The 57111-nt window shown below is 59.9% G+C and carries 52 protein-coding genes (1 of these 52 only partly in view); 34 read left to right on the top strand and 18 right to left on the bottom strand.

Translation table 11 applies throughout. The features are described 5' to 3' along the window. A protein-coding gene (locus ACMU_RS14210) for a hypothetical protein (protein WP_035260801.1) crosses the window boundary here: on the bottom strand, nucleotides 1-121 show its 5' portion. The gene continues 233 nt to the left of window position 1, outside the view; 121 of the gene's 354 nt are visible here — the first part of the coding sequence; it begins with the start codon at nucleotides 119-121; its stop codon lies beyond the left edge, outside the window. Continuing rightward, nucleotides 118-822, bottom strand: a complete 705-nt coding sequence (locus tag ACMU_RS14205) for a DUF599 domain-containing protein (protein ID WP_035260799.1) — start codon at nucleotides 820-822, stop codon at nucleotides 118-120. Before ACMU_RS14205 ends, ACMU_RS14210 begins: the two co-directional genes overlap by 4 nt. 81 nt (nucleotides 823-903) lie before the next feature. Here ACMU_RS14205 and ACMU_RS14200 point away from each other — a divergent pair, with 81 nt between their 5' ends. The 5 genes from ACMU_RS14200 to ACMU_RS14180 all read left to right on the top strand — a co-directional run bounded on the left by ACMU_RS14200 (nucleotide 904) and on the right by ACMU_RS14180 (nucleotide 6200). Next, nucleotides 904-2337: an FAD-linked oxidase C-terminal domain-containing protein gene (locus ACMU_RS14200; protein ID WP_035260796.1), complete on the top strand. Its 1434-nt coding sequence runs from the start codon at nucleotides 904-906 to the stop codon at nucleotides 2335-2337. Nucleotides 2338-2371: 34 nt separating this feature from the next. Beyond that, nucleotides 2372-3463, top strand: coding sequence for a glycolate oxidase subunit GlcE (gene glcE, locus ACMU_RS14195; RefSeq protein ID WP_035260795.1), 1092 nt, complete (start codon nucleotides 2372-2374; stop codon nucleotides 3461-3463). Then, entirely contained in the window at nucleotides 3463-4752 is a 1290-nt protein-coding gene (glcF, locus tag ACMU_RS14190; RefSeq protein WP_035260794.1) for a glycolate oxidase subunit GlcF, read from the top strand. Before glcE ends, glcF begins: the two co-directional genes overlap by 1 nt. 78 nt (nucleotides 4753-4830) lie before the next feature. After that, entirely contained in the window at nucleotides 4831-5622 is a 792-nt protein-coding gene (locus ACMU_RS14185) for a trypsin-like serine peptidase (protein WP_035261086.1), read from the top strand. A 125-nt stretch (nucleotides 5623-5747) separates the two neighbouring features. After that, nucleotides 5748-6200: an Hsp20 family protein gene (locus ACMU_RS14180; protein ID WP_035260792.1), complete on the top strand. Its 453-nt coding sequence runs from the start codon at nucleotides 5748-5750 to the stop codon at nucleotides 6198-6200. 110 nt (nucleotides 6201-6310) lie between these two features. Here ACMU_RS14180 and ACMU_RS14175 read toward each other — a convergent pair whose 3' ends face one another. The 4 genes from ACMU_RS14175 to ACMU_RS14160 all read right to left on the bottom strand — a co-directional run bounded on the left by ACMU_RS14175 (nucleotide 6311) and on the right by ACMU_RS14160 (nucleotide 12531). Beyond that, complete coding sequence (locus tag ACMU_RS14175; RefSeq protein WP_035260790.1) at nucleotides 6311-9106, bottom strand: right-handed parallel beta-helix repeat-containing protein; 2796 nt, start codon at nucleotides 9104-9106, stop codon at nucleotides 6311-6313. Between the two features lie 269 nt (nucleotides 9107-9375). After that, entirely contained in the window at nucleotides 9376-10275 is a 900-nt protein-coding gene (locus ACMU_RS14170; RefSeq protein ID WP_152544629.1) for an NAD(P)-dependent oxidoreductase, read from the bottom strand. Nucleotides 10276-10293: 18 nt separating this feature from the next. Then, entirely contained in the window at nucleotides 10294-11469 is a 1176-nt protein-coding gene (locus ACMU_RS14165; RefSeq protein ID WP_035260786.1) for a Gfo/Idh/MocA family protein, read from the bottom strand. A gap of 3 nt (nucleotides 11470-11472) precedes the next feature. Beyond that, complete coding sequence (locus ACMU_RS14160; RefSeq protein WP_035260785.1) at nucleotides 11473-12531, bottom strand: sugar phosphate isomerase/epimerase family protein; 1059 nt, start codon at nucleotides 12529-12531, stop codon at nucleotides 11473-11475. A gap of 219 nt (nucleotides 12532-12750) precedes the next feature. Between ACMU_RS14160 and ACMU_RS14155 the strand changes: the two genes are divergently transcribed. The 6 genes from ACMU_RS14155 to ACMU_RS14130 all read left to right on the top strand — a co-directional run bounded on the left by ACMU_RS14155 (nucleotide 12751) and on the right by ACMU_RS14130 (nucleotide 20002). Continuing rightward, nucleotides 12751-14442, top strand: coding sequence for a dihydroxy-acid dehydratase (locus ACMU_RS14155; RefSeq protein WP_236626272.1), 1692 nt, complete (start codon nucleotides 12751-12753; stop codon nucleotides 14440-14442). A 170-nt stretch (nucleotides 14443-14612) separates the two neighbouring features. Beyond that, nucleotides 14613-15872: an ABC transporter substrate-binding protein gene (locus ACMU_RS14150; protein ID WP_035260781.1), complete on the top strand. Its 1260-nt coding sequence runs from the start codon at nucleotides 14613-14615 to the stop codon at nucleotides 15870-15872. Between the two features lie 89 nt (nucleotides 15873-15961). Further along, a complete protein-coding gene (locus ACMU_RS14145) occupies nucleotides 15962-16900 on the top strand; it encodes a carbohydrate ABC transporter permease (protein WP_051588357.1) in 939 nt (312 codons plus the stop codon). Continuing rightward, complete coding sequence (locus ACMU_RS14140) at nucleotides 16890-17747, top strand: carbohydrate ABC transporter permease (RefSeq protein ID WP_051588356.1); 858 nt, start codon at nucleotides 16890-16892, stop codon at nucleotides 17745-17747. The genes ACMU_RS14145 and ACMU_RS14140 overlap by 11 nt, the downstream gene beginning before the upstream one ends. 11 nt (nucleotides 17748-17758) lie before the next feature. Continuing rightward, nucleotides 17759-18808, top strand: a complete 1050-nt coding sequence (locus ACMU_RS14135; RefSeq protein WP_035260779.1) for an ABC transporter ATP-binding protein — start codon at nucleotides 17759-17761, stop codon at nucleotides 18806-18808. A 57-nt stretch (nucleotides 18809-18865) separates the two neighbouring features. Next, the gene (locus ACMU_RS14130; protein WP_035260777.1) at nucleotides 18866-20002 is read left to right on the top strand and encodes a Gfo/Idh/MocA family protein; all 1137 of its coding nucleotides are present in this window, start codon (nucleotides 18866-18868) and stop codon (nucleotides 20000-20002) included. A gap of 72 nt (nucleotides 20003-20074) precedes the next feature. On the opposite strand, the gene ACMU_RS14125 is transcribed toward ACMU_RS14130, so the two are convergent. Then, the gene (locus tag ACMU_RS14125; protein ID WP_035260775.1) at nucleotides 20075-20716 is read right to left on the bottom strand and encodes a ThuA domain-containing protein; all 642 of its coding nucleotides are present in this window, start codon (nucleotides 20714-20716) and stop codon (nucleotides 20075-20077) included. A 170-nt stretch (nucleotides 20717-20886) separates the two neighbouring features. Here ACMU_RS14125 and ACMU_RS14120 point away from each other — a divergent pair, with 170 nt between their 5' ends. Continuing rightward, on the top strand, nucleotides 20887-21948 hold the full coding sequence (locus tag ACMU_RS14120) for a tartrate dehydrogenase (protein ID WP_035260773.1): 1062 nt from the start codon (nucleotides 20887-20889) through the stop codon (nucleotides 21946-21948). Between the two features lie 24 nt (nucleotides 21949-21972). Continuing rightward, nucleotides 21973-22914 (top strand): D-2-hydroxyacid dehydrogenase, encoded by a 942-nt coding sequence (locus ACMU_RS14115; RefSeq protein ID WP_035260771.1) that lies wholly within the window; start codon nucleotides 21973-21975, stop codon nucleotides 22912-22914. 2 nt (nucleotides 22915-22916) lie between these two features. Here the strand turns inward: ACMU_RS14115 and ACMU_RS14110 are convergent, their stop codons facing one another. The 3 genes from ACMU_RS14110 to ACMU_RS14100 are packed head-to-tail and all read right to left on the bottom strand — an operon-like array spanning nucleotide 22917 to nucleotide 25950. Next, complete coding sequence (locus ACMU_RS14110; protein WP_035260768.1) at nucleotides 22917-23945, bottom strand: ABC transporter substrate-binding protein; 1029 nt, start codon at nucleotides 23943-23945, stop codon at nucleotides 22917-22919. Continuing rightward, a complete protein-coding gene (locus ACMU_RS14105) occupies nucleotides 23918-25237 on the bottom strand; it encodes a sensor histidine kinase (protein ID WP_236626271.1) in 1320 nt (439 codons plus the stop codon). The genes ACMU_RS14110 and ACMU_RS14105 overlap by 28 nt, the downstream gene beginning before the upstream one ends. Nucleotides 25238-25284: 47 nt before the next feature. Then, nucleotides 25285-25950, bottom strand: coding sequence for a response regulator transcription factor (locus ACMU_RS14100; RefSeq protein ID WP_035260764.1), 666 nt, complete (start codon nucleotides 25948-25950; stop codon nucleotides 25285-25287). A gap of 98 nt (nucleotides 25951-26048) precedes the next feature. Between ACMU_RS14100 and ACMU_RS14095 the strand changes: the two genes are divergently transcribed. The 8 genes from ACMU_RS14095 to ACMU_RS14060 all read left to right on the top strand — a co-directional run bounded on the left by ACMU_RS14095 (nucleotide 26049) and on the right by ACMU_RS14060 (nucleotide 36700). Next, nucleotides 26049-27017 carry a Bug family tripartite tricarboxylate transporter substrate binding protein gene (locus ACMU_RS14095; RefSeq protein ID WP_035261082.1) on the top strand — a complete coding sequence of 323 codons (969 nt, stop codon included), beginning with the start codon at nucleotides 26049-26051 and terminating at the stop codon, nucleotides 27015-27017. Continuing rightward, a complete protein-coding gene (locus tag ACMU_RS14090) occupies nucleotides 27017-27457 on the top strand; it encodes a tripartite tricarboxylate transporter TctB family protein (RefSeq protein WP_035260762.1) in 441 nt (146 codons plus the stop codon). The genes ACMU_RS14095 and ACMU_RS14090 overlap by 1 nt, the downstream gene beginning before the upstream one ends. 9 nt (nucleotides 27458-27466) lie before the next feature. After that, nucleotides 27467-28972 (top strand): tripartite tricarboxylate transporter permease, encoded by a 1506-nt coding sequence (locus tag ACMU_RS14085; RefSeq protein WP_035260760.1) that lies wholly within the window; start codon nucleotides 27467-27469, stop codon nucleotides 28970-28972. Next, nucleotides 28972-30321 (top strand): acyclic terpene utilization AtuA family protein, encoded by a 1350-nt coding sequence (locus ACMU_RS14080; protein WP_035260758.1) that lies wholly within the window; start codon nucleotides 28972-28974, stop codon nucleotides 30319-30321. The genes ACMU_RS14085 and ACMU_RS14080 overlap by 1 nt, the downstream gene beginning before the upstream one ends. Further along, nucleotides 30318-30617: a DUF4387 family protein gene (locus ACMU_RS14075; RefSeq protein ID WP_035260756.1), complete on the top strand. Its 300-nt coding sequence runs from the start codon at nucleotides 30318-30320 to the stop codon at nucleotides 30615-30617. Before ACMU_RS14080 ends, ACMU_RS14075 begins: the two co-directional genes overlap by 4 nt. A 107-nt stretch (nucleotides 30618-30724) precedes the next feature. Next, complete coding sequence (locus ACMU_RS14070) at nucleotides 30725-33334, top strand: calcium-binding protein (RefSeq protein WP_051588355.1); 2610 nt, start codon at nucleotides 30725-30727, stop codon at nucleotides 33332-33334. A 61-nt stretch (nucleotides 33335-33395) separates the two neighbouring features. Continuing rightward, on the top strand, nucleotides 33396-35438 hold the full coding sequence (locus ACMU_RS14065) for an ATP-binding cassette domain-containing protein (protein ID WP_161635686.1): 2043 nt from the start codon (nucleotides 33396-33398) through the stop codon (nucleotides 35436-35438). Further along, nucleotides 35438-36700 carry an HlyD family efflux transporter periplasmic adaptor subunit gene (locus ACMU_RS14060; protein ID WP_035260751.1) on the top strand — a complete coding sequence of 421 codons (1263 nt, stop codon included), beginning with the start codon at nucleotides 35438-35440 and terminating at the stop codon, nucleotides 36698-36700. The genes ACMU_RS14065 and ACMU_RS14060 overlap by 1 nt, the downstream gene beginning before the upstream one ends. 31 nt (nucleotides 36701-36731) lie before the next feature. Here the strand turns inward: ACMU_RS14060 and ACMU_RS14055 are convergent, their stop codons facing one another. Continuing rightward, nucleotides 36732-36995 (bottom strand): hypothetical protein, encoded by a 264-nt coding sequence (locus ACMU_RS14055; protein ID WP_035260748.1) that lies wholly within the window; start codon nucleotides 36993-36995, stop codon nucleotides 36732-36734. Nucleotides 36996-37061: 66 nt separating this feature from the next. Continuing rightward, entirely contained in the window at nucleotides 37062-38084 is a 1023-nt protein-coding gene (locus ACMU_RS14050) for a LacI family DNA-binding transcriptional regulator (protein ID WP_035260744.1), read from the bottom strand. A 140-nt stretch (nucleotides 38085-38224) separates the two neighbouring features. Here ACMU_RS14050 and ACMU_RS14045 point away from each other — a divergent pair, with 140 nt between their 5' ends. The 6 genes from ACMU_RS14045 (at nucleotide 38225) to ACMU_RS14020 (ending at nucleotide 45080) form a co-directional block, all read left to right on the top strand. Next, a complete protein-coding gene (locus ACMU_RS14045) occupies nucleotides 38225-39727 on the top strand; it encodes a sugar ABC transporter ATP-binding protein (protein WP_201769894.1) in 1503 nt (500 codons plus the stop codon). 7 nt (nucleotides 39728-39734) lie between these two features. Further along, nucleotides 39735-40754: an ABC transporter permease gene (locus ACMU_RS14040; protein WP_035260743.1), complete on the top strand. Its 1020-nt coding sequence runs from the start codon at nucleotides 39735-39737 to the stop codon at nucleotides 40752-40754. Nucleotides 40755-40808: 54 nt separating this feature from the next. Then, nucleotides 40809-41825: a substrate-binding domain-containing protein gene (locus ACMU_RS14035; RefSeq protein ID WP_236626269.1), complete on the top strand. Its 1017-nt coding sequence runs from the start codon at nucleotides 40809-40811 to the stop codon at nucleotides 41823-41825. Nucleotides 41826-41978: 153 nt separating this feature from the next. After that, nucleotides 41979-42713 (top strand): ATP-binding cassette domain-containing protein, encoded by a 735-nt coding sequence (locus ACMU_RS14030; protein WP_081805545.1) that lies wholly within the window; start codon nucleotides 41979-41981, stop codon nucleotides 42711-42713. Nucleotides 42714-42723: 10 nt separating this feature from the next. Then, nucleotides 42724-43851 (top strand): ABC transporter permease, encoded by a 1128-nt coding sequence (locus ACMU_RS14025; protein WP_035260739.1) that lies wholly within the window; start codon nucleotides 42724-42726, stop codon nucleotides 43849-43851. Nucleotides 43852-43934: 83 nt separating this feature from the next. Beyond that, nucleotides 43935-45080 (top strand): substrate-binding domain-containing protein, encoded by a 1146-nt coding sequence (locus tag ACMU_RS14020; RefSeq protein WP_201769893.1) that lies wholly within the window; start codon nucleotides 43935-43937, stop codon nucleotides 45078-45080. Between the two features lie 34 nt (nucleotides 45081-45114). Here ACMU_RS14020 and ACMU_RS14015 read toward each other — a convergent pair whose 3' ends face one another. Both ACMU_RS14015 and ACMU_RS14010 read right to left on the bottom strand, forming a co-directional pair. After that, a complete protein-coding gene (locus ACMU_RS14015; RefSeq protein ID WP_035260738.1) occupies nucleotides 45115-46134 on the bottom strand; it encodes a substrate-binding domain-containing protein in 1020 nt (339 codons plus the stop codon). A gap of 53 nt (nucleotides 46135-46187) precedes the next feature. Further along, the gene (locus ACMU_RS14010; RefSeq protein WP_268870875.1) at nucleotides 46188-47231 is read right to left on the bottom strand and encodes a LacI family DNA-binding transcriptional regulator; all 1044 of its coding nucleotides are present in this window, start codon (nucleotides 47229-47231) and stop codon (nucleotides 46188-46190) included. 106 nt (nucleotides 47232-47337) lie between these two features. Here ACMU_RS14010 and ACMU_RS14005 point away from each other — a divergent pair, with 106 nt between their 5' ends. The 5 genes from ACMU_RS14005 to ACMU_RS13985 all read left to right on the top strand — a co-directional run bounded on the left by ACMU_RS14005 (nucleotide 47338) and on the right by ACMU_RS13985 (nucleotide 52426). Then, nucleotides 47338-48420, top strand: coding sequence for an ABC transporter ATP-binding protein (locus tag ACMU_RS14005; protein WP_035260733.1), 1083 nt, complete (start codon nucleotides 47338-47340; stop codon nucleotides 48418-48420). Between the two features lie 32 nt (nucleotides 48421-48452). Further along, complete coding sequence (locus ACMU_RS14000; protein WP_035260731.1) at nucleotides 48453-49781, top strand: extracellular solute-binding protein; 1329 nt, start codon at nucleotides 48453-48455, stop codon at nucleotides 49779-49781. Between the two features lie 118 nt (nucleotides 49782-49899). Then, nucleotides 49900-50769 carry a carbohydrate ABC transporter permease gene (locus ACMU_RS13995; protein ID WP_236626268.1) on the top strand — a complete coding sequence of 290 codons (870 nt, stop codon included), beginning with the start codon at nucleotides 49900-49902 and terminating at the stop codon, nucleotides 50767-50769. Nucleotide 50770: 1 nt separating this feature from the next. Beyond that, nucleotides 50771-51709 carry a carbohydrate ABC transporter permease gene (locus ACMU_RS13990; RefSeq protein ID WP_035260727.1) on the top strand — a complete coding sequence of 313 codons (939 nt, stop codon included), beginning with the start codon at nucleotides 50771-50773 and terminating at the stop codon, nucleotides 51707-51709. A 6-nt stretch (nucleotides 51710-51715) separates the two neighbouring features. Continuing rightward, entirely contained in the window at nucleotides 51716-52426 is a 711-nt protein-coding gene (locus tag ACMU_RS13985) for a cytochrome b561 domain-containing protein (protein ID WP_035260725.1), read from the top strand. A 72-nt stretch (nucleotides 52427-52498) separates the two neighbouring features. Here the strand turns inward: ACMU_RS13985 and ACMU_RS13980 are convergent, their stop codons facing one another. The 4 genes from ACMU_RS13980 to ACMU_RS13965 are packed head-to-tail and all read right to left on the bottom strand — an operon-like array spanning nucleotide 52499 to nucleotide 54979. Further along, nucleotides 52499-52831 (bottom strand): hypothetical protein, encoded by a 333-nt coding sequence (locus tag ACMU_RS13980; RefSeq protein ID WP_035260724.1) that lies wholly within the window; start codon nucleotides 52829-52831, stop codon nucleotides 52499-52501. Further along, nucleotides 52828-53715: an NAD(P)-dependent oxidoreductase gene (locus tag ACMU_RS13975; protein ID WP_035260723.1), complete on the bottom strand. Its 888-nt coding sequence runs from the start codon at nucleotides 53713-53715 to the stop codon at nucleotides 52828-52830. Before ACMU_RS13975 ends, ACMU_RS13980 begins: the two co-directional genes overlap by 4 nt. Then, a complete protein-coding gene (locus tag ACMU_RS13970; protein ID WP_035260720.1) occupies nucleotides 53712-54209 on the bottom strand; it encodes a gluconokinase in 498 nt (165 codons plus the stop codon). The genes ACMU_RS13975 and ACMU_RS13970 overlap by 4 nt, the downstream gene beginning before the upstream one ends. Beyond that, nucleotides 54209-54979, bottom strand: coding sequence for an SDR family oxidoreductase (locus ACMU_RS13965; RefSeq protein WP_035260718.1), 771 nt, complete (start codon nucleotides 54977-54979; stop codon nucleotides 54209-54211). Before ACMU_RS13965 ends, ACMU_RS13970 begins: the two co-directional genes overlap by 1 nt. An 86-nt stretch (nucleotides 54980-55065) precedes the next feature. Between ACMU_RS13965 and ACMU_RS13960 the strand changes: the two genes are divergently transcribed. Continuing rightward, on the top strand, nucleotides 55066-56013 hold the full coding sequence (locus ACMU_RS13960) for a 2-hydroxyacid dehydrogenase (RefSeq protein WP_035260717.1): 948 nt from the start codon (nucleotides 55066-55068) through the stop codon (nucleotides 56011-56013). A 7-nt stretch (nucleotides 56014-56020) separates the two neighbouring features. After that, nucleotides 56021-57049, top strand: a complete 1029-nt coding sequence (locus ACMU_RS13955) for an L-idonate 5-dehydrogenase (protein WP_035260715.1) — start codon at nucleotides 56021-56023, stop codon at nucleotides 57047-57049. Nucleotides 57050-57111: the final 62 nt, after the last annotated feature.

Raw genomic sequence — 57111 nt, 5'->3', positions numbered from 1 at the left:
GCAGGGTCACGCTGAACCGCCACGCATCGCCCGATGGGGTTGCTTCGGCGGCAACAATTTCGACATCCCCTGCAACGGCTGGCAGGGCGGTGAGGGCAAGGATCAAGGCAATACGGGTCATGGCGCAGGCGGTTTGTTAAGCAGGACTTTGCGGGAATGAGAACTGAACTCTCGCCGCCAGACAACTAAAAATGTCGCGAGCGTTGCGATTATCAGGGCCCACGGGCCCAGAACCCAGGCCAGACAGGCCAGTGCAAAATAGATTGTACGCAGACCGCGATTGAAACTGCGGGCTGCCAGAATGTTCAACTCGGCCGCCTGATCGGCGCGCAATTGCGCATTGGCGTCCTTGGGGTCATTCGGAATAGCGCCCATTAGCACACTGGAATAGCCAAAGACCCGGTGCGACCAGACAAAGTTGAAAAATGCCTTGGCCAGCATCAGCATCAGCACGATCAGCTTGGTCTCGATCACGGCCCGGTGCACGTTTTGCAAGGCAAGATCCCGCGCCAGCCCTTCTATTGGATCAAGATTGCCCAACAAGGCCAATGTACCACCGATTGCCAGCATGCAGCCCGAAGCAAAAAACGTGGTGCCATTGCGCAGGTTCGCCAGCACCATGGCGTCAAATACCCTTGGCTCTCGTGTGATGTGGTGCCGCAGCCAATCGCGCCGGTAACCGGTCATAAGGCGGCTTACAGAGGGGTAATTGCCGCTGGAATTTTCGATCCACATGCCAATTCCAAGCCACGCGACCAACAACATCACTGCGCCTGCGGCGTCGAGCGGTGAAAACTGCTGCAATCCGAACATCATATCCATGTGGTCAACCTATCTGGCAGGTTTCGGTTGCAAAACTAAAAAATTGGTTATAAAAAATGACCAATCGATTGGAGTCCCACCATGGAAATGCCGAATCCAAATGCCGCGATCCTGTCGCGAAAAGCCGAAATTGTCGCGCGTTTGAAGGAGGTTCTACCTGCAGATGCTGTGATTTCGGATCCGACCGAAACGCGCGCGTATGAGTGTGACGCGTTGACCGCCTATAAGTGTCCGCCGCTTTGCGCCGTGTTGCCAGCCTCGACCGACGAGGTCGCGGCGGTACTGCGAATTTGCCACGAGATGGGCGTGCCGGTTGTGCCGCGTGGCTCGGGCACGTCGCTGGCAGGTGGGGCATTGCCGACCGCCGACAGCGTTATCCTGGGCGTTGCAAAGCTGAACGAGGTGCTGGAGACCGATTTTGACAACCGGTTCATCCGGGTCCAGTCGGGGCGCACCAACCTGTCGGTGACCGGCGCCGTCGAGGAGGAGGGGTTCTTTTATGCTCCTGATCCGTCCAGCCAGTTGGCCTGTGCCATTGCCGGCAATATCGCGATGAACTCGGGCGGCGCGCATTGCCTGAAATACGGTGTCACCACCAACAACCTGCTGGGTGTAACCATGGTGACCATGGAGGGCGAGGTGGTTCAAATCGGCGGCGCGCATATGGATGCGGGCGGGCTGGACCTGCTGGGGGTGATCTGCGGTTCCGAAGGGCAACTGGGCGTGGTGACCGAGGCAACGTTGCGCATCCTGCCCAAGCCCGAAGGCGCGCGGCCGGTGCTGATCGGGTTCGACAGCAACGAGGTGGCCGGGGCCTGTGTGTCCGACATCATTCGCGCCGGTGTTCTGCCGGTGGCGATCGAGTTCATGGACCGGCCCTGCATTCGCGCCACAGAGGCCTTTGCCGGTGCGGGCTATCCCGATTGCGAGGCTTTGCTGATCGTCGAGGTTGAGGGCTCGGACGCCGAGATCGACGCGCAGCTGGCGCTGATCCTGGACATCGCGCGCACGCACAATCCGGTGGAACTGCGCGAAGCGCAGAGCGCCGACGAGGCGGCGCGCATCTGGCTGGGCCGCAAATCGGCCTTTGGCGCGATGGGGCAGATCAACGATTACATGTGTCTGGACGGCACCATCCCGGTAAGCGCGCTGCCGCTGGTGTTGCGGCGTATTGGCGAGATGTCGGCCGAGTTCGGGCTGGAAGTGGGCAACGTGTTTCATGCTGGCGACGGAAACATGCACCCGCTGATCCTGTTTGACGCCAACAAGCCGGGCGATCTGGAGAAATGCGAGGCGTTCGGGGCCGAGATCCTGAAGCTGTGCGTGGAGGTTGGCGGCTGTCTGACCGGCGAGCACGGGGTCGGGATCGAGAAGCGCGACCTGATGACGACCCAATACACGGACACGGATATGGAGGCGCAGCTGCGGGTGAAAGACGTTTTTGATCCGAATTGGCTGCTGAACCCTGCCAAGGTTTTCCCCCTGGCGCATACCGAAAGCCGCCGGGCGGGCTGATGCCTCTTACCGGAAGAATTGGACGGACAGGAAGATGATTACGGTTTCAAGTGAAACAGAGTTGGCCAAAGTCATTGCCGGGGCCGAGGCGCCATTGCGCGTGATTGGCGGTGGCACGCGCGGGTTCGCGAAAGCGGTTACAGGCGACGTTTTGTCGACAGCGGGCATGTCAGGGATCGAGCTGTACGAGCCCGGCGCGCTGACGATTGTGGCCAAGGCGGGCACTCCCGTGGCCGAGGTCGAGGCCGCGCTGGCGGCGGAAGGTCAGCGGTTGCCGTTTGAGCCGATGGACCATAGGGCGCTGTTGGGCACCGAGGGGATACCAACCATTGGTAGCGTTGTTGCCGCCAACGTCTCGGGGCCACGGCGCATGCAGGCCGGGGCGTGCCGCGACAGCCTGATCGGGGTGCGTTTTGTCGATGGCCGTGGCGACGTGATCAAAAACGGCGGCCGGGTGATGAAGAACGTTACCGGCTATGATCTGGTGAAGCTGATGGCGGGGTCTTACGGCACGCTTGGCGTGCTGACCGAGGTGTCTTTCAAGGTGCTGCCCGCAACCCCGGCGCAACTGAACGTGGTTGTGCGTGGCTTGTCGGACGCAGTGGCGGTGCAGGCAATGGCTCGGGCACTGGGGTCGCCTTTCGAAGTGTCCGGTGCGGCGCATTTACCCGGTGAGATGACGATGCTGAGGCTGGAGGGGTTCGAAAACTCTGTCCTCTATCGCGCGGCACAGTTGACGGATTTGCTGCAAGAATTTGGCGAGATCAGCGTGGACGAAGCCGACCTTTGGGCACAAGTGCGCGACGTCACGGCGTTTGCGGCACAAGACGGCGATGTTTGGCGTATATCGGTCAAACCTTCGGATGCGCCGAAGTTGGTGGAAAAACTAAGCGTGAAGTCAGTGCTTTATGACTGGGGTGGAGGGTTGATATGGGCGTTGACCGTGCCGGGGAAAGATGTACGCGCAGCCATGGTAGGGACCGGCGGTCACGCGACGCGCGTCCGAGCCTCGGATCGCGATTTGCCCGTCTTTCACCCTGAACCGGCATCCCTTGCCGCAATCAGCGCGGGGCTGCGGGCGCAGTTTGACCCGCGCGGCATTTTGAACCCCGGAGTCATGGGCTGATGCAGACGAATTTTACACCCGAGCAGTTGACCAACCCTGCCATTCAGCGATCCAACGAGATCTTGCGGTCTTGCGTACATTGCGGATTCTGTACCGCAACTTGCCCGACTTATCAGGTGCTGGGCGACGAGTTGGACAGCCCGCGCGGGCGGATCTACATGATCAAGGACATGCTGGAAACCGGACGGCCGGCCGATGAGAAGACGGTGAAGCACGTGGATCGCTGCCTCAGCTGCCTGGCTTGCATGTCGACCTGCCCGTCGGGGGTGCATTATATGCACCTCGTCGACCACGCGCGCGAGCATATCGAACAGACCTATCGCCGGCCGTTCATGGACAGGGCGCTGCGGTGGATGCTGTCGCAGATCCTGCCCTATCCCACCCGGTTCCGGCTGGCGCTGCTGGGCGCCAAGATCGGGCGGCCCTTTGCCTTTCTGATGCCCGATGCGCGGCTGAAGGCGATGCTCGAGATGGCGCCGAAGCATATCCCCCCCGTCAGCCGCAACGACGATGCGCAGGTGTTTCCGGCCATCGGGCCGCGCCGCAAACGTGTGGCGCTGATGACCGGCTGCGCGCAGAAAGCGCTGAACACCGATATCAACGATGCCACGATCCGCCTGTTGCGGCGGCTGGGCTGCGACGTGGTGGTGGCCAAGGGCGCGGGCTGTTGCGGGGCACTGACTCATCACATGGGCAAAACCAACAGCAGCCACGGCTTCGCGGCGAAGAATATCAATGCATGGATGGCCGAAAAGCGTGGCGCGGGGCTGGACGCGGTGGTGATCAACACCTCGGGCTGCGGCACAACGGTCAAGGATTACGGGCACATGTTCCGCAACGAGGCTCTGGCCGGGGATGCGGCCGAAGTGTCTGAAATGGCGATGGATATCAGCGAATTGTTGATGCAGCTGGACCTGCCCGAGGGTGGGGCCACCAAGATGCGTGTGGCCTATCACGCGGCCTGTTCGCTGCAGCATGGCCAGCAGATCAAGACCCACCCCAAGACCCTGCTGAAAAAAGCCGGGTTCGAGGTGGTGGAACCCGCCGACAGCCATCTGTGTTGCGGCTCGGCCGGGACATATAATCTGATGCAGCCCGAGATCTCGAAACAGCTGAAGGACCGCAAGGTGCGGACGTTAGAGGCGAAGGCACCGCAGGTGATCGCGGCGGGCAATATCGGCTGCATGATGCAGATCGGCGGTGGAACGAATGTACCGGTTGTGCATACGGTTGAACTGTTGGACTGGGCGACAGGCGGGCCAAAGCCCGCAGCGCTGTCGCGGCCTTAATCCTGCCGCATCCGGGTGCTAGGCCGGTCGAAATTCGACGAAGAGGCACCCGAATTGCGCGCGATCGTTCTGGCCCTGATGTTGGGGTTTTTCCCCACAGCCCCGGTTTTGGCCCAAGCGGCCTTGCAAGAGCTTTCAACCGGCGAGGAAGGCCGGGCATGGCGGTCGGTAGGGCGGTTGAACATCAACAAAAGCTCGTTCTGTACCGGGTCGCTGATTGATACCGATCTTGTTCTGACCGCGGCGCATTGCCTGTTCGACAAGGACACCGGCGCCCGGCAACCGCTGGACCAGATGGAGTTTCTGGCGGGATGGCGCAATGGTCGCGCCGAGGCATATCGGGGGGTCAAACGCGCCGTTCTGCATCCGCGGTACCAGTTCACCTCGGGCGCGCATTCTAACAAGGTGGGATACGACCTTGCGTTGCTGGAGCTTGATCGCCCTGTGCGCCTGCCCGGCGTGCAACCATTTGGCATTGGCAAACGGCCTGGAAAAGGGGCTGAGGTTGGCGTGGTGTCGTATGCCCTGAACCGGTCCGAAGCACCGTCTTTGCAAGAGATCTGCCATGTGCTCGCAGGGCGTCCTGGTGTCTTGATGCTGAATTGCAGCGTGGATTTTGGCGCGTCGGGTGCACCGATCTTTGACCTCAGCGGGCCGGCTCCGCAAATCGTCTCGATCGTGTCCGCCAAGGCAGAGGTCAGCGCCAAACCCATCGCCTTGGGTGCGACGGTGCAGGGTGCGATCGACACATTAAAAAGCCGATTGTCTGCCGGGATTGGCGTTTTGGAGCCAGCGGGCAAACCGGCCGTACGCCGTTTCGGGCTGAAGAATGGCAACGGGAACAGCGGAGCGAAATTCCTGCGCCCCTGAGGGCTTGAAACCGCTCAAACACTTCCCAAATCTATGTTATCGGGCGCCCAGATGGGGCCCGGAAACACCGCCTGTCCGCATTGGAAGGCACTACATATAGCATTGCTTTGAGAAGGATGTGACCCATGCGAAACTATGACCTTTCGCCCCTATACCGTGCCACCGTCGGCTATGACCGCGTGGCAGACTTGATTGACCGGGTGCTGCGCACCGACGCCGCCCAACCGTCTTACCCGCCTTACAACATCGAAAAAACCGGTGAAGATGCGTATCGCATCACCGTTGCCGTGGCCGGCTTTGGCGCCGGTGAGCTTGCGGTGGATGTAAAGCAAAACGATCTGATCATCGCGGCCCGCAAGGCCGAGGAAAAGACCGATCGCAACTATCTGCATCGTGGCATTGCCACCCGCGCGTTCGAGCGTCGGTTCCACCTTGCCGACCATCTGAAGGTCACCGGCGCGGCCCATGATAACGGCCTGCTGCACATCGATCTGGTTCGCGAAGTGCCCGAAGCGCTGAAACCGCGCCGGATCGAGATCAACGGCCCCAAGACCATCGAAGGCAAGGCGGCCAAGTAAGCCCAATTACGGCTCCATCGGCGGTGCAGTGGCTTCGGCCCTGCGCCGTTTGGTCCCCGTGAGACGCGGGAAAGAAGGGCGCGGAACCTCCCCCGCGCCCTTCATGTGTATCAAAAGACCAGAACGTCTTCGGCAACGTCGTCCGGCAAAAGGAACGAAGATGGTTCGACGTCCAGCGTGGGTTCTGGCAAAGCCGGCACCGTTTGGAAGACTTCCAGGCCGAGGTTTTCCGTCAGCGGATCCTCTGCCAGTTCTGCGAATTCAAAACTGTCTGTCGAGGCGTCTTCACCGAACAGTTCGCGCAACACCAGGAACCGCAGAAAAGGCATGTCTTCTGCATCGTCCGAAAGCGCCCAAAGCAGGGCAAGGAACGGAAACTCGATCTCGAACCCCGGGTCAGGGTCAGGGATCGGATCAGTAGGCGCATCACCGGTGACGGCCTCGAACATAAAGTCCGAGATCGCACCGATATTGGCAGCGACCAGCGGGTGCACCTCGGGTGGGATCACGTAGTTGGACGGGATAGGTTCACCAAACTGGTGGCTGTACATGGCCACGGCGGCCAGGAAATACAGCGTTTCGGTGCCGTGCGGCGCGTCATCTTCGAACAGGTCGGTCATCGACACGCCAGACAAGGCCCCCTGCAGGCCCAGTTCGGGGTCTACCAGCAGGCCGATCAGCGCCTGGTTGATCGGGATCGCCTCGAACGTCACCTCGGGGCGGGCGGCCTGATAGGCAGCCACATGCGCGTCCATCCAGACCTGGTAGTCCCCCAATGCGTAGTTTGCATAGTTCATGAACTCGTCCATCGTGGGTGGGAAGCTGGCAATGAAGGGCGCCATGTCGGCCCAGCCCTCGTAGATGTAAACGGTCATTCCCGGTTCCAATTGCATGACCGTGTCGATGAAGGGCAGGAATTGTGACAAGTCTTGTGGCGACTGGTGCTGCTGAACGAAGTTGAACGGCGTGATCACGACTGAATCGAAATCCACGCTGGCAAAAGAAAACTCAGTGTCCCAAACGCTTTCTGCGCCTTCAAACCCCCATTGCGGGAACAGATCTTCGGCTGATTCAAATGGTCCGAACATCCCATCGATCTGATAGGTATGGTTTGGATCAGCAGCAGCGAATTGTGCCATCCAATACGGCGTTGCGGTACCCGAGTGGTTGGTCAGATCATCCCCGTCCGAGAAATGGTTCATCAGGGAGTGCCCAAAGATGAACTGCCGGATTTCATCGGGTGCGTCACCAGGAGCCAGCGTTTGCATATTGTCCTGGGGCGTGACGTCGGCAGCAGCTGCATCTTCCAACAACTGGCGCAGGACCAGCAGGCGCAGGATCGGCGCGTCCTCGCTGGCGGGGGACAAAACCCACAGCCACGCCAAAAGGGGGTTGGCAATGTCAAATCCTGGATCGGGGTTGGGATCGGGCGGCGTGATTGGCCCGCCGGGAGCGTCGGCCAGTATGGCCGGTGCCGGGCTGCCGGGCTGAAACCCATAGTCGCCGTTGGCTGGGTCTGCGAATAACGGGTCCAGGCCCAGAGAGTTGGCGCTTTCGAATGCCGGGTCGATATCGTCACGAATATAGTCGATCAGCCATTGCGGCATAAAAGTAATCAGATTGTCTTCGATCACGCGGGCAATCACGTCATCGCGGATCACTTCGAAGTCGACTTCGACATTGCCTGAAAGGATATTGTTCAGGATCGTGTGGGTCGCAGTGGCGTATTCGTTGGTGAAGTCGTCACCGCTGTCCGGGATCCAGCTGGAGAACAACCCCGCATGGTGGCCCGCAACGACATTGCCGGTGATGGTAACGTTCTGACCACCATTGATCTCCAACCCGGCGGACTGGATCGTGACATCCGGGGTGTCATCGCCACGGTTGTTGTCCGTGATCAGGTTGCCGGAAATCAGCAGGTTCGAGCTGTTATAGACATCCATGCCCCACGTGTAATTGTCCTGCATGACGTTGCCGGACACTTGCCCACCATTAATGTGCTGCAACAAAACGCCGCCCAGATGGTAGAGCCCCCCGACCCAGCTGGACAAATCCGAGCCATTGTCGGTGATGGTCGAATTCACGAGGCTGAAGTCGAACGTGTCAATCCGCCCACTTGGCCGCGTGGATAACGTGCCGTTTTCGGCCGAGATACGGATGCCGTAACCGGGATGATCATGCACGTTCAGCCCGTCCAGCAGGATGTGCGACATCGGGGCCTGATCTTCGATAAAGGTGATTTGTCCATCGACAGTCCGCAGGTCGCCCAAGTTGTCGGCCAACACACCGAAATACTGAAAGCTGCCATCGGGTCCTCCATTGGTGCCGGTGGAATACAGCTCCACATTGCGGATGGTCAGGTTGGTGCCGCCACCAAGGGCCACGCCGGACGAGGTGTTGTTATACGCACTGCCGCCTTCCACAAGAACCGCGTCGGCGGTCTCCAACGTCTGAAAACCTGCTACGGCGTTGCTGTGGGAAACGTTGTTCAACAACGCGATGTCTTGACCCGCGATTACAAAGCCTGACCCGCTGTAGCCATCATAACCCTCGTCCATAATGCCGTTGACGGTAAAACCCTGAACCAGGATCTGACTGCCACTGACATAGACGCCATGCGGGCTGCCATCGCCGGTCAGGGTCACAGCTCCATCGGCAACAAGGGTCAGATCGGTGCCCGTGATGGAAATGGATTCCGCATAAGTGCCGGCAGACACGACAATTCGATCGCCGGGGTTCGCGGCATCGATGGCGGCTTGAATGCTGGTGAATTCACCGGTGCCGTCCGTTGCAACGCGCAGAGTGCTTCCCGTTTGCGTCGGCGCCGTTGGCGTCTGCGGCGGGGTGTCCACGACAATGGGCGCGGCGGTTTGGGCGAATAACGGGCTCGCCATTTGCATGTTCATGGTAATCTCCAAATCAATGTCCCTCTGGACGTTCGGCCCCCAAGTCGGTGTCGATAAAACCGAACAGACACCTTCCCGATGTAGCCTACGCACCGCCCATTGACCTTATTCGCGGTCAAGGAAGAAAAATTTGAAAACTCCCAAGTTTTCCGTTTGTTTATTCCCTCTGAGGGAATTTTTGTTAAGTAAAACTTGTCTATTTTGGCTTGGACAAAGAAGGGCGGCGGATACTTGACCCGCCGCCCCAAGCACCATCCGCGCGGTTGTCGTCAGAGGCCGTTCTGCTTGGCCACATGCCCTGCCAGATGTGGAACATAGTCCTCTGGCCCGTTTGCGCCGCCGGCAACCGCTGCGGCAAAACTGTTCTTGGATGCATTGCCCAGCGGGTTCACAAGGCCAGCGTTGTCGGCCATTGATTCCAGGTACCGCAGGTCTTTCAGCGCATTGGTCAGCGTGAATTTATGCGCCTCGCGATTGCCGCCCACCACGCATTCCATGAAGGTCTGGTAGAACCCGCAATCCATGCGACCACCGCCAATGACATTGTGGAATCGTTCGGCGGAGATGCCCACCTTTTCCGAAAGCGCCAGCGCCTCGGAATAGATCGCGGCATAGCCCAGCGAGATGAAATTGTTCAGCAGCTTCATCCGGTGCCCGTCGCCCACATCGCCGATATGCACGATCTTACCAGCCCAGCAATCCACCACCGGGCGGATGCGGTCCAGCACGGCCTCTGGCGCGCCGATCATCGTGTCCAGCGTGCCCTCCCACGCCTCTTTCGGCGTGCGGGAAAGCGGGGCGTCAACCAGCGTGATGCCGTCCTGTGCCAGTTCGGCGGCGAGCGCCGTGGTTGAGGTTGGATCGGCTGTTGAGCAATCCACGACAACCGAACCCTCCTGCAAACCTGCACGCAATCCATTCTCGCCGCGGATTGTTGCTTCGATCTGAGGTGATCCGGGCAGGCATAGGAACACGATGTCACTGGCCGCACCAACCTCTGCCGGGTTTTTCGCTTCGGTCGCGCCGCGCGATACCAGATCGTCAACCGGTGTACGGTTGCGATTGCCCAGAATGGTCAGGCCATAGCCGCCGTCGATGATGTTCTTGGCCATGCCGTGGCCCATCAGCCCAACGCCGATGAACCCGATGCGTTCGGAGGTGTCCGTCATGTCGATGTTCCGTTCGTTCTAAAGGTCGAGTTTCGTCCATTTGGCGTTGGCCGCGCTGGATTTGACGCAGGCATTCACGAACGCCACGCCCTCCAACCCGTCCGAGATGCCGGGATAGGCGACGGCCGCGTCGGGTGTGGTGCCGGTCAGGCGCGCCTGGATGGCATCGGCGGCCTCGGAATAGATATTTGCGAACCCTTCCAGATAGCCCTCAGGATGGCCCGGCGGAATGCGGCTGAGCCGGTTTGCGGCCTCGCCCACATGCGCGCCCGACCGGGTCAGGCGGCGGGTTGGCTCGCCCAGCGGGCTGTACCACAGGGTGTTGGGGTCTTCCTGCATCCACTCGATGCCACCTTTCGACCCAAAGACCCGCAGCCGCAGGCGGTTGTCATAGCCGGTGGCGACCTGGCTGGACCACAGCATACCGCGCGCGCCACTTTGGAACCGCAGCATCACGTGGGCGTTGTCATCCACTCGGCGCCCTTCGACGAAGGATTGCAGGTCTGCGCTGAGCGCCTCCAGCGGCAGGCCGGTCACGAAACGCGCCAGGTGGTAGGCGTGGGTGCCGATATCGCCGGTGGACCCGCCCGCGCCGGACCGCGCCGGATCGGTGCGCCAATCGGCCTGTTTCTGGCCGGTGCCTTCCAGCGGTTCGGCCAGCCAGTCCTGCGGGTATTCCACCTGTACCACGCGGATCTCGCCCAGCTCGCCAGCGGCCACCATGGCCTGCGCCTGACGGATCATCGGGTAGCCGGTGTAGTTATGCGTCAGCACAAACAGCGCGTCGGATTTCTCGGCCGCTTTGGCCAGCTTGCGCGCGTCGGGCAGGGTGGCCGTCAGCGGCTTGTCACAGATCACGTGGATGCCACGGCGCAGGAACTCGCGCGCGGGGCCAAGGTGAACATGGTTCGGCGTGACGATGGCCACGGCCTGAATGCCGGTCTTCAGCCGCGCCTCGCGCTTGGCCATGGCGGTGTAGTCGTCGTAAACGCGGTCCGTCGGCAGGCCCAGATCGGCGCCCGAGGCCTGAGACTTTTCCGCCGTCGACGAAAAACACCCCGCCACCAGTTCATACCGGTCATCCAGCCGCGCCGCGATCCGATGCACCGCGCCGATGAACGCATCGCGCCCGCCGCCAACCATACCCAGCCGGATACGGCCCGAGAATTTGTCGTCGCTGCCCTCGATTGCCATGTCTTATTCTCCCAGTCCAAGCATCTTGCGGTTGGCGGCCTGATCGGTGCCGCCGTCGGCGAAATCGTCGAACGCGTGTTCGGTGACGCGGATGATATGGTCGCGCACAAAGGCCGCGCCTTCGCGGGCGCCGTCTTCGGGATGTTTCATCGCGCATTCCCATTCGACCACGGCCCAGCCGTCGAAATCATACTGTGTCAGCTTCGAGAATACGGCGCCGAAATCGACCTGCCCGTCGCCCAGGCTGCGGAAGCGCCCGGCGCGGTTCACCCAGCTTTGGTAACCGCCATAGACGCCCTGGCGCCCGGTTGGGTTCAGCTCGGCATCCTTGACGTGGAACATCTTGATGCGCTCGTGGTAGATGTCGATATTGTCCAGATAGTCCAGCGCCTGCAGCACGTAATGCGACGGGTCATACAGCATGTTGGCGCGGGCGTGGTTGTTCACCCGCTCAAGAAACATCTCGAAGGTGATGCCGTCATGCAGATCCTCGCCGGGATGGATTTCATAACAGACATCCACGCCCATCTCGTCGGCATGATCCAACAGCGGCTGCCAGCGCGCTGCCAACTCGTCAAACGCGGTTTCCACCAGGCCCGCGGGCCGTTGCGGCCACGGATAGACATACGGCCAGGCCAGCGCGCCCGAAAAGGTGACATGCGCGCCGATCCCCATGTTGCGGCTGGCGGTCAGCGCCTTTTTGACCTGATCCACCGCCCAGGCCTGACGCGCGGCGGGGTTGCCGCGCACTTCTGGTGCGGCGAAACCGTCAAACGCAGTGTCATAGGCGGGGTGGACAGCCACCAGCTGCCCCTGCAGGTGGGTCGACAGCTCGGTCACTTCGATCCCGTTTTCGGCGGCCTCGCCCTTGAAGGTGTCACAATAGTCTTTGGAACTGGCGGCGAGGTCGAGGTCGATCAGCCGACCGTCCCAGCTGGGCACCTGAACACCCTTATAGCCGCAATCGGCGGCCCATTTCGTGATCGCGCCCCAGCTGTTGAACGGTGCCTCGTCACCGGCAAATTGCGCCAGAAACAGCGCGGGTCCCTTAAGCGTACGCATAAGCCTCTCTCTCCCTTTTTCGCCGGTTTCGACGTCCGGCCCGTCCAAACTGGGGTGATTCCCTGATTCTTTCGCCAAAAAAGAGCAGGTTTTGCCCCGAAAGTGAAGATATTAATAAGAAATATCTATTATTAATAATATTCTTGACCTCCCGATAATCGCCACACATACTCGGCGCCAACCAACACGGATGGGGACCGGATGTCGGATCAGAAGGGAATGCGGAACAGGCTCGTCGAATATGGCGACAAAGACTTTGCCTTGTTCCTGCGCAAAGCCTTTATCCGCGCCGCCGGTTATGGGGATGAGTCGCTCGAGCGCCCGATTGTCGGCATTGTCGATACCGGCTCGGCCTTCAACCCGTGTCATGGCAACATGGACAACCTGATCGAAGCGACCAAACGCGGTATTCTGCTGGGTGGCGCGATTCCTGCCGTATTTCCATCCATGTCGATCCACGAAAGCTTTGCCGCGCCGACCTCTATGTTTCTGCGCAACCTGATGGCAATGGCGGTTGAAGAGTCGATCCGTTCGCAGCCTATGGATGCCGTGATCCTGATCGGTGGTTGTGACAAAACCGTGCCAGCATTGCTGATGGGGGCGGCCAGTGCCGGGGTGCCGGCCATTTGTCTGGTAACCGGGCCGATGCAGGCCGGATCGTGGCGCGGCACTCGTGTAGGAGCGTGCACAGATTGCCGCCGTTTCTGGGCGCAGTACCGCTCGGAAAAGCTATCTAAAGATGAGATCGAAGATGCGGGCCGTGCGTTGGTGCCCACCGTCGGAACTTGCGGTGTGATGGGTACCGCCAGCACCATGGCGCTGGCAGTTGAGGCGATGGGCATGATGCTGCCCGGCAGCTCAACAGCCCCGGCCGTTACGGCAGAGCGTTTGCGGGTTGCCGAGGCAACGGGTGCGCGTGCGGCCGAGTTGGCGCTGAATCCGTTGCTGCCGGAACAGATAATGACCCCTGAGGCATTCGAGAATGCCTTTCGCGTGGTTATGGCCGCCGGGGGTTCGACCAATGCGTTGATCCACCTCGTTGCAATTGCCGGTCGGCTTGGGATCGAAATCAGTAACGACACGATCAACCGGCTGGGCACCGAGACGCCGGTTCTGGTTGATGTCAAACCTGCCGGTGCGAACTTCATGGAAGACATGCACCGCGCCGGTGGCTTGTTGCCCCTGCTGCACGAACTGTCATCACAGCTTAACCGGGATTGCGTCACCATCACTGGCCGCAGCCTGGGCGAAGAAATGGAAGCCGGCCCCGATAGCTGGCCCCAAAACATTGTAAGGCCCTTCAACGCGCCTCTGCAGCCTCCCGGCGGATTGGTCGTGTTGAAGGGCAATTTAGCCCCCAACGGTGCCGTCATGAAACCTGCTGCGGCTTCGGCGCATTTCCTGCGCCATTCAGGGCGTGCGGTTGTGTTCGACGGGTTGGCTGATCTTTCGGCACGCATAGACGACCCGGACCTGGACGTCGAAGCCGATGATATTTTGGTACTGAAAAACGCCGGCCCGGTTGGAGGCGGCGGTATGCCCGAGGCCGGGTACCTGCCCATTCCGCGCAAGCTTGCCCGGCAGGGCGTGACCGACATGGTGCGCCTGTCTGACGCGCGGATGAGCGGCACGGCCTTTGGCACCATTGTTCTGCATGTGGCGCCCGAAGCGGCGGTGGGCGGGCCTCTGGCCGCCGTGCGCAGCGGGGACGTAATAGAACTGGACGTGGCGGCGCGCAGCCTGAACCTGCAACTCAGCCAAGAAGAGATCGCCGCGCGACTGGCCGAATGCCCCGCGTCCGCACCGCCGAACGACCGCGGCTATGCCCGTCTGTTCCGCGAAACCGTCACGCAGGCCGATTTGGGCTGTGATCTGGATTTCGCGCGGCCGGAAATGACGCGGAGCTTGTGAATGAAACAGAGAACGACATCGAAGCACATCAAAGCGCCCTGCGGACATGTGCATTTCGAATGGCCCGGAGCGGTGAACAACAACCGCCTTGGCACCCGGCGCTGACCCCGGAGGAGGGGGTGGGCCCTAAACCTGAGCCGCAGATATGCGGCACCAATGGAGGAGAGAAGATGCGTAATCTAGTAACTTCAGTTGCGGCGGCGGCCGTGGCGCTGGCGGGTTCTGCCGCCTTTGCCGAAGACGTCGTCGTCAAGTGGCTGCACCAACAAGGCAGCGAAGAGGTACGGGAATACTGGGACAAGCTGGCCGCAGATTATTCGGCCCGTACCGATGGCGTGACCATCGAGGTTCAGCATATCGAAAGCCAGTCGTTCAAGGCCAAGCTGACGACGCTGCTGCAATCAAACGACGCGCCGCATTTCTTTTACAGCTGGGGCGGCGGCGTGATGCAGGCGCAGGTTGACAGCGGCACCCTGCGCGATGTCACCGCCGAAATGGGCGATGGCTGGGCCGACACGTTCGGCGAGGCCGCCGTGGGTGCCTTCACCTATAAGGACAAGATCTGGGGTGCGCCGTACCTCGCGAACCTCGTTGGCTTTTGGTACAACAAGCAGATGTTCGCGGATGCCGGTGTTGTGGCCGAGGACATCAAAACCTGGGACGACCTGCTGGTTGCGGTTGAAAAGCTGAAGGCCACCGGCGTGGTGCCGATTGGTCTGGGCGGCATGCAGAAATGGCCGACCCATTTCTATTACACCCACCTGATGCTGCGGATCGGCGGTCAGCAGGGCTTTGTTGACGCGGTGAACGAGGTTGGCGACGGCTTTGCCGGCGAGACCTACATTCGCGCGGGTCAGGAGTTCAAGCGCCTGGTTGATCTGGATCCGTTCCAGCCGGGCTTTGTTGCCGCCGACCAAAACAACATGTATGGCGCGCTGGGTGACGGCGAGCATGCAATGCAGTTGATGGGGTCGTGGCTCTATGGCCGTCAGAAGTCCAAGTCGAAAGACGGCATTGGTCTGACCGATGATGAACTGGGTTGGTTCCCCTTCCCGATGGTTGAAGGTGGTGCTGGTACGGCCGAGGAAACCCTGGGCGGCATCAACGGCTGGCTGTTCCACAAATCGGCCCCGGCCGAGGCTGTGGATTTCGTGAAGTACTTCCTGTCGAACGAAGTTCAGGAAGACATGGCCAAGCGTGGCTGGATCATCCCGGTTGCCCGTGGTGCAGATGCGGCCATCGCCGATCCGTTCCAGTCCGAGCATTCGGCGCGCATCGCCAATTCGCCCTATCACCAGATCTTCTATGATCAGATGCTTGGGCCGGACGTTGGCCTTGTGGTGAACGACATGGCGGCCGAACTGGCCGTAGGCAACGTGTCGCCCGAAGATGCCGCGGCCGAGATCCAGGACGCCTGGCTCGACAGATAACGGGTGCGTGTCCCAACCCCCGTTTGCAGGGCAAGGAGCCCCAATCTCCTTGCCCTGCAGCAATCTCAAGATAACAACGAGGCCAGATCGTGACCGACACGCCAACGCCCAATTCCATCTCGCCGCCGCGTCAGGGGTTCTCGCTGCGCCCGGCAAATGCGCTGAACCGCGAAGGCTGGGTCACCGCTGCTTTGTTCCTGCCGCCGGCGCTGTTGCTGTTTACGTTGTTCGTTGTTCTGCCGATGGGCGAGGCCGCCTATTTCAGCCTGTTCAAATGGAACGGGTTCGGCACCCCGGAAGACTATCGCGGGCTTTACAACTACGAGCGTCTGATCTCGCGCGATATTTTCAAGACCGCGCTGTGGAACAACATGCTGGTGATCCTGGTTTCGGTGTTCATTCAGTTACCGATCGCCTGTGGACTTGCCATCATCCTTGCCGACAAGATTCCCGGCGGGAATATCTTCCGACTGCTGTTTTTCCTTCCTTACGTGTTGGCCGAAATTGTTGCCGGTCTGATCTGGCGATTTGTCTATGACGGTGACACGGGCTTTATCGCCAAGTTCACCGAATGGTTCGACCTTCCGGCTTTCTACATCCTGGCCGAGCAAGACTATGCGATGTACGCCATTCTGGCGGTGATCGTATGGAAGTACTTCGGGTTTCACATGATGCTGTTCATCGCCGGCCTGCAGGCGATTGACCGCGACCTTTACCGAGCGGCGCGCGTCGACGGTGCCAGCGCCTGGCAGGTGCTGCGCTTTGTCACGCTGCCCTTGCTGAAATCCACCATGAAACTGTCGATCTTCTTTGCCGTGTTGGGTTCGCTGCAATTGTTCGACATCATCATGCCCATGACGCTGGGCGGTCCGTCCGACAGCACCCAAACCATGGTGACCTACCTTTACAATCACGGCTTCATTCGCGCCAAGCTGGGCTTTGGCAGTGCCATCGGCACCGTCCTGTTCATCATCTGCGTGGTCTTTGCCGTCGTCTATCAGAAAGGGTTTTTCCGCGATGCAGAGTGAACCGCTTGATCCCGGGCTGCGCAAGCCGTGGAACTTTGTCCTTCTCTACAAGTATCTGGTGCTGGGCTTTGTGACGCTGTTGATTATTGCCCCACTGATTACAACCGCATTGGGCGGTTTCAAATCGGCGGCTGACCTGCGCACCAACCCGTTTGGCCTGCCGACGGTGTGGCACTGGAACCAGTATACCGACATCCTGCTGGGGATCGACTACTGGCGTTATATGGGCAACTCGATGCTGATCTCGGCGATCAGTGTGTTTGTAACCTTGCTGTGTTCGACACTGGCGGCCTTTACCTTTGCCCATGTGAAATTCTTCGGAAAAGAGTTCATCGTGGGCTATCTGATGGTGGGCTTGTTGTTCCCGGTCGCCACCGCGATCCTGCCGCTTTTCGTCAAGGTGCGCGACATGGGGCTGCTGAACACCTATTGGGGCGTGATCCTGCCAACCTCGGCCTTTTCGCTGGGGATGAGCATCCTGCTGATGCGCAACATGTTCGAGAAACTACCGCGTGAGCTGTTATCGGCGGCTCTGGTGGATGGCTGCGGCTATATCCGGTTCTTCTGGCACATTACGCTGCCGCTGTCGCGGCCGATCCTGGCCACGGTGGGCATCATCGCCTTTGTCGCCAGCTGGAACCAGTATGTGCTGCCGCTGATCTTGCTGAATTCCGAGGAACGCTATCCCTGGCCGCTGGGCATCATGGAGTATCAGGGCGAGTTCACCACCGATTGGCACCTGATCCTGGCCTTTGTCACGCTGACCGTGATCCCGGCCATTGTCGTGTTCCTCGCCACGCAGAAATACATCGTCGCAGGCCTTACCGCCGGCGCCGTCAAAGGATAAGGGCCCAAGAAATGGCAACTGTCGAAATCACAAATATCGAAAAATACTATGGCGGGTACCACGCGCTGAACGACATCAATGTCGACATTGCAGATGGTGAGTTCGTGGTTCTGGTTGGCCCTTCTGGTTGCGGTAAATCCACGCTTTTGCAGATGATCGCCGGGCTTGAAACCATAACGGGCGGCGAGCTGCGGATCGGCGGCGACGTCGTGAACTATCTGCCCCCCAAACAGCGCGATATCGCGATGGTGTTTCAGAACTATGCTCTGTACCCGCATATGACGGTGGGTCAGAATATGGGCTTTTCGCTGCGTATTCGCCGCGATCCGGCGGATGAGATCAAGGCCAAGGTTGAACGCGCGGCCAAGATCCTGAACCTCGATCAACTGCTGGACCGTTTCCCGCGCGAATTGTCGGGCGGCCAGCGTCAGCGGGTTGCGATGGGCCGCGCCATCGTGCGCGAACCGCAGGTGTTCTTGTTCGACGAACCGCTGTCGAACCTGGATGCGAAATTGCGCCTGTCGATGCGGACCGAGATCAAGGAGCTGCACCAGCGTCTGAAAACCACCACGATCTATGTAACCCACGATCAGGACGAAGCCATGACCATGGCTGACCGCATCGTGGTGATGAATACCGGCGTGGTCAGCCAGATCGGCGCGCCGCTGGACCTTTATGACCGCCCCGCCAACACCTTTGTGGCCGGGTTCATCGGATCACCTGCGATGAACTTTATGGATGGCACGATACAGGGCGGCAAGTTTCAGGCTGCCAATGGCTCCTCCTGGGCGTTGCCGTCAGATGCCAAAGTGACCGAAGGGCAGCGCTGTACCTTTGGAGTTCGTCCCGAATTTGTAGAGGCCGGTGGAGACGTCGCCGCAAAGGTGATCGTGACCGAACCCACCGGATCAGAAACACAGATCGTGGCTGATATGGGCGGAGAGCATTTCACCTGTCTCTTTAACGAACGGATCGCCGCGCAACCCGGTGACACCTTGAAAATCGGCGCCGACCCCGAGAAATGTCATGTCTTCGACATTGAAACGGGTCTGCGGCTCTGACTTGATCTGAAACTGTAAAACGGGCGGCGCGTCGCCGCCCAATTGGAGAGAAAACGGATGGAAGTATTTGGCGTTGGGATTATTGGCTGCGGCAATATCTCGGGCATTTATCTGCACAATCTGCCGAAAGGCGCGGGGCTGGAACTGCGCGGCGTGGCCGACATTGTGCCCGCCGCGGCACAGGCCAAGGCCGACGAACACGGCGTGCCGGCCTATACGGTCGACGAGATCCTGGCGCGCGACGACATTCAGATCATCCTGAACCTGACCATTCCGGATGTGCACGCGCAGGTCTCGGCGCAGATCGTCGGCGCCGGCAAACATGTCTATTCGGAAAAACCGCTGGGTGTTGATTTCGCCGAGACCAAGGCGATGCTGGATCAGGCTGATGCTGCGGGTCTGCGCGTCAGCTGTGCGCCGGATACGTTTTTGGGGGCAGGGGCGCGGGTTGCGCGTGGCTTGATCGCCGATGGCACGGTGGGCGATATCCTGTCGGGGCAGATCACCATTATGAACCACGGCCACGAACATTGGCACCCGAACCCCGGGTTCTATTACTTGCCTGGCGGTGGTCCGGTGATGGATATGCTGCCCTATTACCTGAATGCTCTAATCAATCTGATCGGCCCGGTGGCACGGGTTCGCTCGGTCAATTCAGCGCCGTTTTCGGAACGGCTGGTCACGTCGGACGGCCCGATGAAGGATCAGACGGTGCCCGTCAGCACGCCGACCACCCTGCATTCGCTGCTGGAATTTGAAAACGGGGCGCAGATCATCTCGGCCGCCAGTTTCGACGTTTGGAAACATGGCAACCGCCCGATCGAGCTGCACGGTACCAAAGGTTCGTTGCGTGTTCCCGATCCGAACCATTTCGGTGGCGATGTCGAAGTGGCCATCGGGCGCGAGGATTGGGCGGTGCACGACACCGGCGCAATGCCGATGGGCGTGAACAACTGGCCGCTGAACAAAGAATTCGACCGCGCCAATTATCGCGCTGCCGGCGTGGCCGAAATGGCGATGGCCATCCGGGAAAACCGGCCGCACCGCGCCAATGGGGCGCTGGCGCTGCATGTTCTGGACGTTATGCTGGCAATTGTGAACGCCAATCCCGAAGATGGACCAACCAAGATTGAAACCACGGTCGCGCAGCCAGATCTGATGACAGAAGAACAAGCCGCCGCATTGTTCGTTTAAGGTTTCGCGCGCCTAACAAAAAAGCCGGCCAGTTGCGCACTGGCCGGCTTTCTTATTGTTAAATTGTTGGTGTCAGCGCTTGGCCCACATCATCCCGCGACGCAGGATCGTCTTCATTTCGGGAACGTCAAACTCGGCAGCAACATGGCCAAGTGCCGAATAAAACACGCGTGCTTTGCCATATTTCCGCTTCCACACCACCGGCATTTTAGTGCCTTCGATCCAATAGGCATGCTCGCCACTGAACGTGGTTTCCGCCAGCACCTCGTTGGAAGGGTCAACGTGCATGTAGTACTGTTCCGAGTGGTAATCGAAATCGCTGATCCCCTCCATGATGGGATCGTCTGGACGAGTTACATTAACTTTGTAGTCGATAATATTTCCGGGGTGTGAAACCCACTGACCACCGACCATGAATTGGTATTGAACAGCCGAACGGAAGCTGTCCCCCATGCCGCCGTGAAACCCGGCCAGCCCAACGCCGGATTCAACGGCAGACACCAGGTTCAATACCGTGTCCTTTTCGATTTCATCCTGCGTAATCATTGGAACGATCAGGTCGTAGTTTTTCAGCTCAGGATTAGCAAAAGCCTGAGCGCCGTTTTCAACATCTACCGACAGCCCTTCTTCTTTCAGAATGCCCTCTACAATAGTGGCGCATTTTTCGGGTTCGTGGCCTTCCCAGCCGCCCCAAGCAATAAGTGCATCAGACACTTTAATTCTCCTATTTCTTCAAAAATGCCAAATGGGCATCAGCCGACTGGCGCGCCTATAAATATCTGACATCGTGCAACAATATTACTTCAGAAGGTGAAAAAAAGAAAGTGGAATCGGTAGTATTCGGCCCGGCGTAATGGTAAAAAGTTACACCGTTAGGAGGCCCCATGAAGAACGACATTAAGATTGCCATGATTCCCGGGGACGGCATCGGCCCCGAGGTTCTGTCTGCGGGCCTTCAGGTAATGAAGAGCTTAGGAGAATTCGAAAAATTCTCGTGCATTAATCTCGATTGGGGGAGCGAGTTCTTTTTGAGAACTGGCAAAATGATGCCAGAAAATGGTTTGGATATATTGCGCCCTTATGACGCAATTTTATTCGGATCTGCCGGTGATCCTCGTGTGTCTGATGACAAAACGCTATGGGGCCTAAGGCTGGCAATTTGCCAGGGCCTTGATCAATATGCAAATACACGCCCAATTCGGCTTTTGGACGGGGTGAAATCACCGCTGTCCGATGTCAGTTCCAAGGATTTGGACTGGATCATAATCCGGGAAAACTCGGAAGGTGAGTATTCTGGGGTCGGCGGGCGTGTGCATCAAGACCTGCCGTTGGAAGTGGGCATGGACGTTTCGGTTATGACCCGCGCTGGATGCGAGCGCATTCAGCGTTTTGCCTTTGAAACCGCCGCCGCCCGGCCACGTAAGCATCTGACGTTAGTCACAAAATCAAATGCACAGCGCCATGCTATGGTTCTTTGGGACGAGGTGTTTGAAACCCTCTGCCCTGAGTATCCGGATGTCACAACCGACCGAATGCTGGTTGATGCAATGACCGTTCGTATGGTTCGCGACCCGGCAAGTCTGGACACGATTGTTGCCAGTAACCTGCACGCGGATATCCTCAGCGATCTTGCCGCGGCCCTTGCCGGAAGTATTGGAATTGCGCCGACGGGCAATATAAATCCGGACCTAAAAACTCCCTCAATGTTTGAACCCATACACGGTTCGGCTTTTGATCTTGTTGGCAAAGGTATTGCCAATCCTATCGGGACGTTTTGGTCCATCGTTTTGATGTTGCGCCATTTAGGCAGGTTGGAAGAAGCCGAAGACCTGATGCACGCCATCGAAGCGGTTCTCAAAAATGGTGAGGTTCTGCCGCCCGACCTTGGCGGCGATGCCAGCACCCAAGCCGTTACCGACGCGGTGATCGCCGCGCTGAACCCATGATCTTCTTTTGAAAGGCGCAACCTCATGAATATTTTCATTAACTATTTTGACCCAACGTTCGAACGCCATATGCCACGTTTTCAAGAGGTTGCGGGGGATGCGACTGTCCGTTGGTTCCAAACCCGGGCCGAGCTTGAGGCCGAGATTGAACATGCCGACATTGTCGCAAGCCATATCTCGCCCGAAGCGTTGGTGCGGGCCAAGAACCTGAAATGGGTGCATTCGTGGTCGGCGGGACCCAACAGTTTTGCGTATCCTGAAATGCAAGCCAGCCCGGTGCCGCTGACTTGTTCTAAGGGGAATGGCGCCGTGCCTTTGGCCGAACACGCAATCCTATTGATGCTGATGCTGGCCCGTGACATGCGCCGATGGCTGCGCGCGCAGGACGCAAAGGAGTGGGACACCTACGAGTTCCACGAACTGAAGGGCAAAACGTTGGGCATCATCGGTTTGGGCCATTCCGGCCAGGACCTGGCCGGCAAGGCCGCCGCGTTTCACATGCGCGTTCTGGCCACGCGTCGTACGCAAAAAGCTGTGCCGAATGTCGAAAAAATCTATCCACCCGAGGCACTTAACGAAATGCTGGCCGAGTGTGACTATGTCGTTGTCACTGCGCCGCTCAACGACCAAACCCGCGGCATGATCAATCATGCATCGTTTGCAGCGATGAAGCCGACCGCATTCTATGTCTGTTTCTCACGCGGCGCGATTGCCGAGGATTCGGCGTTGCTGGACGCTTTGCAAAACCAAAAGATCGCCGGTGCAGGTTTAGATGCACATAGTGTCGAGCCGCTGCCCAAAGACAGCCCTTTCTGGGACCTGCCCAACACGATCATCACACCCCACAGTGGTGCGAGTGCCGTCGAAACACCGCTCCGGTCGGTTGATATCTTTTGCGAAAACCTGCGCCGGTTTCTGGCGGGCGAAGAATTGTTCAACCTTGTGAACAAGGAACACTGGTACTGACCCTAGTTCTGCACAACGGAGCTCTCCCAGTTGCGCAGAAAGTTGCTTCGTCGAAGCTGATCGAGAAAAACCAGCAGCCCTGGCCCGAAACGTATCGGGCGCAGGGCTGAATTGGTTTGCAGCGCGTTTGTAGATATCGCTGGCAGTCCCGAGGCATCAACAAGATCAGGCCGATTTCGGAATGCGATCAGGAAATCGATGAAACGACGCGCATCCACTTCGTTTTGAGCCGTCGACGGAATCAGGGCAGTACGCAGCATGACGTTGACGAAATCATCGAACTCGACGATTTCGAAACCATCAATCTGTGCTGCTTGCGCGCGGGCATAGCTGCCAAGCACGTTGTAGGCCAAGGCCAGTTCGCCTTCGGCGACATCCTGGATCATGGCGCCGGAGCAGCAATATAGCTTGGTCTCCAGCCGTCCCATGACCTCCATCAACCGCCAAAACGCGCCACTGTTTCTGCTGTCCTGGGTCGCCATCAGGTACCCAAACCCAGACCGGCGGATGTCGTAGGTACCCACGCGGCCGCGGAACCGCTCGGGATCAGCGCGCAGGATGGCAATAAGGTCATCGCGGGTTTGCGGGGCTGAACCGGGCGGGAAGTCGGCCGTGGAAATCACCAGAACCGCGGGTTCCTGCGTGAAGGCAAATACCTGGTCGCGCCAGCTGGCCCACTCCGGCAGACCGTCCAAATCTGCCCCCGCATAGCTGCGCGCAAACCCGTCATTGGCCAGCTTGGTCTGTAGGTCCATTGCCGACGAAATGGCCAGGTCAAACACTGCGCCATCGGTACCGATGGCCTGCATCAGGTCGGTGGTGCCAGTTATGGTATATTCAACGGTAACGCTGGGGCTAGATCTTTGAAACGCCTCGATAATTGGTTCAAACGCGGCGCGGTCTGCGGTGGATATTACGCGCAAGACCGACCTTTCGTCTGGCGCAGAATACCGCAGCTGTTCCTCAACCTCGAACGCTGGTGCCGCCAAGGGCATCCAGGTGATCAAAGCGGCAAGATAAGCGAGACGCATGCGCCGGACCCTCCGTCGTTCGTGGCAATAGACAACGTACCGCCATGGGCGCGCGCAACGTCCTGCGCGATGGTCAGCCCAAGGCCCGAGCCCACAACATCATGCACATTTGCGCCACGCTCGTAGCGGTTCATCAGGCGGTCCAGATCCATGTCTGCAAAACCGCGCCCTTGGTCCGCAACGGAAAGGGTCAGCGCGTCTTCCCGGGTCAGGGACACGGTGATATCACTGTCCTCGGGCGAGTATTTTATGGCGTTGTCCAGGATGTTCAACAACGCGGCCTGAAGCAAAATCTTGTCCGCTTTCATATGCAGGTCGTCAGGCGGCAAATCGCGTTGCAGGGCGATGTCCTTTAGACCAGCAGTGGGGCTAAGGCGGTCGCAGGTTTCGGTAACCAACTGTCTCAACTCCACATCTTCGCGCGCAAGGCTGTCGGTGCGAAAAGTCACCATCGCGTGGTCCAACATCTGCCCGGCCGAGCGCGAGCTTTCGTCGATGGCGCGGATCATTTCGCGGATGGCCTGCTTATGCTCGGGTTTGTTCAGCTTACGATGGGTCACTTCGGCCTGTGCACGCACCGTCGCCAGTGGCGTGCGCACACGGTGGGCAGCCTCGGCGATAAAATCCTCGGTCCGCAACAATGAGGCGCGGAGGCGCGCCATGAAGCTGTTCAAAGCGTCCACCAAAGGCACCAGTTCGGTTGGAGCCTTGGCGGTTACGGGACGCAGATCCTTTGGGCCACGACGCGTGACGGCGCCGGTCAACCGATCGATGGGTCGAAGGGCAGACCCCGCCGCAAAGAGGCTGAGTGCAGTAGCCAGCAGGAAAAACCCGGTTCCAACAGCGGTTGCCGTCGCGGTAATGCGTTGCGAAATGGCCGCCAGACCCTGACGGGTCTGCGCCACGGTGATCACCGCCTGCGCCGTATTATTCAAGCTGCCGACACGGCGGGTGACGGCAACCATGCGCACCTCTTCCCCGCGATAATCGTGGGTGTGAAACGCGGCTTCGCCGGGCCGACCAAGACGCGGCGGGTCGGGCAGGTCGTTGTAACCGGTCAGTGTTCGGCCATCGACCGCAACGCGATAAAACACTCGGTCTTCGCTAACAGTACCCAGCATTGACAGCGCGGAATAGGGCAGGTCCAACGTGACCGCGGCGTTTTCACTGCGCAGGCTGTCGGCGATGGCGGTCGCAGATGCGGCAAGAATGTCATCCTGTGTGCCTTCCGCAGCGCGTTCTGCCACACTGCGCAAGACAAGGAAAAAGGCCAGCGACAGGATCGCCGCCACGACTGACAATTGCAGAAAAAGTCTTCGCCGGATCGACGGATGCACCCTCACACGGCCACCATTCGATATCCAAGGCCGCGCACTGTCTCTATGCGCGCACCGGACCCTTCCAGCCGCTTGCGAAGGCGCCCGACATAAACTTCGATCGCGTTTTCGCTGGCCTCATCCGACAAGGAAAACAGCCGGTCCATCAGATGCGATTTCGAGAAAACCTGTCCCGGGGCGGCGAAGAAAATTTCCAACAGGCGCAGCTCGCGGTTGCGTAAGGCGATGTTGCGCCCACCAAAAAGTAGTGCGCCGGCGGTCGAATCAAGTGTCGCGCCCTGATAGGTTTTGCGGTTGTCGGCCGCCCCGCCCTGACGGCGCAGAACGGCGCGGCAGCGCGCCTCGAGCTCGGAAAAATCGAAGGGTTTGGTGATGAAATCATCGGCGCCAAGGTCCAGCAGGCCCACCCTGTCAGACACCGCCGACCGGGCCGTGATCACGATCACCGGGGTGCGGCGGGCGGCGCGGCGCTGACGGTCCAGAAAGTCGCGGCCATCGCCGTCGGGCAGCATAATATCCAGCAAAATCAAATCGTAATCCGCCACGTCCAGGCAGGCGTTGGCGGCGTCCAGCGTTTCGGCGTGGTCCACCGCGTGGCCATCCAGCTGCAACCGCTCGACCACGGCGTGGGCCAGTTTCAGGTTGTCCTCGATCAGCAGGAACCGCATGCGCCCCCTAATTTGCGACGTGACAGGTTGGTGTCAGGTTTCGGCGTTCTGCTGAAAGCATGAGCGGGCAAACCCGCCATGTCAAACGGGAGGAATTCATGACACAACGTCTTTTCAAGGCGCTGGTGACCAGTGCCGCATTGGGCCTTGGCGCCACAACCGCCGCAACGGCGGCCGAGTGTATCGCACCGGCCAACCCCGGCGGCGGCTGGGACTTCACCTGCCGACAGATCGGCAAGATCATGTACGATATCGGCGCGGTTGATAAGCCGGTTCAGGTCACCAATATGGCAGGCGCCGGGGGCGGTCTGGCCTTTAACCACGTGGTGTCGGAACGCGGCGATGACGCCGACCTGATCGTGGCGGCCTCGTCGGCGACCTCGACCCGCCTGGCACAGAATGCCTATGCCGGGATGACCGCCGACCAGGTGCGGTTCGTGGGGGCCATCGGCGCCGATCCGGGCGTGATCGTTGTGGCCGCTGACAGCGAATACCAGTCGCTGGGCGATCTGGTCGACGCGATCAAGGCCGCACCGGGCGAGCTGGCCTTTGCCGGTGGTTCGGCCGTGGGCGGGTTTGACCACCTGAAGCCGCTGATGGTTCTGCAACGGGCGGGCATCACGGATGTGACCGCGGTGAAATACATCGGTGTCGATGGCGGCGCGGATGCGATCACCCAGACCGTGGGCGGGTTCACGCAGGCCATGTCGGGCGACATGTCCGAGATTGTGGGCTTTTTGAAATCGGGCGATGTGCGCGCCCTGGCGGTGCTGACCGAAGAGCGCGTGCCCGGCTTTGACGACATTCCCACCGCCAAGGAACAGGGCATCGACGTGGTCGCGGTGAACTGGCGCGGCCTCTATGTGCCCAAAGGTGTCAGCGACGACACGTTCAACATGTGGGCTGACCGTCTGCAGAAAGTGGCCGACAGCGATGACTGGGCCGAGGCGATGGCCGCCAACGGGCTGGCACCCTTCACCAAGGTGGGCGGCGATTTCCAATCCTATGTCGATGAGGTTGTGGCCGAGATCCGCACCCTGTCGAAAGAGATCGGGGTGATCCAGTAATGGCCGCGGACCGCATCTTTGGCGCGGTCGTGACCCTGGTGGCGTTGGCGTATATCGCCAGCGCCACGCAGATTCAGACCAGCTTTCTGGCTGATCCGGTGGGGCCGCGGATGTTTCCGTATCTGGTGGGGGCCGTGGCCGCGATCTGCGGGATCTTCGTGGCGATCAAACCTGACGAGAACCCCGACTGGCCCACCTTGCGCACCTTTGGCGCGCTGTGTTTCGCGGTGGTGGTTCTGGTGGGCTATGCCTATGCGCTGAAACCGCTGGGCTTTCTGATTCCCACGGCGATCACCGCGGCGATCCTGTCGTGGCAGATCAGCCCGCGCCCGGTTCACGCGGCGCTGGCCGGTTTGGGCCTGTCGGTGGGTCTGTTCGTTATCTTCAAATTCGCGCTGGGCCTTGGGCTTGTGGCGCTGCCAGCCGCCTTGACCGGCTGAGGAGGATCCATGGATCTGTTTGCAAATCTCGCGATTGGCTTCGGCATCGCGTTCAGCCCGTTCACCCTGATGCTGGCCATCTTTGGCTGTTTCATCGGCACGATCATCGGCGCATTGCCGGGGTTGGGGCCGTCCAACGGGGTGGCCATCCTGATCCCGCTGACTTTTTCGATGGGGCTGGATGCGACCTCGGCGCTGGTGCTGATGACCGCCGTTTACTACGGCGCGATGTATGGCGGGCGCATCAGCTCGATCCTGTTGAACATTCCGGGCGACGAGCCGGCGCTGATGACCACGCTGGACGGCTATCCGATGGCCAAGGCCGGGCGGGCGGGCGATGCTCTGGTGATCTCGGGCGTGGCGTCGTTTACGGGGGCGTTTCTGTCGACCATCGGGTTGATGCTGCTGGCGCCATTGCTGGCGCGCATCGCCTTTCAATTTGGCCCGGCCGAGTATTTCGCGCTGTACCTGCTGGCCTTTGCCACGCTGGGCGGCATCGCGTCGAACAACCAGGCGAAGGCGGCGATTGCCTCGTGCATCGGGCTGGGCATTGCCATGATCGGGGTGGATAACAATTCCGGCCTGCCGCGCCTGACTTTCGGCAATCTGCACCTGTTTGACGGCATCGACTTTCTGGTCGCCATCGTGGGCCTGTTTGCCATTGCCGAGGTGTTTTTCTTTATCGAAAGCCACGGCAAGAACACCTCGATCGGGGTGAAACTGGGCAAGGTCCGGGTGCCGTGGAAAGATATCTGGGATACCAAGTGGACACAGTTGCGCGGCTCGCTGATCGGGTTCGTGGCGGGCGTGCTGCCGGGGGCGGGGGCCTCGCTGGGCTCGTTCCTGGCCTATATGTCGGAAAAATCGGTGGCCGGTGAAAAGGCCGGGTTTGGCACCGGTGTGGCACGCGGCGTGGCCGCGCCCGAGGCGGGCAACAACTCGGCCGCGGGCGGTGCGCTGGTGCCGATGCTGACGCTGGGCGTGCCGGGGTCGGGTACCACGGCGGTGCTGCTGGCGCTGTTGATGACGCTGAACATCACCCCCGGGCCCACGCTGTTTACCGAGCGGCCCGAGGTTGTGTGGGGCCTGATCGCGTCGCTGCTGATTGCGAACTTTGTGCTGTTGCTGATGAACGTGCCGATGGTGAAAATCTTCGTCAAAATCCTCAGCGTGCCGCCCTGGGTCTTGCTGCCCGGCGTCACGATGGTCAGCTTTGTTGGCATCTATTCGCTGTCGGGCAGCTATTTTGATCTGCTGCTGATGGTGGCGTTTGGCATGCTGGGCTGGGTGCTGCGCAAGCTGGACGTGCCCACGGTGCCGATCATCCTGGGTATCCTGCTGGGCGGGCATATGGAGGACAGCCTGCGCCGTGCCATGGTGCTTTCGGGTGGCGACTGGACGTATCTGTTCAGCTCGGGCATTTCGATCACCTTGTGGGTGGTGGCTGTGGCCGGGTTTGTGGCGCCGATGTTTTTGCGCAACGTGTTGCGCAAACCGCAGCGGATCACTGACTGATGGTGCGGGTGCTGATCCCGTCGGGCGCGCTGGGGCTGGGCTATGACCGCGCGGCGTTGGCGCGCGGCATCGCCGCCGGGCCCGATATCATTGCCATCGACGGCGGGTCCACCGACAGCGGCCCGCATTACCTGGGCACCGGCACGTCGAAATACTCGCGCAGCTCCACCAAGGCCGAATGGGCCGAGCTGATGGCCGCCCAGGCCCAGGCCGGCGTACCGCTGGTGATCGGCACCGCAGGCACATGCGGGACCGATGCGGCGGTGGACTGGCTGCTGGAAATCACCGCTGAGATCGCGGCCGAGACCGGCGCGCGGCCCAAGGTTGCGGTGTTGAAATCCGGGCAGGCCCCGGCCGACATGGCGCAGGCCTGGCAGGAGGGGCGCATCGCTCCCCTGCCGGCGGCCCCCGACGTCACCGCCGAGACCATCGGCGCGTGCACCAATATCGTGGCCCTTGCAGGGGCCGAGCAGATTCAGGCGGCACTGGCCACTGGCGCCGATATCGTGATTGCCGGGCGCACGACTGACACCGCGATCATCGCGGCCCTGCCGCTGTCGCGAGGTTGTAACGCGGGCGCGGCTTGGCATGGGGCGAAGATCGGCGAGTGTGGAGCGCTTGCGACCACCAACCCGAATTCGGGTGCAATCATTATCGATTTCGACCAAAATGGGTTCACCATGACGCCCATGGGTGACACGGCCCGGGCTACACCACACACGGTGTCGGCGCATATGCTTTACGAGAATTCGGACCCTTACATCCTGTATGAACCCGGCGGTTACCTGGACGTTTCCAATGCGCAGTACGTGGCCTTGGACAATCACCGCGTGCGGGTGGAAGGCAGTAACTGGGTCCCGTCAGGCGCTTACACGGTAAAGCTGGAAGGCGCGCGGCGCATAGGGTTTCAGACCGTAACCCTGGCCTTGGTCCGCGACCCGCGATACGTGGCCCATATCAAACAATGGTGCGACGACATTATCGCCAAATGCACGGCAAAGGCGCGTGGCCGCGTGGGGGAGGGATTTACGATTTCTCTGCGCGTTCTCGGTGCCAATGGGACACTTGGCGCATTGGAACCGGCGACGGCAACCGGGGTTGAGGTTGCCGTTCTGGGCATTGTCACCGCCGAAACCGAAGCGATGAGCCGTGAGGTGGCAAAGAAACTGAACCCGTATCTTCTGCATCACCCGCTCAGCGAACAGGAAGAAATGCCGACCTTTGCGTTTCCGTTCTCGCCCCCGGAGTTGCCGCGCGGCGAGGTGTACGAGTTTTGTCTGCATCACGTTCTGACACTGGATGACCCAATGGCTGCGTTCCGCTTGTCGGTACAGGAGGTCGGCGCATGACCCATCTGACTGAACTTGTGACCAAGATCCGGTCCAAGAACGCCGGGCCGTTCTGGTTGACCGTTGATATTTTTTGCGGCAATCCGCCTGCCTTCCTGCGGGTATCTACCGGGTTGAAGACATCGCAGGTGGCAGCAGCTTTTGCCACCGACGAATCCAAGATTAAGCGATTTGATATAAGCGAACTGAATGTCGTCAAATTCAGCCTGCCACGACCCGCTGTTCAAGGAACGACCGAGGATCGGGATATGCATGGCGCAGCCTATGCGCAGGTCCTGTCCTCCGTTGAAATCTAGGGAACCGGGGCTCGTTAAAACTCGAGGTTTATTGGTAAGCTTTTTTCATAGCTTGTTAAATCCACACGTCCAGTTTGCCTGCAAATGGCATTTTCGGAGAGTGTGTGATGGCGCAGGAACAGGAACAATTTCCCAACAATAATGGCGAAGACATTGTCGGCACTGAGGGTGCTGACAAGTTGATCGGCGGCGAAGGTCAGGACGCGTTGGATGGTAAAGCCGGCGATGACACCCTGACAGGCGCCGGGCAGGAAGACCATCTGCTGGGCGGGCAGGGATCGGACGAAATCGACGGTGGCGAAGGCAACGATCTTGCAGCAGGCGACTATGTCGGTGCGGAGTGGGCGCTGGTCGATGGCAAATGGGTCTATGACCCCAGCAAGCTTGAGATCGATCCCGACCTCGAAGTTGACGCCAGTAGCCAAGATTACAACGACACAATCAAAACCGGCGACGGTGATGACGTCATTCTGGGTAATCTTGGTCACGATGATCTGAGCGCCGGCGCGGGCGACGACTTGATCAACGCGGGTACGGGCAACGACGCGGCAAAGGGCGGCGAAGGTCAGGACACGATCAACCTCGAAGACGGCAACGACACCGGCCATGGCGGGCTTGGCGCCGATATCGTCAACGCAGGCTCTGGCGACGACCTTGTTTATGGTGACACCGGCAATCTGAACATGTTGGATGACGGGCTTGGGGGCAACAAACCCACGACAGTGTCCCAATATGCTGACAAGGCTGGCTGGACCGTTTCAGACGAAGACGGCTTCGAGCAGATGTCACATGACGTTCAGACCAAGGCCGGTGAAACCTATGTGATCGGCGTGGATTTGGCGGCGAATATGGCCGGCGGTTCGATGACCGGCTCGGTCGAGGTATTGTGGAACGGACAGGTGATCGACACCGTTTCTACCAGTTCCGGCGTGTTCGAGAATTATAGTGTAGAAGTAACCGGAACCGGTGGCGAAGACACGCTAAGCTTTCGAGTGGTAGAGGCGGAGGTGCCGTATGACGGGCCTGAAATCGATACGTCGGGCCCTGTTTTTACCTATGAAACGACCAAGGATATCGACGGCCAAGAAATCACGTTGGATGCTTTCGCGCCGGGTCAGGCCAACCTTTATCAGGTGATTGACGGGCAATTGAAAATTTTTGATCCTCAGGCCGAAGAGTACATCGATGCCGGTGCGCCAGCCGCGTTTAAGATCAACGCAATCGGTTTCAACATCGAAGACGACTTGATTTACGGCGTCGCAAAATCAAAAGGCGTCGATGCGCTGGGCAATGCGGTGGACGTGCCTGATCTGGTGGTGATGGATGCCAACGGCAATGCGTACCGGTTGGGGAACCTGACCCATGGCGACTATGTCGGGGACTTCGACAGCGACGGCAATCTGTGGACGTTTCACACCAGCCTGAACCGCATCACGATGATTGACGTGGATCAGGTCGACGCCAATGGCGAGCCGATGAAGGTGCAATTCGATATACCGAACAATCTGTTCGACGGACGCATCTATGACATTGCCTATAATGCGGAACAGAATGTGTTCTATGCCGTTGAGCCGCCAACCAAACACGGTGGCAATGGCGAGGTGCACATCATTGACCTGGACGGCGTCCAAAACGGTGAAGACCCACAGATCACGTCCATTCCACTTTCCGGTACGTTGGTGGATGGCGAGATGCATAGTGGCATGGTCAAAGGTGCGTATGGCGCGGTGTTCATGGACGGCGATGGCAACCTCTATATCGGGTTGAACAAAGGCGATCACGACCAGGACTCCAGTACGGACACGTCCGGTGCCGTCTACCAAATCCACTATGATTTCGACAGCGGTTATGCCTATGCCGAGTTTATGTCCGAGGCGCAAAGGACAGGTTCGAACGACGGCGCGGTTGACCCGCGTTCGGTTGATCCGTTTGCCGAGGTCGACACCGAAGCCGGCGTTTTGATCAAGGATCCAACAATCGTGGCAACGGCCGGCGGCGACGATGATTTGCGAGGTGGCGAAGGCAACGACACCATGTTTGGCGAGGCGGGTGACGACATCCTGGACGGTGGAACCGGCATCGACACGCTGGACGGTGGCTCCGGCAATGACAAGATTTTTGGCGGAGATGGCAGCGATACCCTTAGGGGCGGAAGCGGTGATGACTACCTCGAAGGAGGGGACGGTGCCGACCACCTTGCCGGGGGGCTGGGTAACGATCGCCTATATGGCGGGCAGGGGGATGACTTCATTACAGCCGGTGCTGGCGACGATTCCCTGAGCGGACAAGCGGGAAATGACATTCTGTCGGGTGGCAGCGGCAAAGACTACGTCGCGGGCAACGAAGGCGATGATGTTCTGGATGGCGGCGCAGGCAGCGACAAAGTTGTTGGTGGAACGGGTTCGGACGTAATCAGCGGCGGCGCTGGAAACGACCACCTTTGGGGCGGCAATTGGAGCGCCGACGGCAGCTCGGACACATTCATTGTGGCCCAAGGTGGCGGCAAAGACATGGTTCACGACTTCGAGACGAAACACGATATCGTCGATCTGAGTGCCTATGGATTGGAATTCTCCGACCTAAAGGGACTGTTGGACGACCAGGGCTGGGCAACCGTCATCGACCTGAGTGGTCTGGACGGCGGGCAGGAAGGCGACAAACTGATCCTCAAATCCGTTTCTGCCGATGACTTGGACGAAAGCAATTTCATCCTCTAATGGACGCACTGGTCAAACACTGATGGAGAACAAGCGTCCGGGATCGTTATCAAAGTTGCGCATGCTGATTGCACCACTGCTGCTTTTCAGTTGCGTAACCAATGCTGCGATCCTGGTTAGTCCGATCTTCATGATGCAAGTGCTGGACAGGGTCGTTCCCAGCGGCAATCTGAACACGCTTCTTCTGTTGCTGGGGCTGGCCCTTGCCGCAATGACGCTGAACAGCTTTGTTGAAACCAACCGTGACCTGACCATCCAACGTGTTGCTCGCTGGGCAGAGGGGGCCTGTACGGGCCCCATATTGCGCTTGCCGCCGGCCAAGCAAAACGAAATGCTCCAGCATCTTTCCGCGATGCGCAATTTCCTGACTTCAGGCCATGCAGTGGCATTGTTGAACCTGTGCTGGCTGCCCATGTTTCTATTCGCGTTGGCCCTGATAAACGTGAACTATGTCCTGCTTGTAGTGGCGCTGCTGGCGGTCATTCTTTTGACCCAGGCCTCGCGCGACGGTTTGCTGCAAGTCGCTTGGCAAGAGGTTGGCGCGTTAAAGTCCACGGAAACGCGTTGGATCAAACTTCTTGAAACGCTTGGGTCAATCCGTCCCCCGGAACATGTCCGGACGAACCTGAACGAGCGTGTGATCCAAACGCAGGGCAATCGGCACGAAACCGAAGCGGTGGCTGAAACACGCCAACTGACCTTCAAAAGCGTTCTTTCCCTCATTCGTGTTTCGGCCCAGTTGCTGGCATTGTCGCTTGGGGCCTATCTGGTGTCCCAAGGGCGGTTGTCTGCAGGTGCGATGATCGCCGCATCCTTGATCACGGCGCGAGTGGTAACGTCGGCCGAGCAAGCGATCGAGGCCGTTAAAGCGTGGCCAGACGCAAAGCAGGCCTTGGGGGCCTTGCAAATGCTACCAGACGCGCACCCCGCCCAGACCGACGTTTCCTCGTTGTCCGGGAAGTTGAAAGTGGAAGGTTTGATCTATCCGCGGGGTGGCGGTGCGCCACCACGTCTGGATCGGATCAGCTTCGAGCTGGAGCCGGGGGCATGTCTTGCCATCATCGGCGATGCCGGAAGCGGAAAGTCCACCCTATTGAACGCACTTGCAGGACTGGACCCCGCACCGATTGGCGCTGTGACCCTGGACCAGACTGATGTCCGGCACATGGACGCGTTGATGCGCCACCGACATATTGGCTTGATGCAGCAGCTTGGCGGGTTGCTGCCCGGAACGGTGGCCGAGAACATTGCCGGTTTCAGCAGCAAAATTGACGATGCGGCGGTTGTTGCGGCCGCGAAGAAGGCAAAGGTGCACGGCATGGTTTCCGGCTTGCCCGAAGGGTATCAGACCGACATTGGCCAACATCCCCATCTTTTGACCGCCGGCCAGAAACAGCACGTGGCCCTTGCCGCTGCGTTCTACAGCCGGCCGCGGTATCTGCTTCTGGATGAACCCAACGCTTTGCTGGACAAAAACGGTGAACGCGCGATGTGCGAAGCGCTGGCCGCGATGAAAGACGAAGGTGTGACCGTCGTGATGGTTTTGCACCGTGCCGGTGTCATAGGTTTAGCGGACCACGTGCTGGTCATGCAGCGCGGCGCTGTCGCCGACTTTGGGCCACGCGCTCAAGTGCTGGGCCGCCAAAATGACGGGCGGCGGATTACGCGTATGCCTTTGCGGACAACGTCGTTGCAGGATCTTTCAGATTGGATCGCCGGGCAGTTCACAAGGGCCGATGATGCCGAGTTTGCATCAAAAGCCACAATGCTTGGGACCGAGATGTTCCTCGCCGCAAATCTTAACGGGCCGCAAGACCACCCGCGCGAGGTCGAGGTGCAATTCCGGTTCGTGAATGATACCTGTTGCGAATTGCAACTGGTCGAACAAGGGACCACGAATGCCGACAAGCTGTTGCGCCAGGTGAAAGTCGAGATCGAAAAGGGTCGTGCCGATTTTCAGCAGCTGGGCGAAAAGGCTGCGCCGTTGTTCCTGGCCCAGAAACTTGCAGAACAATTCGAGATTCGAAACGAAAACAACCTGGCACAGTTTTCGGCGAGGTTGCTAAGCGATGAGCCTGCACTTTCCAAAGGTCGGCCAAACTGATGCGTGACGATCTTCCCAAATCGATCACGGTCCCGCTCAGGCGCAGTGCCTTGGCACTGCTCCTGTTTTTGGCAGGTATCATAGCTTGGGCATTGTTTGCACCTTTGGCAACTTCGGTGCATGTCAGCGGGGTTCTGGTCTCTTCGCGGCCAAGCTATGCGATCCAACACCCGTTCGGTGGCTCTTTGGCCGAGGTTCCGATTGCCGCGCAGCAGAAGGTATCGTCCGGTGACACGCTGTTTCGGTTCGATGTGTCATCGCAAAAGGCAGCTCTTGCAGAAGTCGCGGGCCAGATTGCCACGCTGCAAGCCGAAGTGCAGGTGATCGAAAAAATGCGCACGGACCAGGCGAGCGTGGGCTCTGGTTCCATGGTGGGGCTGCGGTATGCGGCGCTTTGGGCTACCACCCACCGTCGGTCGGCCGTGTTGAGGGCCGAGGCGGAATCCGCCCGTCTGGAAGCCTCTGCAGGTGGAGTCGAAGCGGATTTGATCACCCAAAGGATAGACCTCCTGGAAACACGCATGTCCGCGCAACGGCAATTGTTGGAAAAAGGCCTTGCACGCGAGGCCGATGTCGAGCGTCTGACCGATCAAATACTGGAACTTTCCGCAGATTTGCAGCGCCGGGTGTCGAGTAACAACACCTTGCGCAGCCAGGCACAACAAGCGGATTTCCAAGCAGCAGGGGTCGAAACCGAGTTCGAAGCCCAGTTGTTGACCACATTGCAGCAAAACACATTGCGGATTTCGCAGTTGCGAACCGAAAAGAACCGGCTGGAGGCCGAAATCGGTGCGGCGGTTGTCCGTTCGCCGGTGGATGGCCACATCCACTCGTTGCAATTCGAAAGCGCTTATATGGTTGCCCCGCGCGGCCAGACACTAGCGATCATCGCGCAAACCCTGGACCGGCCCATGGTGCGTTTGACGATCCCGCCCAACAGTATCGACCAGGTGCAGGTCGGGATGAGCGGGCGGTTGACGATTTCCAGTTTGCCACAACGCGAAATGCCGCAACTCATGATCGAGATCGTTACGATTTCGCCACAGGCAGAGAAGGACGCAGAAGGGGCTGTTCGCGGTTACACTGCAACAGCGCGAATAACCGAAGACAGCCTTGCCGAAGCTGAACGGATGCTCACGTCGCGGTTTCGGCTTGTGACGGATATGCCGGTTTCTGCCACGCTTTCCGGCAGGCAACTTACGCTTGCCGAATACCTCATAAAACCGTTTCTTTCGGTTCTTGAGGCTGGATTTCAGGACTGAACAGCCGCTTCGATTTGGCCTGTTCGGCCAATCAGCCTTTCAGAAGTTCCGCCCGCAGGTTGGCCACCTCTTCCTGGATTGATCCGGCATGACGCGGGTGACCACACCGGTTGTACCAATAACGCGCGTTGCCGTCGTCGCCCTCGATCCGATGGACAACCGCGTGTATCCAGTCAAAAGCCTCCTGCCCCTCGAACTGTTGGCAAATCTCGTGGGCGGATGCCCATTCAGGGCCCATTTGAAACGCACCTTCTTCAAGATGATCCAACGCTGCTTTGATCTGATTTTCAGGCATCTTCTTCCTCCCCGGGAAAGGTGCAGGAACAGGTCTATGCCTGACCCGACGACCCGTCAACAGGCGCTAAGCGGTTGCTCCGGGAACCGTCAGATAACCAACGTCTGATACCGGTTGAACGGCCGAACCGTGCAGCGTCGACAGCAGTTTCTCAGCGGCCAGTTGCCCCAATCGTACGTGGCGGACTTTTACCGTTGTCAGCTTCTTTCTAAACACCGACAGCACGGGCAGGGCCCCCCACCCGACGATCCCGATGTCATCGGGAATGCGCAGGCCGTGCCCTTCGCAAAACTCGTAGCCACCAACGGCCATGTTGTCGTTTTGAAAGAAGATCGCCTGCACCCCGGGATGGGCGTTTAACAACTGCTCGGTCCCGTAATAGCCAGGATAAAAGTCCGGAACGTCGTTCAGGCAGTGATGGTCGCACACCTCTCCGCCGCCGTCCTGAACAGCTTTGGCAAACCCCTTCCACCGGGACTGTGCCGCGTTGGCCACGCCATGATCGGTTCCGACATAACCCAGTTTGCGATGCCCTTTCTCGATCAGGAATCGCCCCATTTGGTAGCCACTGTCGAAATGGTTCAGACCCACGCACATGTCCAAGGGGGACGAGTTCAGGTCCCACATCTCGACCACGGGGATCGCGGCGTTTTTCAGCATGGTAATGGCACGCGGCGAATGCACGCGGCCGGTCAAGATCAACCCGGCCGGTTGCCATGAAAGGATCTTTTCGATCCATTTCTCTTCTTCTTCTGGCAAATGCCGCGACAGACCCAGCACAGTTTGGTGGCCAAATGTCCCCAGCTTGTGATCGATGCCCTCCAGAATCTGGGCGAAAGCTTCGTTCCGCAAATCCGGTATCGAAACACCGATAAAGGGGGACGACTCACCTGCCGCAAAAGCCGTGGCCATGCGATTTGGTAAATAACCGAGCCTTTCAACCTCGGCCATAACCTTTTGCCGAGTCGATTCCGAGAATCCGCCCTGATCACGCAGCACGCGACTGGCCGTCATTTTCGAAACACCCGCGGCGCGGGCGACTTCAGCCAGGCTTATCTTTTTGTTATTGCTGCTTTTTTCTTTAGACATCGATTCTGAGTTATCGTTAACAAATTCTGATTGACATTCTATACCCTGATTTGGATAGTAAGACTACGTTACGGGTAACGCAATGGTTCGCTGGAGGAGCTTGCCGTGTTAAGTTACCCGTAAACTGGGAGGAAAGACGCGTGACCATAGTTTCGGCAGGTCTGTTTTTTGACAGCATCGAAAAGCATTTCGGTGGCACCTATGCGCTGCGCAATGTTTCGCTGGCGGTCGAGCGTGGCGAGATCCTGGCGCTGCTGGGCGAGAACGGCGCCGGCAAATCGACCTTGATCAAGGTGCTGGGCGGGATCCACAAACCCGATGGCGGGCGTGTGTTGATCGACGGGCAGCCGTATGAACATCGCCCCGGCGGGTTCGGCGCGCGGCAGTCGGTGGCCTTTATCCATCAGGATCTGGGCATGATCGAATGGATGACCGTGGCCGAAAACATCGCGCTGGCGCTTGGCTATGCGCGGCGGGGTGGTTTGATCAAATGGGGGTCAGTTGAGCAGCTGGCCAAGGAAGCACTGGACAAGGTTGGCTGCGAATTTGACCCAACCACCCGCATTCACGACCTGTCGCGGACCGAGAAATCGCTGGTGGCGATTGCCCGGGCGTTGGCGGTGGATTGCGATTTTCTGGTGCTGGACGAGCCAACAGCATCATTGCCTGCAGATGAGGTTGAGCGGCTGTTCCGAGCTTTGCGTCCTCTGAAAGAGCAGGGTGTGGGGATGATCTATGTCTCGCACCGTCTGGACGAAATCTTCCAAATCGCTGACCGGGTGGCGGTTCTGCGCGATGGGGCGCTGGTTGGCGTGCGCGCGATTGACCACACAACGCCTGAAGAACTGGTGCATATGATTGTTGGCCGCAAGACCAAGGAAGTGCGCAAACCCAACGCGGACAAAGGTCGCACCATCTTGTCGATGCGCGGCGTGATGGCCGGCCAAACCGGGCCGGTGGATGTGAAGGTGCAGGAAAACGAGATTGTCGGGCTGGTGGGGCTGCGTGGCGCCGGGCACGAGGATATCTCGCGCGCGTTGTTTGGCGTGATGCCTCATAGCGGGGTGATCGAACTGGACGGTGTGAACCCGGACCTGTCTACGCCCAAATCGGCGCTGCGTTCCGGCGTTGGGCTTGTGGCGCGTGACCGGACCGAGGAAAGCGTGGCGATGTCGCTGAGCATCCGCGAGAACACGTTTCTGAACCCCGAGACCGTGGGGCGCAAGCTGTTGTCGTTCATGTCGCCGGGGGCCGAGGCCGAAGCCGCGCGCAAGATTGGCGACGAAGTGGCACTGAGCCCCAACGACCCGGATCTGGCCATCGAGGCACTGTCGGGCGGAAACCAGCAAAAGGTGGTGATGGCCCGATGGCTGGCCACCAAGCGCAAACTGCTCTTGTGCGAAGATCCAACCGCCGGCGTGGATGTCGGCGCCAAGGCCGAGATCTATGCGTTGCTGAACAAGGCGCTGGCCGAGGGCGTGGGGATCATCGTGATCTCGACCGATTTCGAAGAGGTGGCGGCGATCTGCCACCGTGCCATCGTGTTCAGCCAGGGCCAGATCGTGGGCGAGCTGAGCGGACCCGAGTTGAGCACCGACAACCTTATCCAAACGGCTTCGGCCGGTAATTTCGCGGCGGAGTAGTACGAATATGCAATCCCTTGAATCCAACGCATTGGAACCCACCAAGGCCGAGCTGAAGGGTCTGACCCTGGGTCAGCGGCTGGCACGGTTCCTGCCGGTTTACGGATTGGTGATCCTGACCGTGCTGTTGATCATCCTGTTCTCGATCCTGCTGCCAAAGACCTTTCCGACGGTGTTGAACCTGCGGGCCATTATCTCGGACAAGGCGATCATTGCACTGTTGTCGCTGGGTGCGATGATCCCCATGGCGGCGGGCCGGATCGACCTGACGGTGGGGTACGGGATCGTGCTTTGGCACATCCTGGCAATCTCGTTGCAGACCTTGATGGGCGTGCCATGGCCGTTGGCCGTGATGATCGTGCTGGCGCTGGGCCTGTTCACCGGGTTCCTGAACGGCATGCTGGTCGAAGTGGCCCGGATTGACAGCTTTATCGCCACGCTGGGCACCGGCACGGTGCTTTATGCCATCGCCCTGTGGCACACCGGCGGCCGACAGATGGTTGGCGTGTTGCCCGAAGGGTTTTACGCCATCAATGGCACGTTTGTTCTGGGCCTGCCGATCACCGGGTTTTACGTGGCCGCGATCACCATCGCGATGTGGCTGATCCTGGAATACACGCCCGTTGGCCGGTACCTGTATGCCATCGGCGCCAACCAGCGCGCCGCGCAACTGAATGGTATTCCCACCCGCAATTACGTGATCGGCGCGTTCATGAGCTCGGGCTTTCTGACGGCGCTGGCCGGTGTGATCCTGGCCTCGAAGCTGCGGATCGGGCAGGCCAGCGTGGGGCTGGAGTTCCTGCTGCCGGCGCTGGTGGGGGCGTTCCTGGGGTCAACAACCATCAAACCGGGCCGTGTGAACGTGTTCGGCACCATTATCGGGGTCGCCATCCTGGCAGTTGGGATCTCGGGCATTCAGCAATTCGGCGGCTCGTTCTGGGTCGAACCGATGTTCAACGGCGTCACCTTGCTGATCGCGATTGGTATCGCGGGATACGCGCAGCGTCGCAAGGGAGCCAAATCCTAATAAAGGCATAAAGGGAGGAGACTTATGCTGAAACGGACATTTTTGAACGCGCTTATGGCCAGTACCATTCTGGCGGGCGCGACCGGAGGAGCCTTGGCTGAAACGCCCTTCGACGGACCCACCAGCGGCCCTGCAGCGGCCGAAGGCAAGTCCATCGTGGTGCTGGCCGGCGATCTGAAAAATGGCGGTATCCTGGGGGTGACCTCGGGTGTCGAGGAAGCCGCCGAGACCATCGGCTGGGACGTGCGGGTGCTGGATGGCGCCGGGTCGATCCAAGGCCGCACCGCGGCCATCGGCCAAGCGCTGGCGCTGCAGCCCGACGGGATCATCATCAACGGTTTTGACGCCGTGGAACAGCAGGCCGCGCTGGAAGGCGTGGTAGGGGCCGATATCCCCATGGTTGCCTGGCATTCGGGCCCCAAGATCGGCTGTGACGCACCGGGCGGCATTTTCGCCAATGTCTCGACCGACGCGATGACCGTGTCGGAAGTGGCGGCGAAATGGGCGATCGAGGATGCAGGTGAGGGCGTGGGCGCCGTCATCTTCACCGACTCGACCTATCAGATCGCCATCGACAAGGCCGACCGCATCAAGGACACCATCGAAGCGATGGGCGGCACGGTTCTGGAATATGTCGACACGCCGATTGCCGACACCTCGACCCGCATGGGGCCGCTGACAACCAGCCTGCTGCAGAAATACGGCGATGACTGGACGCATGCGCTGGCCATCAATGACCTGTATTTCGACTTTATGGGTCCCGCGCTGGCCGCTGCCGGCATCAAAAGCGCCGACGGCCCGCAGGCCGGCTCGGCCGGGGATGGGTCCGAGGCTGCGTTTCAGCGCATCCGCACCGGCGCCTATCAGACCATCACCGTGGCCGAGCCGCTGAACCTGCAGGGCTGGCAACTGGTTGACGAGCTGAACCGCGCCATTCAGGGCGAGGCCTGCTCGGGCTATATCACCTCTCCGGCGTTGGTGACGCAGGACGGGTTGTCCAAGATCGAAGGCAATCAGTTCGATCCCGACAGCCCCTATCGCGAAAGCTACGCGGCAATCTGGGGCAAGTAAGGCCCCATCTCCCAGAGTGGCCGCCCTTGTGTTCGGGCGGCCACCACCAAACGAAACGCGCATTCTCTGATCCGCCGGGCCTTTTCCGGCGGCATGGCGGAGCTTTGCGATCTATTGGAGGACGGCAAAGTGACCGACGCCCCCCTTGTGTCCATGAGGAACATTACCAAGCGCTTTGGCGGCGTTACGGCCTTGTCGGATGTGAACCTCGATGCGTATCCCGGTGAAGTGCTGGCCATTGTCGGCGACAACGGCGCCGGCAAATCGACGCTGATCAAGATCCTGACCGGGGTCTATCAGCCCACCGAGGGCACGATGAGCATCGATGGCAAGCCGCTGGTGCTGAACAGCCATTCCGACGCCATCGCCGAAGGCATTGATGCGGTCTACCAGACGCTGGCGCTGGCCGATCACCTCGATCCCGCTGCCAATATGTTTCTGGGCAACGAGCTGACCACCAAATTTGCCGGCATCACCGTGCTGGACAACAAGCGCATGCGGGCCGAGACCGAACGCGTGTTGATGGAACGCCTGGGCGTGCGGCTGAAATCGCTGGATGCCGCCACTGAGAGCCTGTCGGGCGGCCAGCGCCAGGCCGTCGCCATCGCCCGCGCCGTGTACCACGAAGGGCTGCGCGTGCTGGTGATGGACGAACCCACCGCCGCGCTGGGCCCGCAGGAAACCGCCCGCACGCTGAACCTGATTGAAACGTTGAAGGAACAGGGGCTGGCCGTGATCCTGATCAGCCACTCGCTGGATGACGTGTTTCAGGTTTCGGACCGGGTGCATGTGCAACGCCGCGGCCGCTGTGCCGGCGTGGTCAAAACCGCCGACAGCACCCAGCAGGAAGTGCTGGGCATGATCGTTGGCGCCGAAGAAGCGGCGTGAGGATAGGACAATGACAACTGCATCAACCAATATCGAACCCAAGACGCTGCAGGACCGGATGGAGCCTTACCTGGCCATCATCGGCCCGATGGTGATGATCCTTGCGATCCTGCTGTTTATGGGAGTGGCCGAACCGGCGCGCTATTTCCGCCTGTCGAACCTGAACCTGATCCTGCTGGACGCGGCGCTTTACATGCCGATGGCCATGGCCATGACATTCGTCATCACCCAGCGCGGTATCGACCTGTCGATCGGCTCTATCGCCGCGTTGTCGGGGATCCTGATGGCGTTTCTGATCAAGCAATACGCCTTTCCGGCCTGGGTGGCGCTGCCGATTGCCATCATGCTGGGCGCGACCATGGGCCTGATCAACGGGCTGGTGATCACCAAGTTCAAAGTGCCTGATCTGATCGGCACGCTGGCGATGGACCTTGTGTATCGTGGCCTGGCGCTGGTGATTGCCAAGGGTCTGGTGCTGGCGCGCTTTCCCGACCTGATTACCGATGTGGGCCGCGGCAAGATCCCCGGCTTTATCCCGATCCCGGTTGTGATCGGCATCGCCACGATGATTGGCGGGTACTGGCTGCTGAAAAAGACTTATTTCGGCCGCTACACCATCGCCATCGGTTCCAGCCCGGAATCCTCCGAGATGACCGGTATCGCGGTGAACCGCCACAAGATCTATGCCTATGTTCTGATGGGGGCCGCGGCGGCGCTGGCTGGCGTGATGCTGACCGGCAAACTGAACGCCATTCAGGCCACCTCGGCACCTTACTTCAACCTGCATGTGATCGCTGCGGTGGTTGTGGGCGGCACGTCGCTTTTTGGTGGCCGCGCCTCGATGCTGGGCTCGTTTGCCGGTGTGCTGCTGCTGTCGATGATGATCAACGCGCTGGTGACCTTGCGGATCGAGTTCTTTTGGCAATCCGTCGCCTCGGGCGTGGTGATCGTCAGCTCGGTGGCGCTTTACACCTGGATGCAAAAGAAAGACCGCGACGGCGCGCGGGGGCTGTTTGCCGGCCTGACGACGCCCGAGGGGCAGAAATTGCTGCGCCTTAGTGCAGTGGTAATCGGTGTGCTGATTGCCTTGTTGGCGGTGGGTGCATTGTTGGCCGGGGACCCCGTGCCAAGCGGTTAAACCGCAAAATCCGGAGCGGTGAGGCAGGCGTGCAGGCCCGCCTCACCATGGCTCCACACAATCTTCAAGAGGGAGGAACCACGATGAAGAAATTAACTGCAAGCCTGATGGCCACAAGCGTTTTGTTTGCCGGCGCCGCATGGGCCGATGGCCACGCCACGCTGCCGCTGAAGGAACTGCCCGGTATCGCGGATCGCGATTATTGGGTGCCCGGCGAGGTGAATGCCGAGGGCAAGCTGGAAGCCCTGCAAGAGGTTGTCGGCGCTGCCGCCGTGCAATACTCGGGCAGCCAGGATGGCCCCATCCAGATCGCGCTGATCTACCCGTCTGCCGATACCTCGGACTTCTGGGCGCGCAACTATCTGGCGCTGACCAAGCGTCTGGACGAGCTGGGTATTCAATTCGAAACCACCGAGTTCGCCAGTCGCCAGATCGAGCACTCGCTGCAATCGACCTATGCCAACCAGGTGGAACAGGATGCCGACCTGTATGACTATGTCATCTTCGGCCCCTCGGAACTGGCGATCCAGGCGGACAATATCGACAAGCTGTCGGCCAATGACGGGTTTGCGACCTATGTCTGGGCGTTCCACACGCCGCTGAAGGACCTGACGAACCAGCCTGATGCATGGTTCGATTTCTCGTCGGCTGCCGGCGCGCTGACCATGTGTGACTATATGCTGGGTCGTCTGGGCAATGACGTTGTGATGTCGATGAACCGCGGTATTCCGGGTATCACCGACAATCAGCGTTCGGGCGACTTCAAGGCCTGTGTCGAGGAAAAAGGCAACTGGACAACCGAGTACGAGCATTACGGCGAGTATCAGCGCGAAGGTGGCTTTGAAGGCACCACGCTGATCATGCAGGCTTATCCGGACAGCAAGGTCATCCACAACGCCAACACCGCCATGGCCATGGGTTCGGTCGAGGCGCAGGTGGCCCTGGGCAAAGAGAAGGACATCTTCTCGACCGGTTGGGGCGGCACCGGCCTTGAGCTGGACGCCATCCGCCGGGGCGAGCTGGACGCGACCCCCATGCGCATGGGTGACGACGTTGGCGCCGCCACGGCCGAGGCGATCCGGGCTGATCTGGAAGGTCGCGCGGACGAGCTGCCGCTGGTGTTTTTGGGCCGGATCACCGTTGCCCACGACCAGATGAGCGCGGATGAGCTGGACGCACTTGAAGTGGAGGCATTCCGCTTCTCGGGTGTTGGCGCGCTGAAACGCTAAGCCAATCGATCCCGGCCCCAACTGCGGGCCGGGATTACTTTGCCGCTGTAGACCGCGACACTTTCAACGTGGGGCGGATACGCATGATCGAAGGCGCCCCGTCTTGCGGAGAATCCCCTCGCAAAATTTCCGCCAGCAAGGCCCCAGTCCGAGCCCCGATATCGTAGGCATGGGCGTCGATGGTAGTCAGGGTTGGCACCGAGATTTCCGCCAGATCAAATGCACCAAATCCGGCAATCATCATCTCACCAGGTACATCAATGCCACGTCGCTGACACTCGGTCAGAACGCCAAATGCGGCAAGGTCGGACACGCACAAAACGGCGTCCGGTTGTGTGTCGCCGTCAAGGAGTTCGGCCATCGCGCGCGCGCCTTCGCGCATTGAAACCGGAGGGGCACCAAGTGAAACAAGCCGGTACTCCAACCCCAACGCCCGCGCTTTGGATACAAAGCCTTTTCGACGATCGGCACCGCGCGTATCACCATTGTCGTCACCGCCAATAAACGCCAGTCTTCGTGCGCCAGAGGCATGCAAATGCTCGACCAACTGCGCCATGGCATCGGCATTGGAGAACCCCACTGTGTGGCCCACCGGGTCTTCTGGCAGGTCCCATGTTTCCACCACTGGTATGCTTGCGTTCAGCAGCAGGCGACGTGCCCGATCGGTGTGCCGCCCGCCGGTGACCACCATCGCCTCGGGTCGGCGACGCAGCAGCTGTTCAATCAGCCGCTCTTCGTTTTCGACGTTGTAGTCGGTGTAACCCAACAGCAGTTGCAGGCCCTTGTCGCGCATTGCCTCGTTCAGCCCACGTACGGTGTCGGCAAAGTTGGCGTTGTTCAGTGACGGGATGGTTGCGGCGACAAAACCGGATTTCTGCGAGCGCAGGTTCGAAGCGGTGCTGTCAAAGACATAACCCATCTCTTCGGCGATCTTCAGGATCTTTTCGCGCGTTTTCTTTCCAACTGACGCATCGGCCTTAAACGCTCGTGACACGGTCATCGGAGAAACGCCCGCCGCTTTGGCGATATCGGACATTTTGGGGGCGTTTGCCATGGTCGTCTCGGAGTTTGTTACCGGTAACCATAACTATCTGGTCAAACTGTCGCCTATTGCAAGCGCGTTGTTGCGCCCTGAAGCAATTCGACCGGCAATTGTACCGTCCGGTCCGGGGACAATCCCTTGATTCGGGCCAGCAAGTTGCGTGCACCGGTCACGCCGATTTGGCGCCGCGGGGTTTGAATTGTGGTCAGAGCGACGGGCAGCGCAGTTGTCAGGTCCAGCGCATTAAACCCCACAATGCCAATATCACCGGGTACGTCCAGACCAGCCGCTTGCGCCGCCATCATCCCGCCAAAAGCCAGGTGGTCGTTCAGAAAGAACAGCACGTCAGGTCGCGGGTCACGGTCCAACAATCGCCGCACACCTTCGGCTCCTGCGGCATAGCTGTTTGGATCGTCTACTCGCTCGGCGGGCAGATGGGTGTCAAAAGCCGTGCGTAATCCTTCGACCCGTTTCTCTGCCCGAAGGTCGATCCCGCGTGGAGCGCCAACAAAAGCAGGGCGTTTGTAGCCAAGTTTGCGGGCATAGTTCCCTGCAACCAGCCCTGCATTTCGGTGGTCCAGACCGACGCAAAGATCAATCGGGTCAGCGGTGACATCCCAAATTTCCAACGTTGGAATCTCTGCCTGGCGAAGGGTATCGCGAAGTTCTGGGTGATGATGCACCCCGGTCAGAACCATCGCTGCGGGGCGCCAGGACAGCACACGCTGCACCCAATCCAGCTCGACATCCAGATCATAATTGGTGGTGTCCAGAACCGTGGCGAACCCGGCATTGGTGATCGTATTGCGCATTCCGGCCAGCATTCCGGCGAAGACATCGTTGTAAAGAGTGGGCAGAGAAATCCCGACAAGGTCTGATGCTTCGGCTACCAAAGACCGCGCGTTGAGGTTTGGAGAATAGTTCAACCGTTTGGCCACGCGCAGAATCTCGGCGCGTTTTTTGTCCGAAACGCCCTCGATCCCGCGGATCGCGCGGGACACAGTCATCATGCTGACGCCGGCTGCGGCGGCTACTTCCCTTAATCCGGCTCGGTCAGAGTTGCGTTTGCTCAACGAATACCTCTTTGTTTTCAAACATGAATCTCGCACTCCTACGTTAACGTTAACGTAGTTTTCGCGCCATACCCATTTATTCCGGCGCCGCTTTTTGTTTTGGTATCGATAACAAGGCGGCCTGAAACTCGAGGGGGGAAACGTGCCTAAGATTGTGTTTGACCAGGTGTCAAAAAGCTATGGTTCTGTGCAGGTTCTGCAGCCGCTGGATCTGGAATTGAACGACAGCGAGTTCACCGTTCTGGTTGGCCCCTCTGGCTGCGGCAAATCGACGACATTGCGCATGCTGGCCGGGCTGGAAACCATCACTTCCGGTGAGATCTATTTCGACGGGAAACCCATCGGCCATCTGGAACCCAAGCAGCGCGACATCGCGATGGTGTTCCAGGATTACGCGCTGTATCCGCATATGAACATCGCGCAGAACATGTCCTTTGCGCTGCGCCTGGCCAAGGTCGACAAATCCGAGATCGACACGCGGGTGAAGCGTGTGGCGACGATGCTGCATATCGACCACCTGCTGGGCCGCAAACCGGCCGAGCTGTCGGGTGGTCAGCGGCAGCGGGTGGCGATGGGCCGCGCCATGGTGCGCGACGCCGGCACCTTCCTGTTCGACGAACCGCTGTCGAACCTCGACGCCAAGCTGCGCGCCAAGATGCGGACCGAGCTGGCCGAGATGCGCAACCAGATCGACAAGAACATGGTCTACGTGACCCACGACCAGGTCGAGGCGATGACGCTGGGCGACCGGATCGTGGTGATGAGCGACGGGGTGATTCAGCAACAAGGCACCCCCGAAGAGCTGTACAAGACTCCGCGCAACCGTTTCGTGGCCGGTTTCATCGGCAGCCCGACCATGAACTTCATGGATGGCGAGCTGACAGAGCAGGAGGGGGCTCTGTGGGTGCGCGGCGACGGGTACCTGTTGCCCGTCGCCGCCGAAGCAGCCGCCCGGCTGGCCTCGCACGGCACGCGCGAGGTAGCGATTGGCCTGCGGCCGTCGTCGATCACCAACGTGATCAATGGCGGCGCGCCGGTCGAGTTGCAGATTGTGGTGTCCGAATATCTGGGCGCGCAATCGGTGCTGGCAACGCGGTGCGGCAGCAACGAGTTGCTGGTCGAGGTCGCCAGCGCCGTGCCGATCCAGCACGGCACCACCCAGACCTTCGAAGTGAATACCGAAGAGATGATGATTTTCGACCGCGAGACGGGGCTGCGCCTTTGATCGCGAACTGAGTTAGCAGCAGGGAGGATAAAATGCTGTCATTTACCAAAGGCCTGGCCACCGCCGGGATTGCACTTGCCGCATCGATGGGGGCCGCAGTTGCGAGCCCGTACGATGAATATGCCGGTGAAACCCTGGTCGTGAATTTCCCGGCCCACCCGCATTACAACGCCGTGATGAAAATCCTGCCGGAATTCACCAAGGAAACCGGCATCGAGGTTGAGGTGGATCAGCTGCCTTACCTGAAAATGCGCGAGCGCCAGACGCTGGAACTGGCACAGGACGAGGGTGACTATGACCTGATCGCCTATGTGGTGTTCTCGAAGGCTGACTATGTCTATGCCGATCAGCTGGAAAACCTGGCCAAGTACTTCATGAACCCCAAACTGGCCGATCCGGCCTTTGACTCGGCTGACCTGATCGACGGTTACGTCAAGAACATCGGTTTTGCCGGGGGCGACAAGGGTTACCTGGACGGGGCCACCGGCTCGCTTTACGGTCTGCCCTATGGCTCGGAAACCTCGGTTCTGGGTTACCGCAAGGACATCTTCGAAAAGCACGGTCTCGAAGTTCCCACCACCTATGACGAGATGCTGGAACTGGCCTGCAAAATCCCCGAGCTGGAGCCCGGCATGGGCGGTCTGTCGTCGCGCGCGGCATCCGGCCACCATGCAGCACACGCGTTCCTTCTGCACCTGAACCCGCTGGGCGGCGCAATCTTTGACGACCAGTGGAACCCGGTGGTGAACAATGCCGAAGGTGTCGCCGCAGCGGAAGCTCTGAAGAAGATCGTTGAATGCGGCCCCGAAGGCGCGGCCAGCTTTGGCTTTGGCGAAGCTCTGGGCTCGTTCCTGAACGGTGACACTGCGATGTTCCTGGACACTACGGTTGTGTCGGGTCAGATCGACGATCCGTCCAAAAGCCAGGTTGTTGGCAAAGTCGGCTGGGCCATGCACCCGATGGGCGTAAAACGCGCCAGCCAAACCGGTGGTTTCGGCATCGGTATTCCGAAGAACGCCGAAAACAAGGAAGCGGCCTTCCTGCTGATGCAGTGGCTGACCTCCAAGCACGGTGACAAGCTGGTCGCGCTGGCCGGTGGTAACCCCTCGCGCTTCTCGACCCACGCCGACGCAGACGTGAACGCCAAGTTCCCGCACATGGCCACCTTCGGCGAGGCCCTGCAGTACGCCGATCCTGACTGGCGCCCGATCATCCCCGTCTGGGGCAAGATCAACGCCGATCTGGGCACCACGCTGTCGAAGGTCCTGACCGAGGATCTGGACGTGCAAACCGCGCTTGACGGCGTGGCTGAGCGCACCAAGGCGGTGATGGAAGAGGCCGGCTACTACACCTGGCAGTAATCTCCCAGCGGGGGGCGGGCGGGCCATTGTGCCCGGCCGTCCCCCATATCGTAACCCCCGACATCACGGACATCCGATGAAACTCGCTCGTGCAAATCGATTGACCCCTTATGTCTTCATGGCGCCCGCCGCCGTGATCATGGTCATCGCCCTGCTTTATCCGCTTGGATACATGGTCTACGGCAGCTTCCGCGCCTGGGATCCCAGCCAGAACATCTCTGAAACCGAATTTGTCGGGCTGAAGAATTACATCACCCTGTGGTTTGATCCCAGCTTTCGCGAAAGCCTTGGCGTCACCCTGAAATTCGCCATCAGCGTTGTCGCGGTCGAGATGGTGCTGGGCGTCGGATTGGCGCTGCTGCTGGACCGCAACATTCGCGGCATGTCGATCCTGCGGACGCTGTTCATCCTGCCGATGATGATCGCCCCGGTTGTTGTGGGTCTGATGTGGCGCTACATGTACCACCCCACCGTGGGCACGTTTAACCGGTTCCTGAAATCCATCGGGCTGGACGGTGTCGACTGGCTGGGCCAGCACGCGCTGCTATCCGTTATCATTGCCGATATCTGGCAATGGACCCCGTTCATTTTCATCCTGACCCTGGCCGCGCTGCAATCGCTGCCGCAATCGGCGCTTGAGGCCGCCAAGATCGATGGCGCCGGCGGATGGCAACAGATCTGGCACATCAAGCTGCCGCTGATGATGCCGGTGCTGATCGTCACCTGCCTGCTGCGCCTGATCGATGCGTTCAAAGTGCTCGAGGTGATCCTGGTGATGACCGAAGGCGGGCCGGGCCTGTCGACCGAAATCCTGGCGCTGCGCATCTCGCGCACGGCCACCGAATTCCGCGAACTGGGCGTCGCCGCCGCCATGTCGAACTATCTGCTGATGCTTCTGCTGCTGCTGACGGTTGCCATGTTCGCCTTCAACAAGATCCAAACCGCCCGCGCCGCCCGTCTGCGCGCCGCCGTGCAAGAGGAAGACTGAGATGTCGGACAAGACCTATGACAAGCAACATCCGGCCTTTTTCGCCCTTCTGGCCGCGCTGATCTTCATGGCCGTGGGCCCGATCGTGCTGATGTTCGTGAACTCGTTCAAACTGGACGTGGACATCATCTCGGGCACTGGCGGGCTGCTGTTCCTGCCGACGATCCAGAACTATGAAACCGCGCTGTGCGACGTGTTGTGGTACGAGCTGGATCACATGGATTTCTGTTCGCTGAAATTCGGCGGGGCCTTTGCCAACTCGCTGGTGATCGCCCTTGTCTCGACCTTCCTGACGCTGGTTCTGGGCTGCATGGCGGCTTATGCGCTGGTCCGGTTCAAGTTCATGGGCCGCGACACGGCCTCTCTGACCACCCTGATGGTGCGCATGGTGCCACCTGCGGTCTTGCTGGTGCCGGTATTTGGTCTGTGGAACAACGAGTTCTGCATCGGCAAGACCACCATGGTGGGCGAGCTGATCCGTGACATGTTTGGCGGGCGCGGCGATATCTGTCTGGCGGGCACACATTCCGGCATCATCCTGATCTATGTGGCGATGAACCTGCCCTTCGTGATCTGGATTTTGCAAAGCTTCATCGTGCAGGTGCCGCATTCGCTGGAAGAGGCTGCGCGCATGGATGGCGCCAACCCGTTTCAGATCTTTTTCCTGGTGGTGCTGCCGATCATTAAGCCCGGTCTTGCGGCGGCGGCGATCTTTACCTTCCGTATCGCGTGGAACGAATACCTGCTGGCCTCGGCCCTATCGGACAGGGACACCAAGACGGTACCCATCCTGATCGTGAACAACATGTCCGAGTTCAACGTAGAATGGGGCGTGATCATGGCCACCGGCATGCTGCTGGCGATCCCGCCGATCATCTTTACCCTGCTGGCCAGCCGTCAGATCATCACCGGCATGACCGCCGGTGCGGTGAAAGGGTGACGAGCCGTGTTGGAATGGCTGCTGTCTCCGGTTGACCCGACGCGCGGGCACGAGGTGGGTGTATTCCTTTCATGGCACGCGCGGATGATGGTGGTGGCCTGGGCTTTCCTTGTGCCCACCGGCATCCTGGCGGCACGGTTCTTCAAAATCTGGCCCGGCCAGGACTGGCCGCGCCAGCTGGACAACCGCAACTGGTGGGTCATCCACCGAAGTGTGCAATACGCGGCAGCGGTCGTTATGGTTGTGGGGCTGGGGCTGGTTCTTTTGGCGCCCCCATCTGATGTTGTGCTGCCCGGCCCGCACGCGCTGATGGGGTGGACGGTGCTGGCGCTGGCGGCCCTGCAGATCGCTGGGGGCATTCTGCGCGGCTCCAAGGGCGGGCCAACCGAACCCGCGCCCGATGGCTCGCTGCGCGGTGACCATTTCGACATGACCCCGCGGCGCCTGGCCTTTGAATATATTCACAAAACCATGGGTTATCTGGCCTTTCTGCTGTCCGTCGCGACGGTCCTGTCGGGCCTATGGCAGGCCAATGGGCCGGTCTGGATGTGGATCGTTCTTTGCGGTTGGTGGGTCTGCCTGATGCTGGCCTTTGTGCTGTTGCAAAAGCGGGGCAGGGCGATTGACACCTATCAGGCGATCTGGGGCAATGACCCCGACCTGCCGGGCAATCAGCGCCGCCCCATTGGCTGGATGATCCAGATCCCCAAAGACTGAACCAAGAGCAGTGCATTAAAAAGCCGGCCACCGAAGTATCGGGGCCGGCTTTTTGTTGTTTTCAAGCGCGGGTCAGGCGGCGAATTCGTTCAGCTGCGTGACATGGTGGTGGATGCGCCCGTCAAAGAACTCGGCCACGATCTGGCCGGTCACTTCCTTGGACTGGTGGCGGGCCGGGCTGTCCAGCGCGCCTTCCATCGTGGCCAGATCGGGATAGGTCACCGCCAGGATCAGCGGGAACTCGGGCGCGCCGGCGTCGCGGTCATCGCTGAACATGACGCGTACGTCGCGATTGCCGGTGAACTGCTTCCACAGCGGCACCAGCCGGTCCAGCACGGCGGCGCGGAATGCCTCGGTCTGGCCGTCTTTGATTGTGCCTTCGAACAGGGCGAAACGGGTGATCATTCGAAATGCTCCATATTGGGTCCCTTGAAAAACTCCATCACCGCGGCCTGATCCTCGCCGCCCAGCCCGGCGGCGGTTAGCATGCGGTGGATCTCGGCGCAGGCGGCGGTCAGCGGCATGGCCGTGTTGGTCAGACGCGCCAGATCCTGCGCGCCGTTCAGGTCTTTGACCATGTTGTCGATCCGGCCGGTGCGGCGGTAATCGCGCGTGGCGAAACGCGGCATGTATTCCTGCAACAGCGCGCTGTCGGCGCGCCCGCCTTTCAGCGCCTGCGGGATCTTTTCGGCATCCACCCCGGCATCCAGCGCCAGCTGCGTCGCCTCGGCCACCGCAATGAACCCCAGGCCGCACAGCACCTGATTTATCAGCTTGGTGGTCTGCCCGGCGCCCGACGGGCCCATATGGGTGTAATTGGACGAGACGTATTTCAGCACGTTATGGGCCGCATCCACGTCCTCGGCCGCACCGCCGGCCATCAGCGTCAGCTCGCCGATCAGCGCCTTGGGCGCGCCGCCCGACAGCGGGCTGTCAACCCAGCGCAGGCCCTTCTCGGCGGCCTTTGTTGCCAGCGACTTGGTGGCCTCCGGGTCGATCGACGACATGTCGATGATCACGGTGCCGGGCTTGGCGCCCTCGGCCGCGCCTCCGGTGCCAAACACCGCGATCTCGACGATCCTGGGCGAATTGAGGCTGGTGATCACATAGTCGCTGACCGCTGCAGCCTCGGCGGCCGAGACGGCCGCTTTCGCGCCTTTGTCGACCAGTTCCTGAACCTTGTCCTTGTCCAGATCGAATACGATCAGATTGTTGCCGGTTTCAGCAAGGCGGGTGCCAATGGCCCCGCCCATCGCGCCGGCGCCGATCAGGGCGACATTCTCGGTCATTTGGGTTCCTCCTGAATACGGGTGACCACCGTGTCGACAAGCGTGTTGAACGGTTGGTCGATGTCAAAAATGTGGGCGTTTTCGTCTGCGCCAGGGCGTTCCAGCGTGGCCAATTGACTGTCCAGCAACGAGGCAGGCATGAAATGCCCCGGACGAGACGTCATCCGGCCCAGAAGCACCTCTCGGCTGCCGTCCAGAAACAGAAATTGCACCGGTCCGGCCGCCGTGGTGCGAATGATGTGGCGATAAGCACGTTTCAGCGACGAACAGCCGATAATCGTGGTTTCGTCGGCCTGTTTCAGCGTCGCGCCGACCTTGACCAGCCACGGGGCGCGGTCGTGATCGTTCAGCGGCTGACCGCTGGCCATTTTGTCAATGTTCGACTGCGGATGCAGATCGTCACCATCAATGAAACTGGCACCGATCCGCGCGGCAACCGCCGCGCCAACCGAGGACTTCCCACAGCCCGAAACGCCCATCACAACGTAATGCATCACAGGCAGGCCGTGATACCGCCATCCACAAACAGCGTGTGGCCGTTTACAAAGCTGGAGGCGTCCGAGGACAGGAACACCGCCGCCCCTACCAGTTCGTCAACCTTGCCCCAGCGCCCCGCCGGGGTGCGGTTCTCCAGCCAGGCCGAGAATTCGGGGTTATTGACCAGCGCTGCGTTTAGCGGCGTGTCGAAATAGCCCGGCGCGATGGCGTTACAGTTCAGCCCCGACCCGGCCCAGTCGGTGGCCATCCCCTTGGTCAGGTTCGCCACCGCGCCTTTGGTGGCGGTGTAGGGGGCAATGCCCGGACGGGCCAAAGCAGTTTGCACGCTGGCAATGTTGATGATCCGACCGGCCCCACGCGCGATCATGTGTTTCGCACAAGCCTGACCCACGTTGAACACGGTCGAGATATTGGTGCGGAGCAGTTGTTCAAACTTGTCGGCCGGGAATTCGTGCAGTGGGGTGCGATGCTGCATGCCGGCATTGTTGATCAGGATGTCGATCGCATTGTCCGCCTCGAACCCGTCTATCGAGGCGGCAACGGCGGCGTTGTCTGTGGCATCGAATGCAAGCTCGTACACCGTGGCGTCTTCTGCGCGCAGGGTTGCCGCCGCATCCGACAGCTTGGTGGTGTCGCGCCCGTTCAGAACAATCGCGGCCCCGGCCTGCGCCAGACCCCGCGCCAATGCAAAGCCGATTCCCTGCGACGATCCGGTGATCAGGGCGGTCTTGCCGCTCAGATCGAACATGGCGGTGCCAGTGGCCATAACGTGATTCCTTTTTTTGACTCGACAAGTGATGTTTTCTGGATTTATGTTATCGATAACAACAAAAGTCAACATGAGATTCGAACATGACACAGATCGATATCCTGCAGGTGGGGCCATACCCCGAATGGGACCAGGTTCCTTTGGACCAGGCCTTTACGATGCATCGCTATTTCGAAGCGGAAGATAAGGCCGCGTTCATGGCCGAGATCGGTCCGAAAGTGCGCGGAATCGCCACCCGCGGCGAATTGGGCGCAGATCGTGCAATGATCGAGGCTTGCCCAAACCTCGAGGTCATCTCGGTCTATGGGGTTGGCTTTGATGCGGTTGATCTTGAAGCCTGTGGCGAGCGCAACATTCGCGTGACCAACACACCTGATGTTCTGACCAAAGACGTGGCCGATTTGGGTGTTGCGATGATGTTGTGCCAGTCGCGCGGAATGATTGGGGCCGAGGCCTGGGTGCGCGACGGCAGTTGGGTTCGTGAGGGGCTCTATCCCCTGAAACGCCGCGTGCACGAGGCGCGTGCCGGTGTGCTGGGCCTTGGTCGTATCGGGTACGAGGTCGCCAAGCGGCTTTCCGGGTTCGACATGGACATCGCTTATTCGGATATCGGTGCCAAGGACTATGTCCCGGAATGGGAATTCGTTGCTGATCCGGTTGAACTCGCCAAACGGTCCGACTTTCTCTTCGTGACCCTGGCCGCGTCGGCGGACACGCGCCATATTGTGAACCGCGAAGTGATCGAGGCGCTTGGTCCGGAAGGCATGGTGATCAACATCTCGCGCGCCTCGAATATCGACGAAGAAGCGTTGCTGGACGCCTTGGAAAACGGCGCAGTTGGCTCTGCCGCGCTGGATGTGTTCGAGGGGGAACCCGATCTGAACCCCCGTTTTTTGAAACTTAACAACGTTTTGCTGCAACCCCACCATGCCTCGGGCACCGTAGAAACGCGGCAAGCCATGGGCCGTTTGGTGCGGGAAAACCTGCAGGCGCATTTCGAAGGTCAACCTCTGTTGACCCCGGTTCTGTGAGGACTACATGAAAGCCATCGTCATACACGCCGCCAAGGACCTGCGTATCGAAGATCGCGACGTCCCTGAACCACGCGAAGGCCAGGTGCAAATCACCATGGCTGCCGGCGGAATTTGCGGTTCGGATCTGCATTACTACAACCATGGTGGCTTTGGTGCCGTCCGGCTGAAAGAGCCGATGATCCTGGGGCACGAGGTTGCCGGGCATATCACCAAGCTGGGTGATGGGGTGACCGGCCTGCACGAGGGCCAGTTGGTTGCCGTGTCTCCGTCGCGCCCGTGCGGTACCTGCGTTCATTGCCGCGAGGCGAAGTACAACCAGTGTCTCAATATGCGGTTCTATGGTTCGGCGATGCCGTTTCCGCATATCCAGGGAGCATTCCGGCAGGTTATGGTGGCAGATGCGAGCCAATGCGCGCCCGCCGACGGGTTGACACCCGGCGAAGCCGCGATGGCCGAGCCGCTGGCGGTTTGCCTTCACGCCACAAAAGGGGCGGGTGACCTGCTGGGCAAGCGCGTTCTCGTCACCGGCTGCGGCCCGATTGGTCTGCTGTGTATTCTGGCGGCACGTCGATCCGGCGCGGCCGAGATCGTTGCCACGGATCTTTCCGACTATACCCTAAGGCTCGCCGCACAAAATGGTGCCGACGTCACGGTGAATGTTGGCGAAGCGCCCGAACAACTGGCGACCTATGAAAAGGACAAAGGTTATTTCGACGTCATGTTCGAATGTACCGGCGTTGCGCAGGCATTGGCCGGTGGCGTTCAGGCGTTGCGCCCCGGCGGCATCATCATGCAACTGGGCCTCGGCGGGGACATGACGCTGCCTGTTCAGGCCATGACGGCGAAGGAGCTTCAGTTGCGAGGTTCTTTCCGTTTTCACGAAGAGTTCTTCACCGGTGTCGAACTGATGCAGAAGGGTCTGATCAATACCAAGCCGTTGATCACGCAGACGGTTGGTCTGGATGAGGCCGAGGTTGGCTTCAAAGTCTCATCGGATCGCAGCAAGTCGATGAAGGTTCAGATCGCGTTCTGAACGCAGGGGGCCCGCCAAATTGTCGGGTCTTTTTATTCGAGCATTTCGGCTTTGATTGCTTT

The sequence above is a fragment of the Actibacterium mucosum KCTC 23349 genome, assembly GCF_000647975.1.
Classification (GTDB): Bacteria; Pseudomonadota; Alphaproteobacteria; order Rhodobacterales; family Rhodobacteraceae; genus Actibacterium; species Actibacterium mucosum.
The sequence above is the reverse complement of the archived record's forward strand: the minus strand, read 5'-3'. Positions and strand labels throughout refer to the sequence as shown.

Excerpts from the sequence above, each read along its gene's own strand:
- ACMU_RS14205 (WP_035260799.1), bottom strand. The coding sequence starts at position 822 with ATGGATATGATGTTCGGATTGCAGCAGTTTTCACCGCTCGACGCCGCA.
- ACMU_RS14200 (WP_035260796.1), top strand. The coding sequence starts at position 904 with ATGGAAATGCCGAATCCAAATGCCGCGATCCTGTCGCGAAAAGCCGAA.
- glcE (WP_035260795.1), top strand. The coding sequence starts at position 2,372 with ATGATTACGGTTTCAAGTGAAACAGAGTTGGCCAAAGTCATTGCCGGG.
- glcF (WP_035260794.1), top strand. The coding sequence starts at position 3,463 with ATGCAGACGAATTTTACACCCGAGCAGTTGACCAACCCTGCCATTCAG.
- ACMU_RS14185 (WP_035261086.1), top strand. The coding sequence starts at position 4,831 with ATGTTGGGGTTTTTCCCCACAGCCCCGGTTTTGGCCCAAGCGGCCTTG.
- ACMU_RS14180 (WP_035260792.1), top strand. The coding sequence starts at position 5,748 with ATGCGAAACTATGACCTTTCGCCCCTATACCGTGCCACCGTCGGCTAT.
- ACMU_RS14175 (WP_035260790.1), bottom strand. The coding sequence starts at position 9,106 with ATGAACATGCAAATGGCGAGCCCGTTATTCGCCCAAACCGCCGCGCCC.
- ACMU_RS14170 (WP_152544629.1), bottom strand. The coding sequence starts at position 10,275 with ATGACGGACACCTCCGAACGCATCGGGTTCATCGGCGTTGGGCTGATG.
- ACMU_RS14165 (WP_035260786.1), bottom strand. The coding sequence starts at position 11,469 with ATGGCAATCGAGGGCAGCGACGACAAATTCTCGGGCCGTATCCGGCTG.
- ACMU_RS14160 (WP_035260785.1), bottom strand. The coding sequence starts at position 12,531 with ATGCGTACGCTTAAGGGACCCGCGCTGTTTCTGGCGCAATTTGCCGGT.
- ACMU_RS14155 (WP_236626272.1), top strand. The coding sequence starts at position 12,751 with ATGCGGAACAGGCTCGTCGAATATGGCGACAAAGACTTTGCCTTGTTC.
- ACMU_RS14150 (WP_035260781.1), top strand. The coding sequence starts at position 14,613 with ATGCGTAATCTAGTAACTTCAGTTGCGGCGGCGGCCGTGGCGCTGGCG.
- ACMU_RS14140 (WP_051588356.1), top strand. The coding sequence starts at position 16,890 with ATGCAGAGTGAACCGCTTGATCCCGGGCTGCGCAAGCCGTGGAACTTT.
- ACMU_RS14135 (WP_035260779.1), top strand. The coding sequence starts at position 17,759 with ATGGCAACTGTCGAAATCACAAATATCGAAAAATACTATGGCGGGTAC.
- ACMU_RS14130 (WP_035260777.1), top strand. The coding sequence starts at position 18,866 with ATGGAAGTATTTGGCGTTGGGATTATTGGCTGCGGCAATATCTCGGGC.
- ACMU_RS14120 (WP_035260773.1), top strand. The coding sequence starts at position 20,887 with ATGAAGAACGACATTAAGATTGCCATGATTCCCGGGGACGGCATCGGC.
- ACMU_RS14115 (WP_035260771.1), top strand. The coding sequence starts at position 21,973 with ATGAATATTTTCATTAACTATTTTGACCCAACGTTCGAACGCCATATG.
- ACMU_RS14110 (WP_035260768.1), bottom strand. The coding sequence starts at position 23,945 with ATGCGTCTCGCTTATCTTGCCGCTTTGATCACCTGGATGCCCTTGGCG.
- ACMU_RS14100 (WP_035260764.1), bottom strand. The coding sequence starts at position 25,950 with ATGCGGTTCCTGCTGATCGAGGACAACCTGAAACTGGCCCACGCCGTG.
- ACMU_RS14095 (WP_035261082.1), top strand. The coding sequence starts at position 26,049 with ATGACACAACGTCTTTTCAAGGCGCTGGTGACCAGTGCCGCATTGGGC.
- ACMU_RS14090 (WP_035260762.1), top strand. The coding sequence starts at position 27,017 with ATGGCCGCGGACCGCATCTTTGGCGCGGTCGTGACCCTGGTGGCGTTG.
- ACMU_RS14085 (WP_035260760.1), top strand. The coding sequence starts at position 27,467 with ATGGATCTGTTTGCAAATCTCGCGATTGGCTTCGGCATCGCGTTCAGC.
- ACMU_RS14080 (WP_035260758.1), top strand. The coding sequence starts at position 28,972 with ATGGTGCGGGTGCTGATCCCGTCGGGCGCGCTGGGGCTGGGCTATGAC.
- ACMU_RS14075 (WP_035260756.1), top strand. The coding sequence starts at position 30,318 with ATGACCCATCTGACTGAACTTGTGACCAAGATCCGGTCCAAGAACGCC.
- ACMU_RS14070 (WP_051588355.1), top strand. The coding sequence starts at position 30,725 with ATGGCGCAGGAACAGGAACAATTTCCCAACAATAATGGCGAAGACATT.
- ACMU_RS14065 (WP_161635686.1), top strand. The coding sequence starts at position 33,396 with ATGCTGATTGCACCACTGCTGCTTTTCAGTTGCGTAACCAATGCTGCG.
- ACMU_RS14060 (WP_035260751.1), top strand. The coding sequence starts at position 35,438 with ATGCGTGACGATCTTCCCAAATCGATCACGGTCCCGCTCAGGCGCAGT.
- ACMU_RS14055 (WP_035260748.1), bottom strand. The coding sequence starts at position 36,995 with ATGCCTGAAAATCAGATCAAAGCAGCGTTGGATCATCTTGAAGAAGGT.
- ACMU_RS14050 (WP_035260744.1), bottom strand. The coding sequence starts at position 38,084 with ATGTCTAAAGAAAAAAGCAGCAATAACAAAAAGATAAGCCTGGCTGAA.
- ACMU_RS14040 (WP_035260743.1), top strand. The coding sequence starts at position 39,735 with ATGCAATCCCTTGAATCCAACGCATTGGAACCCACCAAGGCCGAGCTG.
- ACMU_RS14035 (WP_236626269.1), top strand. The coding sequence starts at position 40,809 with ATGGCCAGTACCATTCTGGCGGGCGCGACCGGAGGAGCCTTGGCTGAA.
- ACMU_RS14030 (WP_081805545.1), top strand. The coding sequence starts at position 41,979 with ATGAGGAACATTACCAAGCGCTTTGGCGGCGTTACGGCCTTGTCGGAT.
- ACMU_RS14025 (WP_035260739.1), top strand. The coding sequence starts at position 42,724 with ATGACAACTGCATCAACCAATATCGAACCCAAGACGCTGCAGGACCGG.
- ACMU_RS14020 (WP_201769893.1), top strand. The coding sequence starts at position 43,935 with ATGAAGAAATTAACTGCAAGCCTGATGGCCACAAGCGTTTTGTTTGCC.
- ACMU_RS14015 (WP_035260738.1), bottom strand. The coding sequence starts at position 46,134 with ATGGCAAACGCCCCCAAAATGTCCGATATCGCCAAAGCGGCGGGCGTT.
- ACMU_RS14000 (WP_035260731.1), top strand. The coding sequence starts at position 48,453 with ATGCTGTCATTTACCAAAGGCCTGGCCACCGCCGGGATTGCACTTGCC.
- ACMU_RS13995 (WP_236626268.1), top strand. The coding sequence starts at position 49,900 with ATGGCGCCCGCCGCCGTGATCATGGTCATCGCCCTGCTTTATCCGCTT.
- ACMU_RS13990 (WP_035260727.1), top strand. The coding sequence starts at position 50,771 with ATGTCGGACAAGACCTATGACAAGCAACATCCGGCCTTTTTCGCCCTT.
- ACMU_RS13980 (WP_035260724.1), bottom strand. The coding sequence starts at position 52,831 with ATGATCACCCGTTTCGCCCTGTTCGAAGGCACAATCAAAGACGGCCAG.
- ACMU_RS13975 (WP_035260723.1), bottom strand. The coding sequence starts at position 53,715 with ATGACCGAGAATGTCGCCCTGATCGGCGCCGGCGCGATGGGCGGGGCC.
- ACMU_RS13970 (WP_035260720.1), bottom strand. The coding sequence starts at position 54,209 with ATGCATTACGTTGTGATGGGCGTTTCGGGCTGTGGGAAGTCCTCGGTT.
- ACMU_RS13965 (WP_035260718.1), bottom strand. The coding sequence starts at position 54,979 with ATGGCCACTGGCACCGCCATGTTCGATCTGAGCGGCAAGACCGCCCTG.
- ACMU_RS13960 (WP_035260717.1), top strand. The coding sequence starts at position 55,066 with ATGACACAGATCGATATCCTGCAGGTGGGGCCATACCCCGAATGGGAC.
- ACMU_RS13955 (WP_035260715.1), top strand. The coding sequence starts at position 56,021 with ATGAAAGCCATCGTCATACACGCCGCCAAGGACCTGCGTATCGAAGAT.